Annotated in this window: 49 protein-coding genes (2 of these 49 cut by a window edge); 22 read left to right on the top strand and 27 right to left on the bottom strand. The window is 73.8% G+C overall.

The annotated features are described in order from the left end of the window. A protein-coding gene (locus tag J3A75_RS12860) for a DJ-1/PfpI family protein (protein WP_012318636.1) crosses the window boundary here: on the bottom strand, positions 1-526 show its 5' portion. Its footprint begins 197 nt before the window's first position; only the first 526 of its 723 coding nucleotides appear in the window; it begins with the start codon at positions 524-526; the stop codon falls past the left edge of the window. 54 nt (positions 527-580) lie between these two features. On the opposite strand from J3A75_RS12860, the gene J3A75_RS12855 reads away from it, so the two are divergent. Then, positions 581-1,564: a GlxA family transcriptional regulator gene (locus J3A75_RS12855; protein ID WP_209650272.1), complete on the top strand. Its 984-nt coding sequence runs from the start codon at positions 581-583 to the stop codon at positions 1,562-1,564. 191 nt (positions 1,565-1,755) lie between these two features. Here the strand turns inward: J3A75_RS12855 and J3A75_RS12850 are convergent, their stop codons facing one another. The 7 genes from J3A75_RS12850 to J3A75_RS12820 form a co-directional block, all read right to left on the bottom strand. After that, positions 1,756-2,199: an endonuclease domain-containing protein gene (locus J3A75_RS12850; RefSeq protein WP_083374336.1), complete on the bottom strand. Its 444-nt coding sequence runs from the start codon at positions 2,197-2,199 to the stop codon at positions 1,756-1,758. Between the two features lie 321 nt (positions 2,200-2,520). Further along, positions 2,521-3,570: an HpcH/HpaI aldolase/citrate lyase family protein gene (locus J3A75_RS12845; RefSeq protein WP_029361710.1), complete on the bottom strand. Its 1,050-nt coding sequence runs from the start codon at positions 3,568-3,570 to the stop codon at positions 2,521-2,523. A gap of 138 nt (positions 3,571-3,708) precedes the next feature. Then, positions 3,709-5,052: a tlde1 domain-containing protein gene (locus J3A75_RS12840; protein WP_012318632.1), complete on the bottom strand. Its 1,344-nt coding sequence runs from the start codon at positions 5,050-5,052 to the stop codon at positions 3,709-3,711. A 187-nt stretch (positions 5,053-5,239) separates the two neighbouring features. Continuing rightward, the gene (locus J3A75_RS12835) at positions 5,240-6,592 is read right to left on the bottom strand and encodes an AmpG family muropeptide MFS transporter (RefSeq protein ID WP_209650271.1); all 1,353 of its coding nucleotides are present in this window, start codon (positions 6,590-6,592) and stop codon (positions 5,240-5,242) included. Positions 6,593-6,669: 77 nt separating this feature from the next. Further along, positions 6,670-10,266: a transcription-repair coupling factor gene (gene mfd, locus J3A75_RS12830; protein WP_024830430.1), complete on the bottom strand. Its 3,597-nt coding sequence runs from the start codon at positions 10,264-10,266 to the stop codon at positions 6,670-6,672. 306 nt (positions 10,267-10,572) lie between these two features. Then, positions 10,573-10,803 carry a hypothetical protein gene (locus tag J3A75_RS12825; RefSeq protein ID WP_012318629.1) on the bottom strand — a complete coding sequence of 77 codons (231 nt, stop codon included), beginning with the start codon at positions 10,801-10,803 and terminating at the stop codon, positions 10,573-10,575. A gap of 23 nt (positions 10,804-10,826) precedes the next feature. Continuing rightward, complete coding sequence (locus tag J3A75_RS12820; RefSeq protein ID WP_012318628.1) at positions 10,827-11,123, bottom strand: succinate dehydrogenase assembly factor 2; 297 nt, start codon at positions 11,121-11,123, stop codon at positions 10,827-10,829. A gap of 192 nt (positions 11,124-11,315) precedes the next feature. Between J3A75_RS12820 and J3A75_RS12815 the strand changes: the two genes are divergently transcribed. The 3 genes from J3A75_RS12815 to J3A75_RS12805 all read left to right on the top strand — a co-directional run bounded on the left by J3A75_RS12815 (position 11,316) and on the right by J3A75_RS12805 (position 13,251). Beyond that, on the top strand, positions 11,316-12,293 hold the full coding sequence (locus J3A75_RS12815) for a quinone oxidoreductase family protein (protein WP_012318627.1): 978 nt from the start codon (positions 11,316-11,318) through the stop codon (positions 12,291-12,293). An 11-nt stretch (positions 12,294-12,304) separates the two neighbouring features. Next, entirely contained in the window at positions 12,305-12,931 is a 627-nt protein-coding gene (gene pncA, locus J3A75_RS12810; RefSeq protein ID WP_024830431.1) for a bifunctional nicotinamidase/pyrazinamidase, read from the top strand. Positions 12,932-13,050: 119 nt separating this feature from the next. Next, a complete protein-coding gene (locus J3A75_RS12805) occupies positions 13,051-13,251 on the top strand; it encodes a hypothetical protein (RefSeq protein ID WP_012318625.1) in 201 nt (66 codons plus the stop codon). A 52-nt stretch (positions 13,252-13,303) separates the two neighbouring features. Here J3A75_RS12805 and J3A75_RS12800 read toward each other — a convergent pair whose 3' ends face one another. The 3 genes from J3A75_RS12800 to rimO all read right to left on the bottom strand — a co-directional run bounded on the left by J3A75_RS12800 (position 13,304) and on the right by rimO (position 16,391). After that, on the bottom strand, positions 13,304-13,549 hold the full coding sequence (locus J3A75_RS12800) for a hypothetical protein (RefSeq protein ID WP_024830432.1): 246 nt from the start codon (positions 13,547-13,549) through the stop codon (positions 13,304-13,306). Between the two features lie 157 nt (positions 13,550-13,706). Next, positions 13,707-14,789, bottom strand: coding sequence for a DNA polymerase IV (gene dinB, locus J3A75_RS12795; protein WP_053622479.1), 1,083 nt, complete (start codon positions 14,787-14,789; stop codon positions 13,707-13,709). Positions 14,790-15,044: 255 nt separating this feature from the next. Beyond that, positions 15,045-16,391, bottom strand: a complete 1,347-nt coding sequence (gene rimO / locus J3A75_RS12790) for a 30S ribosomal protein S12 methylthiotransferase RimO (protein WP_012318622.1) — start codon at positions 16,389-16,391, stop codon at positions 15,045-15,047. Positions 16,392-16,748: 357 nt separating this feature from the next. On the opposite strand from rimO, the gene pabB reads away from it, so the two are divergent. The 6 genes from pabB to J3A75_RS12760 all read left to right on the top strand — a co-directional run bounded on the left by pabB (position 16,749) and on the right by J3A75_RS12760 (position 21,025). Next, positions 16,749-18,122, top strand: a complete 1,374-nt coding sequence (gene pabB / locus J3A75_RS12785; protein WP_012318621.1) for an aminodeoxychorismate synthase component I — start codon at positions 16,749-16,751, stop codon at positions 18,120-18,122. Then, complete coding sequence (locus tag J3A75_RS12780; protein WP_209650270.1) at positions 18,119-18,733, top strand: anthranilate synthase component II; 615 nt, start codon at positions 18,119-18,121, stop codon at positions 18,731-18,733. Before pabB ends, J3A75_RS12780 begins: the two co-directional genes overlap by 4 nt. Continuing rightward, complete coding sequence (locus J3A75_RS12775) at positions 18,720-19,571, top strand: aminotransferase class IV (protein ID WP_024830434.1); 852 nt, start codon at positions 18,720-18,722, stop codon at positions 19,569-19,571. Before J3A75_RS12780 ends, J3A75_RS12775 begins: the two co-directional genes overlap by 14 nt. Positions 19,572-19,603: 32 nt before the next feature. Beyond that, positions 19,604-20,074 carry a DoxX family protein gene (locus J3A75_RS12770; RefSeq protein WP_245372168.1) on the top strand — a complete coding sequence of 157 codons (471 nt, stop codon included), beginning with the start codon at positions 19,604-19,606 and terminating at the stop codon, positions 20,072-20,074. A gap of 118 nt (positions 20,075-20,192) precedes the next feature. Further along, complete coding sequence (locus J3A75_RS12765) at positions 20,193-20,363, top strand: hypothetical protein (RefSeq protein WP_012318617.1); 171 nt, start codon at positions 20,193-20,195, stop codon at positions 20,361-20,363. 116 nt (positions 20,364-20,479) lie between these two features. Further along, complete coding sequence (locus J3A75_RS12760) at positions 20,480-21,025, top strand: ferritin-like domain-containing protein (protein WP_024830436.1); 546 nt, start codon at positions 20,480-20,482, stop codon at positions 21,023-21,025. A gap of 66 nt (positions 21,026-21,091) precedes the next feature. Here the strand turns inward: J3A75_RS12760 and J3A75_RS12755 are convergent, their stop codons facing one another. The 6 genes from J3A75_RS12755 to J3A75_RS12730 form a co-directional block, all read right to left on the bottom strand. After that, positions 21,092-21,421: a hypothetical protein gene (locus J3A75_RS12755; protein ID WP_012318615.1), complete on the bottom strand. Its 330-nt coding sequence runs from the start codon at positions 21,419-21,421 to the stop codon at positions 21,092-21,094. A 101-nt stretch (positions 21,422-21,522) separates the two neighbouring features. Continuing rightward, positions 21,523-23,025 (bottom strand): sensor domain-containing diguanylate cyclase, encoded by a 1,503-nt coding sequence (locus J3A75_RS12750; RefSeq protein ID WP_165850959.1) that lies wholly within the window; start codon positions 23,023-23,025, stop codon positions 21,523-21,525. 236 nt (positions 23,026-23,261) lie between these two features. Continuing rightward, entirely contained in the window at positions 23,262-24,173 is a 912-nt protein-coding gene (mazG, locus tag J3A75_RS12745) for a nucleoside triphosphate pyrophosphohydrolase (RefSeq protein ID WP_012318613.1), read from the bottom strand. Between the two features lie 59 nt (positions 24,174-24,232). Beyond that, positions 24,233-24,469, bottom strand: a complete 237-nt coding sequence (locus tag J3A75_RS12740) for a hypothetical protein (protein WP_012318612.1) — start codon at positions 24,467-24,469, stop codon at positions 24,233-24,235. Positions 24,470-24,598: 129 nt separating this feature from the next. Then, complete coding sequence (locus tag J3A75_RS12735; RefSeq protein WP_012318611.1) at positions 24,599-24,844, bottom strand: hypothetical protein; 246 nt, start codon at positions 24,842-24,844, stop codon at positions 24,599-24,601. A 65-nt stretch (positions 24,845-24,909) separates the two neighbouring features. Continuing rightward, entirely contained in the window at positions 24,910-26,880 is a 1,971-nt protein-coding gene (locus J3A75_RS12730) for a glycosyltransferase family 2 protein (RefSeq protein WP_209650268.1), read from the bottom strand. Positions 26,881-26,925: 45 nt separating this feature from the next. Between J3A75_RS12730 and J3A75_RS12725 the strand changes: the two genes are divergently transcribed. The 3 genes from J3A75_RS12725 to J3A75_RS12715 all read left to right on the top strand — a co-directional run bounded on the left by J3A75_RS12725 (position 26,926) and on the right by J3A75_RS12715 (position 30,852). Continuing rightward, positions 26,926-27,909, top strand: coding sequence for a transporter substrate-binding domain-containing protein (locus J3A75_RS12725; protein WP_209650267.1), 984 nt, complete (start codon positions 26,926-26,928; stop codon positions 27,907-27,909). Between the two features lie 617 nt (positions 27,910-28,526). Further along, positions 28,527-30,233, top strand: coding sequence for a lysine--tRNA ligase (locus J3A75_RS12720; RefSeq protein WP_209650266.1), 1,707 nt, complete (start codon positions 28,527-28,529; stop codon positions 30,231-30,233). A gap of 7 nt (positions 30,234-30,240) precedes the next feature. Next, complete coding sequence (locus tag J3A75_RS12715) at positions 30,241-30,852, top strand: pyridoxamine 5'-phosphate oxidase family protein (RefSeq protein ID WP_209650265.1); 612 nt, start codon at positions 30,241-30,243, stop codon at positions 30,850-30,852. A gap of 129 nt (positions 30,853-30,981) precedes the next feature. On the opposite strand, the gene J3A75_RS12710 is transcribed toward J3A75_RS12715, so the two are convergent. From J3A75_RS12710 to J3A75_RS12700, 3 genes are read right to left on the bottom strand one after another with little or no spacing between them, the layout of a single operon-like run. Next, positions 30,982-31,881 (bottom strand): transglutaminase N-terminal domain-containing protein, encoded by a 900-nt coding sequence (locus tag J3A75_RS12710; RefSeq protein ID WP_012318606.1) that lies wholly within the window; start codon positions 31,879-31,881, stop codon positions 30,982-30,984. Beyond that, a complete protein-coding gene (locus J3A75_RS12705; RefSeq protein WP_029359667.1) occupies positions 31,878-34,415 on the bottom strand; it encodes a circularly permuted type 2 ATP-grasp protein in 2,538 nt (845 codons plus the stop codon). Before J3A75_RS12705 ends, J3A75_RS12710 begins: the two co-directional genes overlap by 4 nt. A gap of 13 nt (positions 34,416-34,428) precedes the next feature. Continuing rightward, on the bottom strand, positions 34,429-37,704 hold the full coding sequence (locus J3A75_RS12700) for a DUF2126 domain-containing protein (protein ID WP_071000666.1): 3,276 nt from the start codon (positions 37,702-37,704) through the stop codon (positions 34,429-34,431). A 197-nt stretch (positions 37,705-37,901) separates the two neighbouring features. Here J3A75_RS12700 and J3A75_RS12695 point away from each other — a divergent pair, with 197 nt between their 5' ends. After that, positions 37,902-39,098 (top strand): putative zinc-binding metallopeptidase, encoded by a 1,197-nt coding sequence (locus tag J3A75_RS12695; RefSeq protein ID WP_012318603.1) that lies wholly within the window; start codon positions 37,902-37,904, stop codon positions 39,096-39,098. 18 nt (positions 39,099-39,116) lie between these two features. Here J3A75_RS12695 and mntR read toward each other — a convergent pair whose 3' ends face one another. Further along, complete coding sequence (gene mntR / locus J3A75_RS12690) at positions 39,117-39,578, bottom strand: manganese-binding transcriptional regulator MntR (protein ID WP_012318602.1); 462 nt, start codon at positions 39,576-39,578, stop codon at positions 39,117-39,119. Between the two features lie 227 nt (positions 39,579-39,805). Here mntR and J3A75_RS12685 point away from each other — a divergent pair, with 227 nt between their 5' ends. After that, the gene (locus J3A75_RS12685) at positions 39,806-41,134 is read left to right on the top strand and encodes an Nramp family divalent metal transporter (RefSeq protein WP_012318601.1); all 1,329 of its coding nucleotides are present in this window, start codon (positions 39,806-39,808) and stop codon (positions 41,132-41,134) included. Between the two features lie 20 nt (positions 41,135-41,154). On the opposite strand, the gene J3A75_RS12680 is transcribed toward J3A75_RS12685, so the two are convergent. Then, complete coding sequence (locus tag J3A75_RS12680) at positions 41,155-42,843, bottom strand: thiamine pyrophosphate-binding protein (RefSeq protein WP_012318600.1); 1,689 nt, start codon at positions 42,841-42,843, stop codon at positions 41,155-41,157. Positions 42,844-43,027: 184 nt separating this feature from the next. On the opposite strand from J3A75_RS12680, the gene J3A75_RS12675 reads away from it, so the two are divergent. Both J3A75_RS12675 and J3A75_RS12670 read left to right on the top strand, forming a co-directional pair. After that, entirely contained in the window at positions 43,028-43,474 is a 447-nt protein-coding gene (locus J3A75_RS12675; RefSeq protein ID WP_024830443.1) for a DUF1236 domain-containing protein, read from the top strand. A gap of 113 nt (positions 43,475-43,587) precedes the next feature. Next, positions 43,588-43,884, top strand: a complete 297-nt coding sequence (locus J3A75_RS12670; protein ID WP_012318598.1) for a hypothetical protein — start codon at positions 43,588-43,590, stop codon at positions 43,882-43,884. A 142-nt stretch (positions 43,885-44,026) separates the two neighbouring features. Here the strand turns inward: J3A75_RS12670 and J3A75_RS12665 are convergent, their stop codons facing one another. Beyond that, on the bottom strand, positions 44,027-44,911 hold the full coding sequence (locus J3A75_RS12665) for a LysR substrate-binding domain-containing protein (protein WP_012318597.1): 885 nt from the start codon (positions 44,909-44,911) through the stop codon (positions 44,027-44,029). 486 nt (positions 44,912-45,397) lie between these two features. Here J3A75_RS12665 and J3A75_RS12660 point away from each other — a divergent pair, with 486 nt between their 5' ends. From J3A75_RS12660 to J3A75_RS12650, 3 genes are all read left to right on the top strand, one after another. Further along, entirely contained in the window at positions 45,398-46,861 is a 1,464-nt protein-coding gene (locus J3A75_RS12660) for an HD domain-containing phosphohydrolase (RefSeq protein WP_012318596.1), read from the top strand. A gap of 31 nt (positions 46,862-46,892) precedes the next feature. Then, positions 46,893-47,918, top strand: a complete 1,026-nt coding sequence (locus J3A75_RS12655) for a histone deacetylase family protein (protein ID WP_012318595.1) — start codon at positions 46,893-46,895, stop codon at positions 47,916-47,918. A gap of 192 nt (positions 47,919-48,110) precedes the next feature. Further along, the gene (locus J3A75_RS12650; protein WP_012318594.1) at positions 48,111-49,460 is read left to right on the top strand and encodes an MFS transporter; all 1,350 of its coding nucleotides are present in this window, start codon (positions 48,111-48,113) and stop codon (positions 49,458-49,460) included. Between the two features lie 149 nt (positions 49,461-49,609). Here J3A75_RS12650 and J3A75_RS12645 read toward each other — a convergent pair whose 3' ends face one another. Continuing rightward, complete coding sequence (locus J3A75_RS12645) at positions 49,610-50,320, bottom strand: DUF1013 domain-containing protein (protein WP_012318593.1); 711 nt, start codon at positions 50,318-50,320, stop codon at positions 49,610-49,612. Between the two features lie 209 nt (positions 50,321-50,529). Further along, positions 50,530-51,204 carry a TetR/AcrR family transcriptional regulator gene (locus tag J3A75_RS12640; RefSeq protein WP_012318592.1) on the bottom strand — a complete coding sequence of 225 codons (675 nt, stop codon included), beginning with the start codon at positions 51,202-51,204 and terminating at the stop codon, positions 50,530-50,532. Between the two features lie 90 nt (positions 51,205-51,294). Here J3A75_RS12640 and J3A75_RS12635 point away from each other — a divergent pair, with 90 nt between their 5' ends. Together J3A75_RS12635 and J3A75_RS12630 are read left to right on the top strand one after the other, a co-directional pair. After that, the gene (locus J3A75_RS12635) at positions 51,295-52,539 is read left to right on the top strand and encodes an HlyD family secretion protein (protein ID WP_012318591.1); all 1,245 of its coding nucleotides are present in this window, start codon (positions 51,295-51,297) and stop codon (positions 52,537-52,539) included. A gap of 11 nt (positions 52,540-52,550) precedes the next feature. Continuing rightward, positions 52,551-54,143: a DHA2 family efflux MFS transporter permease subunit gene (locus tag J3A75_RS12630; RefSeq protein WP_245364326.1), complete on the top strand. Its 1,593-nt coding sequence runs from the start codon at positions 52,551-52,553 to the stop codon at positions 54,141-54,143. 12 nt (positions 54,144-54,155) lie between these two features. On the opposite strand, the gene J3A75_RS12625 is transcribed toward J3A75_RS12630, so the two are convergent. Together J3A75_RS12625 and J3A75_RS12620 are read right to left on the bottom strand one after the other, a co-directional pair. Beyond that, positions 54,156-55,196, bottom strand: a complete 1,041-nt coding sequence (locus J3A75_RS12625) for an ABC transporter substrate-binding protein (protein WP_024830447.1) — start codon at positions 55,194-55,196, stop codon at positions 54,156-54,158. 409 nt (positions 55,197-55,605) lie between these two features. Beyond that, on the bottom strand, positions 55,606-55,928 hold the 3' portion of the coding sequence (locus tag J3A75_RS12620) for a TetR/AcrR family transcriptional regulator (RefSeq protein ID WP_209650264.1). It continues 304 nt past the right edge of the window; the window shows 323 of its 627 coding nt (coding positions 305-627); its start codon lies off the right edge, out of view — the gene reads right to left on this strand; it ends in the stop codon at positions 55,606-55,608.

Here is a 55,928-nt window from a genome sequence, read left to right as displayed (position 1 = left end):
GTTCGGCGGCGAGCCGGAGCGCCCCGTCGATCCCCGCGGTGACGCCGGCCGCGAACACCCAGCGGCGGCCATCCGCGTCGCGGTCGAGCACCACCCGCTCGTCCACCGGCTCGGCCCCGAAGAGGGGCAGCAGGTGGACCGCGTTCCAGTAGGTCGTGGCCCTGCGCCCGACCAGGAGGCCGGCCGCGCCGAGGAGCAGGGCACCGGTGCAGACCGAGAGGACGTGGCTCGCGCCCGCCGCCTGGTCGCGGATCCAGCCGAGCACGGCGGCGTCGCGCATCAGCGCCTCCTGGCCCTGGCCGCCCGGCACGTGCAGCACGTCGAGCCGCGGCGCCTCCGCCAGGGTCGCATCCGGCAGCATCCGGAGGCCGCGGACGTCGCGGACGGGCTCGAGGCGCGGCGCGTAGACCCGGTAGGTGCTGTTGGGCACCCGGGACAGAACCTCGAACGGGCCGGTGAGGTCGATCTGGTCGAGCCCCTCGAACAGGAGCGAGCCGATCTGCAGGTGGGTGTCGGGCGGGATCATGCCGGAGCCTCCGTGGTGGACAGGACGACCCTACCGCGTCAGGATCTGGCCGAAATGCCAAAGAGCCCTCGTTTCTCGCCAGACGCGCCGCGCCCCGTCGAGGTGCTGGCCTTCCCGTCGGTGCAGCTCCTCGACGTGGCCGGGCCGCTCCAGGTCTTCGCCACCGCCAACGAGCACGGCGGCGCCGGGATGCCCTACGCGCCGCGGGTGATCGCGGCCGGCGACCCGGGGCTCACCGCCTCGGCGGGGCTGCGGCTGGTGGCCGACCCGCTGCCGGATCCCCACGCGCCGGTGGACACGCTGGTGATCGCGGGCGGCCCCGGCGTCGTCGCGGCCTGCGACGACGCCGCCCTGGTGGCCTGGGTGCGGACCCGGGCGGGTCGGGCCCGCCGGGTCGCCTCGGTCTGCACCGGCGCGTTCCTGCTCGGGGCGGCGGGGCTCCTCGACGGGCGGCGGGCCGTGACCCACTGGAAGCATTGCGGCGCGCTCGCCGCGCGCTACCGGCGCGCCCGGATCGAGCACGACCCGATCTTCGTGCGCGACGGCCCGGTCTGGTCCTCGGCGGGGGTCACGGCCGGTATCGACCTGGCCCTGGCGCTGGTCGAGGAGGATCTCGGCCGCGCGACCGCCCTGGCGGTGGCGCGCCACCTCGTGATGTTCCTCAAGCGCCCCGGCGGGCAGGCGCAGTTCAGCGCGGCGCTGGCGCTGCAGGCGGGCGAGGAGCGGTTCGGGCGGCTCCACGCCTACATCGCCGACAACCTGTCCGGCGACCTGTCGCTGCCGGCGCTCGCCGCGGCGGCCGGGATGAGTGCGCGCAGCCTCAGCCGGCACTATCGCGAGGCGACCGGCCTGACCCCGGCCAGGGCCGTGGAGCGCCTGCGGGTGGAGGCGGCCCGGCGCGCGCTCGCCGAGACGGCGCAGCCGATCAAGCGCGTCGCCCGGACCTGCGGCTTCGGCTCCGAGGAGACGATGCGGCGCAGCTTCCTGCGGCACGTCGCGGCGACGCCGCAGGAGTACCGGGCGCGGTTCGGCGGGTGAGGGTGGACTAGAGCCGTATCCGACCATGTTGCAACGGTCGGGAAGGAGGGCGAGCCCGGTCTCGCCAACCGCGCCAGGCCCCCTCTCCCGTGCGGGAGAGGGTTGGGGTGAGGGACGAGAAGGATCAGGACTGAACAGGCCGCCGATGCGCGTACAGGCGCGACTCTTCCGGACTGTTCTCATCCCTCACCCTATCCCTCTCCCGCACGGGAGAGGGGACCCGCGCCTCGTTCGGCACGGGCTCGCCGATCGCCTGCGTCCCAACCCGATCGGGAACGGCTCTCGACCGTGTCGCGGCGTTCGAGGGCCGCCAGGATCGTCTCGCGCACGCCGTCGCGATGCTCGTGGATGTCGGCGTTCGGGATACGGAGCAGGGCGAAGCCGAGCGATTCGAGGATCGCGGTGCGCGCGGCATCCCGGGCGACCTCGCTGGCGGTCGAGTGCGTTGCCCCGTCGACCTCGACGATCAGCCTCGCCTTGAGGCAGGCGAAGTCGACGACGAACCGGTCGATCGGGTGCTGGCGGCGGAACTTCCAGCCGTTGAGCGCGCGATTGCGCAACACGCGCCAGAGCTCGGCCTCGGCGCTTGTTTGCGCGCGCCGCAGGCTGCGCGCGCGCGGGATCGATCTGCTCACCGCACGGTTCCGGCAACGCAGTTGCGGACCCGGTGGATGATACGGTGCTGCGGCTTGCGCGGGCCTAGCCCCAGCGAATTGTCCGGCTCCGCGGCGTCATCGCTTCAGAAAGGCCGCGGGTCCCCTCTCCCGTGGGGGAGAGGGACAGGGTGAGGGATCAGGTCTGCCCGAGCGAGGCGTGCCCTGTTGGCAACCTGAGGCCGCGTCTTATCCTGAACCTCCGCGTCCCTCACCCCAACCCTCTCCCCCACGGGAGAGGGGGGCGCGTCGCGACTCGCGGACGCCGAATCGGGACCGCCACACGCGGCCCCGGCAGCCCGCTCACCCCAGCTTGTAGACCGCCGCCAGATCCGGATCCTTCGCGGCGACCAGCTTGGCGAGGTCCACGATGACCTTGGCCTGCTTCCAGGTGGCGTCGTCCTGCATCTTGCCGTCGAGCATCACGGCGCCGGTACCGTCCGGCATGGCCTCGACGATCCGGGCCGCGAAGGCCACCTCGGCCGGGTCCGGCGCGAAGACCCGCTTGGCGATCGCCACCTGGCTCGGGTGCAGCGTCCAGGCGCCGGCGCACCCCATCAGGAAGGCGTTGCGGAACTGCGCCTCGCAGGCCGCGCCGTCGGAGAAGTCGCCGAACGGGCCGTAGAAGGCCTTGATGCCGTTGGCCATGCAGGCGTCGACCATCCGGGCGATGGTGTAGTGCCAGAGGTCCTGCTGGGCGCTCGCCCGGGGCGCGTCGCCGGCCGGGTCGGCGATCACCCGGTAATCGGGGTGGCCGCCGCCGACCCGGGTGGTCTTCATGCCGCGGGACGCCGCGAGGTCCGCCGGCCCGAGGCTCATGCCGTGCATGCGCGGCGAGGCCGACGCGATGGCGTCGACGTTGGCGACGCCCTCGGCCGTCTCCAGGATCGCGTGGACTAGGATCGGCTTCGTCACCCCGTGGCGCGCCTCGAGCTGGGCGAGCAGCTGGTCGATGTAGTGGATGTCCCACGGCCCCTCGACCTTGGGCACCATCACGACGTCGAGCTTGTCCCCGACCTCGGCCACGATCGTGAACAGGTCGTCCAAGATCCAGGGCGAGTTGAGGGCGTTGATCCGGGTCCAGAGTCCGGTGCCGGTGGCGGCGAAGTCGGTGGCCTGGGCCATGGCGACGAAGCCCTTGCGGGCCGCCTCCTTCTGGTCGGCCGGGACCGCGTCCTCCAGGTTGCCCAGCACCACGTCGACGGTCCCGGCGAGCTCCGGCACGCGGGCCCGGACCTTGTCGTTGTGGGGCGGCACGAAGTGGATCATCCGCTCCAGCCGCACCGGCAGCTCGCGGAACGGGGCCGGCGCGCCGGTGGCGAGGGGCTGGAAGAAGCGGCGGGGCAGTTTCATCGGGTGCCTCTTGTCAGGGCTGGCGTCTGAGCCCCGTTAAGGCAGCTTGGGCGGGCGCGTAAAGCCGCGCCGCGCCGAAGTGATCTCGGACTTTAGTGATCTCGGACGCTCGGCCCAGCGCCGCCGAGCCGCCGATCCTCAGCCCCGGCCGCCCCGGCGGCCGGCGAGGCCGATCCGGTTGAGGATGCCGCCGTCGCCGCTGCCGGCCACCACCACGAGGCGCCGGACCTCGCCCCGCAGGAAGGCCTGCAGGAAGCGGTTGTAGTCGCGGAACGAGACGCAGCCGTTCGAGGCGCCGGGCTGCCGCAGCATGTAGGTGTGGGCCAGCAGGCCGTCGCGGCCGTGGATCGCGGCGCTGCCGCCCACCGGGTTGAGCCGGATCGCCCGGACCCCGTGGAACAGGCGCTCGCGCTCGGTCAGCGTGTAGGTGCCGGGCGGGGTCGAGCCGCGCATGCGCAGGTGGACGTAGCGCGGGTTGTCCATGTGCTCGCCGAGGCCGGAATGGGCCTCCAGCACCTCGCCGGAGGGCAGCGTCACCGTGCGGGCGGTGATGTCGTAGACGGCCGTGCCGGCCACCGAATCGGGCTCCGGGCTGATCCGGGTGCGCGGCGCCTCCTGCGGCAGGGCGTCCGGGCTGGCATAGGCCAGCGCCTGACGGGGCTCCTGACGATTCTCCTGAGACGGCGCGGCCGCGCCGACCCCGAACAGCTTCTCGAAGAAGGACGGCTCCTCGGCCATCGCGGCGCGGAACACGTCGCGGGTCCGGGGCAGGGCGCGGCTCGCCACCCGCGCGGGCGGCGGCGCCGGCGCGCGCCGCAGCTCGGGCGGGCGCGCCACCGGCAGCGGCACCAGGGCGGGCGCGAGGGCGGCGGGGGTAGGCTCGGCCGCGGCCATCCGGACCGGCGCCCCCGCGCCCTTCTCGGCGATCTTGTCGCCGGCCTTCTCGGTCGCCCTCTCCGCGGGCCCGGCCTGGGCCAGCCGGACCTGGGCGGTCCGCGCCCGCTCCGCCTGGGCCACCTGCCGGGCGATCTCCCGGACCGCCGGGGACGGCGCGGCGGCGGCGATCTGGAAGCCGGCGGCCGGCGGGGCCGCGCCTCCGAAGGCCGTGGCGGTGTCGGAGCCCAGCGCCGGGCTCCGGTCGAGCATCCAGGCGAGGCTCGGCCGCGGCGCCGCCACGGCCTGCGGGACCGGGGCGGCGGTCGGCCCGGCCGCCGCGACGGTCTGCGCGTCGGGGCGGGCCGGCCCCTGCGGGTGGCTGAACACGGCCCAGCCGGCCAGGGTCGCGCCGGTGAGGGCGATGAGCGCCGTCAGCCGGGCGCGGCGGCGGGCGCGCCGCATGGCGCTCGGGTAGGGCGCCCGGGTGCGGACGACCGGATCGTAGACGGTCTCGACGTAGGTGAGGCGCGGGGGCGCCGGTCGCCGGGGTTCCGCGCTCGGATACGCGGTCTGGAACGCGGCGAGGGACAACGCAGCCTGGGCCATTCGGGAACTCGCGTACGCGCTTCCCCTGGGCAGCCGTCGCCGTTCGCCCGCGAGAGCCGTTCTCGCGCACGTGGTCCGGGTCGCCCGTCTGGGGAGGACATCAACCGTCCACCCCATTAAGCCGCGGTGTGGTTAATCCCCGCTAAAGGGACAGTTTGCGCGCGCGTTCCCGTGTTGGGACACAGCCTCAGGTGGCCCGATTCGGCGCGTCCCCGGGCGCCTCCGCCGAGACCTCCATCGGCCCGTGCCGGCGCGCGACCAGCAGGCAGAGCAGGGCCACCGGCACGCCGATGAGCGACGTGCCGACGAAGAACCATGGGAACCCGGTCCACTCGATCACGAAGCCCGAGAACCCGGCGAGCAGGCTGCCGGGCAGGGCGCAGAGCGAGGTCAGCAGGGCGTACTGGCTCGCCGCGTGGGCGGTGGCCGAGAGCCGCGACATGTAGGTGATCAGCACGATCGACGCGAAGGCGTAGGCGAAGCCGTCGATCCCGACGGTGAGCGCGAAGGTCCAGAACGCCGCCCCGCCGTGGCCGCCGTGCCACGCGAGGTAGGCCAGCGCGAGGTGCGAGGCGGAGGCCGTCACGGTGCCGATCAGCAGGCTCGCCATCATGCCGATCCGCGGGATGATGGCGCTGGCGAGGAACGTCCCGCCGAGCGCGATCCAGAAGCCGAACAGCTTCGTCACCGTGGCGATGTCGGTGTTGGAGTAGCCGAGCGTCTTGAACAGCGGGATCGCCATGGCGTTCGAGACGTAGCCGGGCATCCGGAAGCCCGCGACCAGCGCCAGCACCGGCACGGCGAGCGGCCCGAGCCGGGCGAGGAGGTCGCGGATCGGCGCCCAGACGGTCTCGACGAATCCGCCGGTCGGTGGCGCCTCGGGGGCGGGGGGCTCGGGGGCCAGCAGCGCCGCGACCGTGCCGGGGGCCATGAGCGCGGCCATGCACAGGTAGGCGGCGCGCCAGCCGTACGCGTCGGACAGGTAGAGGGCGCCCGCCCCCGCCGCGAGATTGCCGATCCGGTAGCCGATCTCCGACCAGGACGACATCAGCGCCTGCTGCTCGGGCGGCGCGGCGGTGATGCGCCAGCCGTCGATCACCACGTCCTGGGTGGCGCCCGCGACGCCGAGCGCCAGGGAGAACGCCACCGTCCAGGCGAGCCAGTGCGCCGGGTCGCCGAAGGCGACGCCCGCGAGCGCCAGGGCGACGAGGATCTGCGTGGCGACGATCCAGCCGCGGCGCCGCCCGAGCCAGCGGCCGATGAGCGGGGCGTCGTGGCGGTCGAGGAAGGGGGCCCAGAGGAACTTGAGCTTGTAGGCGATGGTGAGCTCGCTCATCAGCCCGATCGTGGCGAGCGGCACCTTCGCCTGGACGAGCCAGGCCGACTGGGTCGCGTAGACGAGCAGGAACGGGATGCCCTGCGCGAAGCCGAGGCCGAGCACCGCGGCGACGCGCCGGTCGGTGAACAGGGGCGTGAGGAAGGCGCCCGGCGCGGCCTTCACCGGCTCGGGCGCGCCGGTGACCTGCGCCGGGTTTGCCATCCACGCGTCTCCTGACCGTCGTCACGAGAGAGCAGAGATGGGCCGGACGCGCAACGATCGCGCGACCGTGCCCACCGTCACGCCGCCTTCTTGCCCCGCTCGGCGATCTTCACGAGGCTGCGCAGCACCTCGGTGGCGGTCTTGAGCCGCGCCGGGACGGTATTCAGCTCGCGCACGAACACGACGCTCATGTCGGGCCGCACCTTCGCGAACGAGGCCTGCTCGGCCACGTAGGCCACCAGCCCCTGCGGGTTGGCGTAGGAGCGGTCGCGGAAATGGACCACCACGCCCTTCGGCCCCGCCTCGACCTTCTCGACGTTCGCCTTGAGGCAGAGGATCTTGATCGTGCCGATCTTGAGGAGCTGCTCCACCTCCGGCGGCAGCGGCCCGAACCGGTCGATCAGCTCGGCGCCGAAGCTCTCCATCTCGGCGTCGTCCTGGATGGTGGCGAGCCGCCGGTAGAGGGCGAGCCGCACCCCGAGATCCTCGACGTAATCCTCCGGGATCGTGACCGGTGCGCCGAGCGCGATGGTCGGCGACCACGCCTCCTCGGGCACGTCCTCGATGCCGGCCTTGAGCGCGGTGACCGCGTCCTCCAGCATCTGCTGGTAGAGCTCGTAGCCGACCTCCTTGATGTGGCCCGACTGGGCGTCGCCCAGAAGGTTGCCGGCGCCGCGGATGTCGAGGTCGTGGGAGGCGAGCTGGAAGCCCGCGCCCAGCGTGTCGAGGCTCTGGAGCACCTTGAGGCGCTGCTCGGCCTGGGCGGTGAGCTGGCGGTTCGCCGGCGTCGTGAACAGCGCGTAGGCGCGCGCCTTCGAGCGCCCGACGCGGCCGCGCAGCTGGTAGAGCTGGGCCAGCCCGAACATGTCGGCCCGGTGGACGATCAGCGTGTTGGCGGTGGGGATGTCGAGGCCCGATTCTACGATCGTGGTCGAGAGCAGCACGTCGAACTTGCCCTCGTAGAAGGCCGTCATCACGTCCTCGAGCTGGCCCGCCGCCATCTGGCCGTGGGCGACCGCGACCTTGATCTCGGGCATCTCGGCGTCGAGGAACTTCTTGACTTCCGCCAGATCCTCGATCCTGGGCACGACGTAGAAGGACTGGCCGCCGCGGTAGCGCTCGCGCAGCAGCGCCTCCCGGATGGTCAGGGGGTCGAACGGCGTCACGAAGGTGCGCACCACCAGCCGGTCGACCGGGGGTGTCGCGATGATCGACAGTTCCCGCACCCCCGTCATGGCGAGCTGGAGCGTGCGCGGGATCGGCGTCGCCGACAGCGTCAGCACGTGGACGTCGGCCTGGAGCGCCTTCAGCCGCTCCTTGTGGGCGACGCCGAAATGCTGCTCCTCGTCCACGATGATCAGGCCGAGATCCTTGAAGGCGATGTTCTTCGCCAAGAGCGCGTGCGTGCCGACCACGATGTCGACCGTGCCGGCGGCGAGCCCCGCCCGGGTCTGCTTCATCTCCGCCGCGGAGGCGAAGCGCGAGAGCTGCGCCACCTGGACCGGCAGGCCCTTGAAGCGCTCGGCGAAGGTCCGGAAGTGCTGGCGGGCGAGCAGGGTGGTCGGGACGATCACCGCCACCTGCTTGCCGGAGATCGCCGCCGCGAAGGCGGCGCGCAGCGCCACCTCGGTCTTGCCGAAGCCGACATCGCCGCAGACCAGCCGGTCCATCGGGCGGCCGGCATTGAGGTCGTCCAGCACCGCGTCGATGGCGTTGGCCTGATCCTCGGTCTCCTCGAACGGGAAGCGGGCGGCGAACTCCCCGTAGAGCCCCTCGGGCGCCTGCAGCGCGGGGGCCTTGCGGACGAAGCGCTGGGCCGCGACCTTGATCAGCTCGCCCGCCATCTCGAGGATGCGGCGCTTCATCTTGGCCTTGCGGGCCTGCCACGCGCCGCCGCCGAGGCGGTCGAGGGCGACCTCGGAATCCTCCGAGCCGTAGCGGGTCAGGAGCTCGATGTTCTCCACCGGCAGGAGCAGCAGGCCGCCGGTATACTGCAGTTCCAGGCAGTCGTGCGGGGCGCCCGCGGCGTGGATCGTCTTGAGGCCGACGAAGCGGCCGATGCCGTGGTCGGCGTGGACCACGAGGTCGCCCGGCTGGAGCGCCTGCACCTCCAGGATCACGTCCTGGGGCCGCTTGGCCTTGCGCTTCTGGCGGACCAGCCGGTCGCCCAGGATGTCGCCCTCGGAGACGACGGCCAGCTCGCCCGCGGTGAAGCCCGCCTCCAGGCCCCAGACCGCCACCGCCGCGTCGGTGCCGCGCTTCAGCGCGTAGACGTCGGTGAGCCGGGTGATCGCCACGGGCTTCCTGAGGCCGTGGTCGGTGAGCACGCCGCAGAGCCGGTCGCGGGAGCCGTCGGACCAGGCTCCCAGGATCACGTGATGACCGGATCCCTGGAGATCGCGGATATGCGCCACCGCGGCGTCGAACACGCTGGCAGTCTCGTCGGCCCGCTCGGGGGCGAAGCTTCGTCCGGCCTTGGCGCCGCAATCGATCACGGCGCGCTCGGGCGATTCGGGCTGCGCGAAGGGCGTCAGCCGCGCCACGGTGGCGGTGGCGATCCGCTCCTTCAGCTCGTTCGGCGTCAGGTAGAGGGCGCGGGGCGGCAGGGGCTTGTAGGGGGCGACGCCGGGCTGCGGCGTCTTCATCGCGCCCTCGCGGGCCTGGTAATAGTCCTGGACGAGGCTGATCCGCTCGGCGGCGGCGTCCTCCACCTGCGGATCGAAGACCAGCGGCACGCCGCCGAGATAGTCGAACAGCGTGTCGAGGTGGTCGTAGAACAGCGGCATCCAGTGCTCGAGGCCGGCGTAGCGCCGCCCCTCGCTCACGGTCTCGTAGAGCCGGTCGTCCCGGGTCGCCGCGCCGAAGCTCTGGATGTAGTTCTGGCGGAAGCGCCGGATCGTCTCGGTGGTGAGCTGGACCTCGCTCATCGGCATCAGGTCGAGGGAGCGGAGCTGACCGGTGGTGCGCTGCGTCTCCGGGTCGAAGGCGCGGATCGATTCCAGCGTGTCGCCGAAGAAGTCGAGGCGGATCGGGGCCGGCAGGCCCGGGGGCGACAGGTCGAGGATGCCGCCGCGGACCGCGTACTCGCCGGTGTCGCGCACCGTCCCGGTGCGCAGGAAGCCGTTGGCCTCGACCCAGGCCACCACGTCGTCCATTGCCACGACGTTGCCGATCGCCGCCGAGAACGCCTCCTTGGCGATGTGGGCGCGGGGCGGGACCCGCTGCACCAGGGCGTTGACGGTGGTGCAGAGGATGCGCGGCCTGTCCTCGGCCGAGCGGGTGCGGGCGAGGCGGGCGAGCGCCGTCATCCGGGCGGCGGCGACGGCGGTGGTCGGCGAGACCCGGTCGTAGGGCTGGCAGTCCCAGGCCGGCAGGCTCATCACGTCCATCTCGGGCGCGACGAAGCCCAAAGCCGCCTGGAACGCGGCCGAGCGCCCAGAATCGCGCGCCACGTGCACCAGCACGGCCGGTGCGTCGACGGTGGGCGCCAGGGCACGGGCGAGGTCGGCGAGCGCCAGCGCGTCGAAGCCCTCCGGGGCGTTCGCCAGGACCGGGCTGTCGCCGCGCTTGAGGGCGTCGATCGCCCGGGCGAGCGCGGAGGATTTCGGCAGCGCGAAGCGCGCGACCGGCGGCTTGGCGGCGGGGGCGGGGGGCTTCGGCTGAGGCTTGGCCATCGGGTCTTTCGCGGGGAGGCCCGCCGGGCGCGTCAGGGGAGGAGGTCGGGTGGCGTTAGCCGATCGGGCCGCCGCGATAAAGCGTCCCGACGGAAGCGTCTGGGCGGCTGAGCCCACCCTATATGGTGGTTCTGGTACGGCGTGGAACGGCTGCCGTCTTCGCGAGCGTCGCGGAGCGATCCAGGGCAGCGCCACGGTTCCGAAGTCGCGCCACCCTGGGTCACCTCGCTCCGCTCGTGATGACGGAGCGGTCTGCAAGAGCCGACAGCTTCGATGGGATGCGATCGAGGCCTCCGGCCGGACCCGTCACGCGTCCGGCCCGACGATCTCCGCCAGCGCCGCCTCGACCCGGCCGCGGAAGAAATCCGCGTTGGGCATGTGCTCGGTCATCGCGGCGGCCCGGACCGTCGCCTGCCGCAGGATCTCGCCGCGCAGCGCCGGGTCGGAGCGCTCCATCATCTCCAGCATGATGCGCACCACGAGTTCGGTGGCGATCGACCGGGCCGGGTGGTCGTAATTGGGCTTCGGTTCGTCCATCTGGGTCTCTCAGGCGGTCCCTGTCACGAGTGGATCGGCGCGTCGTGCCGGTGGAACGCCCGCACGCGCTGCCAGACCGACGTGTCGTAGTTCGAGGGCGTCTCGACCTCGCCGGTCAGCCACTTGAACAGGTCCCGGTCCGGAACCTCGATCAGCGCCTCGAACTGGTCGAGCTCCGCCTCCGACAGGTCGCCGATCTCGGCATCGGCGAAGCGGCCCATGATCAGGTCCATCTCGCGGATGCCCCGGTGCCAGGCGCGGTAGAGGAGGCGGCGGCGGCGCGGATCGAGGTCGGCGCTCGTGCGGGTGGTGCCGGACATGGATCTCGGACCTCGGCTCGAACATAGGGCAGTCGCTAGATAGGCCGCCCGCGGCGACGGATCCAGAACGGGGTCGCGACCGGGCGAGTTACAACCGGAGCGCGAGACGGCAAAAACAAATTGCCTCCGCCGGGCGGTCCGTTATCTCGGGCTGCAACGCCCCCGCGTGGGGCGGCGAGCGGGAGTCCAACGATGCCGAAGGCGATCCGGGTCTACGAATATGGCGGCCCCGAGGTGATGCGCTTCGAGGACGTGCCCCTGGCCGAGCCGGGCCCCGGGCAGATCCGGGTCAAGCAGGCCGCCATCGGCGTCAACTTCATCGACATCTACTTCCGCACCGGCGCCTACAAGTCCCCGCACATGCCCTACACCCCCGGCAAGGAGGGCGCCGGCACCGTCACGGCGGTGGGCGAGGGCGTCAGCCAGTTCAAGCCCGGCGACCGGGTCGCCTACGGTTCGGTGGCGGACGGCTGCTACGCCGAGGAGCCGGTGATCCCGGCCTCCGCGGCCGTGCCGATCCCGGACGGCGTCGACGAGAAGACCGCCGCCGCCATGATGCTCAAGGGCCTGACCGTCGAGTACCTGCTGCACCGGACCTACGCGGTGAAGCCCGGCGACACGATCCTGTGGCAGGCGGCCGCCGGCGGCGTCGGCCTGATCGCCTGCCAGTGGGCCAAGCACCTCGGCGCCACCGTGATCGGCACCGCCGGCAGCCCCGAGAAGGCGGAGCTCGCCAAGCGGAACGGCTGCGACCACGTCATCCTCTACCGCGAGGAGGACGTGGCCAAGCGCGTGCGCGAGATCACCGGCGGCAAGGGCGTGCCGGTGGTCTACGACGGCGTCGGCCAGGCGACCCTGATGGGCTCGCTGGACAGCCTCGCGCCGCTCGGCCTGCTGGCGAGCTTCGGCTCGGCCTCCGGGGCGATCACCGGGCTCGACCTCGGCCTGCTCGCCCCGCGCGGCTCGCTCTACGTGACGCGCCCGACACTCGCGACCTTCTCGTCGAACCGCGCCACCCTGGAGGAGGCGGCCGGCCGCCTGTTCAAGGTGGTCGGCGACGGCGCGGTGAAGATCGCCGTCAACGCCACCTACCCGCTGGCCGAGGCGCAGCAGGTCCACCGCGACCTCGCGGGCCGGGAGACCACCGGCTCGATCGTGATGCTGCCCTGAGGCAGGCGACCATGACGCCCGGCAGCGCCGACCTGCTCCTCGTCGTCGACGTGCAGGTCGATTTCCTGCCGGGCGGGGCGCTCCCGGTCCCGGAAGGCGACGCGGTGGTCGGCCCGATCAACGACCTCCAGCACCGCTTCCGGCACGTGGTGCTGATGCAGGACTGGCATCCGGCCGATCACGTCTCCTTCGCCGAGACCCATCCGGGGCGGGCCCCGTTCGAGACCGTGGCGCTGCCCTACGGGCCGCAGGTGCTGTGGCCGCGCCACTGCGTCCAGGGCAGCCCGGGCGCCGCCTTCGCGCCGGGTCTCGCCACCGACCGGGCGAGCCTCGTGGTGCGCAAGGGGCTCGATCCCCGGGTCGACAGCTACTCGGCCTTCCTGGAGGCCGACCGGTCGACCCGCACCGGGCTCGCCGGGGCGCTCAGGGAGCGCGGCATCACCCGCGTCGCCGTGTGCGGCCTCGCCACCGATTTCTGCGTCGCCTGGAGCGCGCTCGACGCCAGCGACGCGGGTTTCGAGGTCCTCGTGGTGGAGGATGCGGTGCGCGGGATCGACGTGGACGGGTCGCTCGCGCAGGCCTGGGCGCGCATGGAGGCGGCGGGGGTGCGCCGGATCCGGTCGGCGCAGATCGGCTGAGCGGGCTGACCGGCCCCGGGGGCGGGAGGCGAACCGCCGCACGCCGCGCGGGAGACCGGCCCCGCGCCGATGCGTTGGCCCGGCATCGGCGTCCGTCGGGATGCCAGTCAGGAGCCAGCATGTCAGGCAAGCACCCGAAGACCGACACGCCCACGGACGCCGACCTCAAGGGCAATCCCGGGATCGGCACCTCGAAGGGGATGAGCGGCGCCGACCCGGCGGATCTGCAGGCGGATTCGACCTTCGAGGGCGACGTCGACAACGAGACGAAGCTCGACGGCGGCGTCGACCCCGACCACCGGCCGCGCAAGAACGCGTGACAGCCTGAACGCGTGACGGATGCCCGGGCCGGCGCGGCCCGGGCGCTCCCCGTCAGCGGGCGCGGGCCGGCGGCTTCGGCCGCCGGGGTGCGGGGGCCGGGCCGGTCGCGAGCCCGGCGGACGGGCCGCCCGCCGGGACGTAGAGCTGGGCGGGGCTCGCGGAGTAGCCCCGGAGCTGCGCCGCGCTGGCGGCCCCGAAGGCGGCGGTGCCGTCGGCGCGGGCAGCGCCCGCCGGGACGGTCAGCAGGAGCGCGGCGGACAAAACCAGAGACGGGGCCGGGGAGGCGGGCTTCGACATGGGGCGGACCCTTCGGTTCGTGCGGGCCCCGGGCAATCCCGGTCCGCGCCGGACGGATCCCATGTGGGGCGGCCGCGCGGGCCCGGCGTGCGGGACCGCACCGCGATCCCGCGTCGCATCATCGCGGGATCGGCGCGGGCCCCGCGGCGGGAGCCCGTCACAGGGCCAGCCCGAGCTGGAGCGGCGCCTCGGGCGCGTCCTGCGCGAAGCCCGACAGCGACACCCCGATCAGCCGCGCGCTGCGCCGCAGGGGGAACAGGCCGGCCAGCAGGTCGAGGCCGATCCGCTCCAGCCCTGCCCGGTCGGCGACGGGGACGGGCAGCGACCGGGCCCGGGTGACCTGGGCGAAATCCGAGAACTTGAGCTTCAGGGTCACGGTCCGGGCGCGCATGCCCTTGGCGTCGGCCGCGGCCCAGACCTTGTCGAACAGCGGCGCCAGCCGGGCGGCCAGGACCTCGAAGGCGGCGGTGTCGTCCGAGAAGGTGGTCTCCGCGCCGATCGACTTGCGCACCCGGTGGGCGCGGACCGGCCGCTCGTCGATCCCGCGGGCGACCGCGTGGTAGTAGGCGCCCGCGGAGCCGAAGGTCTCGCGCAGGCGCTCCGGCGTCCAGGCGCGCAGGTCCGCCCCGGTCTCGATCCCGAGCCGCTTCATCTTCGCCTCGGTGACCGGGCCGACGCCGTGGAACCGGCCGATCGGCAGCGCGGCCACGAAGTCCGGCCCCATGGCGGGGGTGATGACGAACAGGGCGTTCGGCTTCCTGTGGTCGGACGCCACCTTGGCGAGGAACTTGTTGTACGAGACCCCGGCCGAGGCCACGAGCCCGGTGCGCTCCAGGATCTCGGCCCGGATCGCCTTCGCCACGGCCGTCGCGGTCGGGAGGCCCAGGAGATTCTCGGTGACGTCGAGATAGGCCTCGTCGAGGGCCACCGGCTCGATGACGGCCGTGTGCCGGGCGAAGACCGCGCGGATCTCCTCCGAGACCGCCCGGTAGACCTCGAAGCGCGGCTTCACGAACAGCAGGTCCGGGCACAGCCGCCGCGCGGTGGCCGACGGCATGGCCGAGCGGACGCCGAACCGGCGCGCCTCGTAGCTCGCCGCCGCCACCACGCCGCGCTCCCGCGAGCCGCCCACCGCCAGGGGTTTGCCGCGCAGGGACGGGTCGTCGCGCTGCTCCACGGAGGCGTAGAACGCGTCCATGTCGATGTGGATGATTTTTCGGAGCGCGACCTCCGGATCCATCGCCGCCTCGGAGATCCGCCGCTGGTTCCCGCTCTGTTCTAAAGATCGCGGCGGCCCTGCGGGGTCAAGCTGCGCCGGGCGGGGCGTCAACAGGGATATCCCACCCACGCCCCCATCCCGAGGTGCGAGCGGAGCGAGCCTCGAAGGAGGGCTCCGGGGATCGCGCGGTCGGCTGGAGCCCTCCTCCGAGGCCTCCGCGGCGCTCGGCGCCTCAGGATGAGGGCACGGTTCGGATCGTCGCCACGGCGCGCCGCCTCAGGCGACGCTGCCGTAGAGGTCGTAGGCCTCGGCCCGGTCGATCTTCACGGTGACGATGTCGCCGACCCGCACCGGGCGCCGGAAGGCGGCGTGGACGGTGCCGTCGATCTCCGGCGCGTCGGCCTTGGACCGGCCCCGCGCGACCCCGCCCTCGACGGAATCGACGATGACCGGCAGCCGCTTGCCGACCTTGGCCCGCTGCAGCCGCAGCGCGATCCCGTTCTGCGTCTCCATGAACCGGCGCTTGCGCTCGGCCTTCACCGCCGGCGGCACGGGGTCGCCCAGCGCGTTGGCGGTGGCGCCCGCCACCGGCTCGTACTCGAAGCAGCCGACCCGATCGAGCTTGGCCTCCTGCAGCCAGGCCAGCAGTTCCTCGAACTCGGCCTCGGTCTCGCCGGGGAAGCCGACGATGAAGGTCGAGCGGATCGCGAGATCCGGGCAGGTCTGCCGCCAGCTGCGGATCCGGTCGAGCTGGCGCTCCTGATTGCCGGGGCGGCGCATGCGCTTGAGCACCGACGGGCTCGCGTGCTGGAGCGGCATGTCGAGGTAGGGGAGCACCTTGCCCTCGGCCATCAGGGGGATGACCTCGTCCACGTGCGGGTAGGGGTAGACGTAGTGCAGCCGCACCCAGGCCCCGAGCTCGCCGAGCTCCCGGGTCAGGTCGTAGAACTTCGCGCGGACCTGCCGGTCGCGCCACGGGCTCTCACTGTAGCGGATATCGACGCCGTAGGCGCTGGTGTCCTGGCTGACGACCAGCAGCTCCTTCACGCCGGCCTTCACCAGTTTCTCCGCTTCCCGCAGCACGTCGGCGGCCGGGCGGCTGACGAGGTTCCCGCGCAGGGACGGGATGATGCAGAAGCTGCAGCGATTGCTGCACCCCTCCGAGATCTTCAGGTAGGCGTAGTGGCGCGGGGTGAGCTTGATCCCCTGCGGCGGCACGAGGTCGAGGAACGGGTCGTGGGCCGGCGGCACCGCCTCGTGGACGGCCGCCACCACCGACTCGTAGGCCTGGGGCCCGGTCACCGCCAGGAGGTCGGGGTACTTCTCGCGGATCTCCTCCGGCTGCGCGCCCATGCAGCCGGTGACGATCACCCGGCCGTTCTCCGCCATGGCCTCGCCGATCGCCGAGAGCGACTCCGCCTTGGCCGAGTCGAGGAAGCCGCAGGTGTTGACGATCACCACGTCGGCGCCGTCGTGCCGGCGGGCCAGCTCGTAGCCCTCGGCGCGAAGATGGGTGAGGATCCGCTCGGAATCGACCAGCGCCTTGGGGCAGCCCAGCGAGACGAACGAGATTTTCGGGGCGGCGCCGGGAGCGGGGCCGCGGGGGGCGGGCGTGGCGGTCATGGCATTCGGGTCGGACAGTCCGGCGGGGCGATCGGCCGCCCGGCGCGCGGGACCAGGAATTCGGGGTCGCGCTCCTATACAGGCTCCGGCGCCTCCGCGCGAGGCCGGCCGCCGCAGGGGTGACCAGCCCCGCGCGCGAGCCTGGGCCCGGACGCGGATCCTGTCATGACAGCAAAGCTTTGCGGCGGGCTTCTCAGACCCCACATCAGGACGGGACAGCGCGGCCCTGCGCCCCGGACACGGCCCGCCCGCGCGAGGCGGCGGGGCCTGCGTGGAACTGCCGCTTCCCCCGCGGCATCGCCTGTGCGACGGCAGCGGACGACGCACAGCCCGAGGATAACGGCCCCGAACCCGGTCATGTGGACCCGAGAGATCCCCTTCATCGATCCCGTCGCGGCGGCGGCCCGGCTGCGCGCCCTGCCCGGGCTCGCCTTCCTCGACAGCGCCATGCGGCACGACCCGCTGGGGCGGCACTCGATCGTGGCCGCCGACCCGTTCGCGCGGTTCCGCTACCGCGACGGGCGCGCGACCCTCGACGGGCGACCGGTGGCGGGCGGCCCGATGGCGGCGCTCCGGGCCTGCCTCGAACCCTACCGGCTCGAGCCCGGGCCGGAACCGTTCCCCGGCGGGGCGATCGGGTACCTGGCCTACGACCTCGGCGCGGCGCTGGAGCGGGTGGCGGCGCCGGCCCGGCGGGCGGGGCTCACCGACGACATCGCGCTGAACCTCTACGACACGGCCCTGGTCGTCGACCACGCCGCCGGCACGGCCCGGCTGGTCGCCACGGGTTTCCCGGAGACCGCGCCGGACGCGCGGCGGGCCCGCGCGGAGGCGCGGCTCGCCGGCTTCGCCGACCTGCTCGGCGGCGCGGAGCCGCCGGTCCCGGCCGCAGCCCGGCCGGCCCAACCGCTCGCGTGGCGCTCGAACTTCGACCGCCAAAGCTATGAAGAGGCTGTCGAAAAAGTCCGCGCATACATCCGCGCCGGCGACATCTACCAGGCCAATATCGCCCAGCGCTTCGTCGCCGACCTGCCGGCCGGCTTCGACCCGTTCGCCCTCTACCGGCGGCTGCGCGAGACCAATCCGGCGACCTTCGGGGCCTACCTGGAACAGGAGGGCCTGACCGTGGCCTCGTCATCGCCGGAGCGGTTCATCCGCCTCGACGGCCGGCACGTGGAGACGCGCCCGATCAAGGGCACCGCCCGCCGCCTCGACGACCCGGTGGCCGACCGGGCGGCGGCCGAGGCGCTGCAGGCCAGCGTCAAGGAGCGGGCCGAGAACGTCATGATCGTCGACCTGCTGCGCAACGACCTGTCGCGGGTCTGCGCGCCGGGCAGCGTCGCCGTGCCGACCCTGTGCGGGCTGGAGACCTACGCCAACGTCCACCATCTGGTGTCGGTGGTGACCGGAGACCTCCGCGACGGGCTCGACGCCCTCGACCTCCTGGAAGGGACCTTCCCGGGCGGCTCGATCACGGGCGCCCCGAAGATCCGCGCCATGGACATCATCACCGAGATCGAGGGCGACGCGCGGGAACTCTACTGCGGCGCCATCGGCCGGATCGGCTTCGACGGGGCGCTCGACACGTCGATCGCGATCCGCACCGTGTTCATGGACGCGCACCAGGCGGTCCTGCAGGCCGGGGGCGGGGTGACCCTGCTGTCGGAGCCGGGCCCGGAATACGACGAGACCCTGGCCAAGGCCGCCCGCGTCTTCGAGGCCTTCGCATGATCCTCGTCCTCGACAATTACGACTCGTTCGTCTTCAACGTCGTCCGCTACCTGGAGGAGCTCGGCGAGACGGTCCGGGTCGTGCGCAACGACGCGCTGGACGTCCCCGGCATCCGGGCGCTCGAACCGGAGGCCCTGGTGGTCTCGCCCGGGCCCTGCACCCCCGCGGAGGCCGGGATCTCCCTGCCGGCGATCCGGGAGCTGTCGGGCGCGGTGCCGATCCTCGGCGTCTGCCTCGGCCACCAGGCGATCGGCGCGGCCTTCGGCGGCACGGTCGCGCGGGCGCAGCGGCCCCTGCACGGGCAGATGACGCCGATCGACCACGCGGGCCAGCGCCTGTTCGCCGGGCTGCCGGCGCCGATGCCGGTGGGACGCTACCACTCGCTGGTGGTCACCCCCGGCCCCGACATGGCGCGGCACCTCTCGGTCGACGCCGTCTCGCAGGAGGGGGAGGTGATGGCGCTGTCGCACCGGACCCACCCGACCTACGGCATCCAGTTCCACCCGGAATCGGTCCTGACCGAGGGTGGCCACGCCCTGTTCGCCAATTTCCTGGGACTGGCCCGCGCGTGGCGGCAGAAACCGGAGGGGCGCCGCGATGCTGTGGCGTGACGGGGCGCTTCTCCCCGGGACGACCGCGCCGCTGGACCACACCGACCGCGGCCTGACGCTCGGCGACGGCCTGTTCGACACCGCGCTGGCGCTCGGCGGCCGCGTGGCCTTCGAGGACGCCCACATCGCCCGGCTCGTGGCCTCCGCCGACACGCTCGGGATCCCGGCCGACGCCGAGCGCATCCGTGGGGCCATGCGGGCGCTGGCCGGGCAGGGGGAGCGGCTCGCGATCCGCACCACCCTCACCCGCGGCTCCGGCCCGCGGGGACTGAAGCCGCCGGACGCCCCGAACCCGACGCTCTTCGCCACCGCGGCCGTGAGCACCAGGGCCGCGTCCTTCGCGCCCCTGCGCCTCTGGCCGACCGCCATCGCCCGCAACGACACCTCCCCCGCCAGCCGCCTGAAGACGCTGGGCTATGGCGACGCGGTGCTGGCCGCCCGGGAGGCCGCCGCCGCGGGCTGCGACGAGGCGCTGTTCCGCAACACGCGGGGGCGCGTCGCCTGCGCGGGCACCGGCAACCTGTTCGCCCTGCTCGGCACCACCCTGGTCACGCCGCCGCTCGGAGACGGCGTGCTCGCCGGCATCGTGCGGGCGGAGGTGCTGGGCCTCGCCGCCGGATGCGGGCTGCGGGCCGAGGAACGGTCGCTCGGCCTGCCCGATCTCCTCGGCGCAGAGGCCGTGTTCCTGACCAATTCCCTGCGGCTCCTGGCCCCCGTGACGGCCATCGGCGACACCGCCCTGGCCAGTGACGGCCACCCGGCGGTGGGCCGCCTCAAGGCGGCCTTGCGCGCCCGCGTCGCCCAATCCTGCGGCGTCACGGAGGACGCTGTCGCGTGACCGAGCAGGCGATCGAGACCGGGCGGCGCCGGCTGCGCTACGGGCTCGCGGCGATCTACCTGTTCATCGGCGCGGTCCACCTCGTGGCGGCCGACGCGATGCTGCCGCTGATGCCCGGCTGGGTGCCGCAGCCGCGACTCGTCATCCTGGCGACCGGCCTGTGCGAGATCGCCGGGGCGATCGGCCTCCTGACGGGCCGGTTCCGCCGGGCGGCCGCGATCGGCCTCGCCCTCTACGCGGTCTGCGTCTACCCGGCGAACCTCAAGCACGCCTTCGACCACGTCCACGTCGACGGCATCCCGGATTCCTGGTGGTATCACGGGCCGCGCCTCGCCTTTCAGCCGGTCTTCGTCTGGGCGGCGCTCTGGGCCGGCGGCCTGATCGACTGGCCGTTCGGCGGGGGCCGCGGATCCGGACAGGGCGCGGCCGGGACCTCCCGCGATCCGGCGCGGCCGCTGGCGGCTCCGGGACCGGACGCGCCGGCAACCATCCGGGAACCTTGATCACAGGATCCCGGGATCATGGGAGGCTTTGATCTCAGGATCCTGGCCGCTCGACCGGCCGGCAGCCGTCGCGCGGGCCGGAAGACCGGTCCGCCCGGCACCGACACGGGCGGACGACATGCCGAAGCGCCGCGACCCGGGCCGATCGACCCCGCCCCCGCCGGAGACCGTTCCGGACCGCGACGCCGTAGAGCGCGCCCTGGAAACGGTCCTCGACCGCCTGCGCCCGAAGCCGGGGGGCGCGCCGCGGGCCGGGCGGAAGCCGCGCCCGGACGGGGCGGGCCGCTGAGCCCCGAAAGGTTCCTCCACAGGGCGAAGATATCGTCCGGATACGGCCGGCCGGACCGGCGTTGCCCGGAGGACGCCGCCGAACACGGCGCGCGGCCCCCAGCGGAGACAGACCGAATGGCCAAGCAGAAGACGCTGCAGGACGCTTTCTACGAGACCCTGAAGGACGTCTACTACGCCGAGAAGCAGTCGGTGAAGGCGCTCAAGAAATCCGCCAAGGCGGCGGAGCACGACGAGCTGCGCCAGGCCTTCGAGACCCACGCCGAGGAGAGCGCCCAGCAGGTGGAGCGCCTGACGCAGGTCTTCGAGATCATCGGCAAGCCGGCCCGGGCCAAGACCTGCGAGGCGATGCAGGGCATCGTCTCGGAGATGGAGGAGGATCTCGACGATTTCGCCGACAGCCCGGCCGCCGACGCGGTGCTGGCCGCCTGCGCCCAGGCGGTGGAGCACTACGAGATCGCCCGCTACGGCACCCTGAAGACCTGGGCGGCCCAGCTCGGCTACGCGGACGCCGCCGAGCTCCTGGACGAGACCCTGCAGGAGGAGAAGCGGACCGACGCGCTGCTCTCGAAGATCGCCGCGTCGATCAACGCCGCGGGCGAGCCCGGCGGGGCGGAGCCGGATGCCGAGCCGTCGAAGGGCAGGGGGAAGAAGGCCGCCTGACCGCGCCCCGGCCGCGCGGGCGGGCCGGCGCCCCCGGGCGCCGGTTCGCCGCTGCCCGGGCCGGCGTCAGTTCGCCTTCTCGATGGCGCTCAGCGGCGTCCAGTAGCAGCGATCCTGCGTGTCCTTCAGGGCGAGGCAGCCGTAGCTCATCGTCCGGGACTCGAGCCGGACCTCCTCGCCGGGCTTGAACGAGCGGCACTCGCCGCTGGCGAGGCTGCCCTGCAGCAGCTGGCCGAATCCGGACTCGTCGCCCGCCATGACCAGCTTGAACAGGCGGTCCGTGACCTCCTGGCTGTGGCAGCCGAACCGCTCTTGGAGGACCGTCTCGGCCGCGGCGGGCCGGGGCAGGGCGGCGGTGACGGCGAGGGCGGCGAGGACGGGCAGGGCGAAGCGCATGCGCGGAACATATCCGCGCGCCGCGACGTGTCGAGCCCTCGGCGCGCGGGGGAAGCGCGGAGGATCGCCGCGGCGATGTCCGGCCCCGGCCTCCGCCACCGTCAGCACGGCGGCGCCTGGCTGAAGACGGACGTGCCCGGCACGGGCGGCCGCCCGGCCCACGCGCCGTCGCGATAGCGCCGCTTCGCCGCGTACATCTGGGAATCCGCGCGGGACACGGCGGCCTTCAGGCCCCCGTCGCCGCGCCAGGTGGCCGAGCCGAGGGCGGCGCTGATGACGGCCGCGCCGGGCCGGTTCTCGCCGTCGATCCCGTCGAGGATCCGCCGGGCCAGCGCGGCGGCGTCCGCGGCGTCGAGGCCCGGCAGCAGGATCACGAACTCGTCGCCGCCGATCCGGGCCGGGCGGGCCGCGACGGGGCTGTGGCGCTCCAGGATGGCCCCGAACCGGCGGATCACGTCGTCGCCGGCATCGTGGCCCCGGTCGTCGTTGGTCGCCTTGAGGTCGTTCAGGTCCGCGACGATCACGGAGGTCGGCACGGTCCGGCCCGCCTCCAGCCGGTCGAGCGCGGCCGCGTAGCCCAGGCGGTTGAGCAGGCCGGTCAGCGGATCGGTCAGGCTCAGGACCGCGAGGCGCGCCTCGGAGCGCTTGTTGTCGCCGATATCCGTGAGGGCGATCTGGACGAGGCGCCGCCCGCCGCCGGCCTCCGGGACCGGCGAGCGCTGCATCTTGAGGTGCAGGTCGCGCCCGTCGCGGCTGCGCGCCGCGATGTCCCGGCTGCGCGGCGCCGCGCCGTCCCAGAGCTCGGCCAGCTCCTCCCGGAAGAGCTGCAGCGGCGCCTCGCCGAGGCCGCTGCCGAGACCGCTGCCGAGACCGCCGCCGAGACCGCCATCCAGGTGACGCGCGAGGGCGTCGCAGGTGTCGACGCCGAACAGCGCCAGGGCGGGGCGGTTCGCGTCGACGATCCGGCGGGAGGCCTCGGCCTCGGCGAGCCAGCCCGGATGGGCCGCCAGGTGGCCGGCGAGATCCGTGATCCCGTCGGCCCGCAGCGCCGCCAGCCGGGCGGCGACCCCCGTCTCGTCGCGGATCAGGGTCGGGACCGGCGCGTGCTGGAACAGGGTTCCGGTGCGCCGGTCCGCGTCGCGCTCCCGCCGCAGCGCCTCGCGCCGCGTGATGTCCTCGACCGAGATCAGGTAGCGGGTCCAGCCGGCCTCGTGCCCCGGCAGCATCTGCCCCGCGTAGCTGACGTCGATGACGCGCCCCGAGACGGTGCGGTTCCGCGTGACGAGGCGGACCTGGGTCGCCCCGGCCCAGAGCTGGCACAGCACCTCGATCAGCGCCTCCGCGCGCGGATCGTCGAAGATCGCCGGGATGTGGGCGAACAGCTCGGCCTCGTCCCGCGCGTCGTAGGTCGCGAGCGTGCTGCGGTTGACCCGCACGATCCGGATCAGGCTCTGGCAGGTCCGCAGGTGCCCGGGATCGCGCAGCCAGGCGCGGAGGTCGACCATGCCGGCCTCCCGCCACGCGTCGAGACGGGCCTTCAGCGCGCCGAGGTCCTGCAACCAGAGGGAAACGGGCGCGAGCTCGAACAGCTGCGCCTCGAGCATCTCGGTCTGTCCCGGGGTCTGCGGCATGGAACGGCGAAGCTTGGGCGGTCGTCTCGACGGATAGGGTCGCGGCGTCCTAGCCCCTTTACCTTGACGAATGGTGCTCGTCCCGACGCTCGACCGGACGCGTGCGGCGGCCGGCCTGCCGGCCTCGAGCCCTCGCCACGGCGCGCGATCCCGACCCGCGGGCCTCCGGAGCGCCCGCGCGCGGTCGGGACGGGGCGGGCCTCGATCCGCTACGGCCCGCCCGCCGCCTCGTCGCGCTTGGCGGCCTGCCACGCCGCCTCCATGGCGGCGAGGTCGGAGCGGCCGAGGGCGCCTCCGGCGGCCGCGAGATGCCGCGCCATGGCGGCGAAGCGGCGCTCGAACTTGGCGGTGCCGTCGCGCAGGGCGGTCTCCGGGTCGATCCCGGCGTGCCGCGCGAGGTTCGCCACCGAGAACAGCAGGTCGCCGATCTCCTCCGACACGGCCTCCGGGTCGCCCGCCGCCAGGGCCTCGGCGACCTCGTCGGTCTCCTCGCGGACCTTGGCGACGACCTGGGCGGCGTCGTCCCAGTCGAAGCCGTGGGCGGCCGCCCGCCGGGAGATCTTCTCCGCCCGGGCGAGGGCCGGCAGCGCCCGCGCGACGCCGCCGAGCGGGTCCGGCACCGGATCCGGGCTATCGGCCCCCCGCTCCGCCTGCCGGGCCGCCCGTTCCTGCGCCTTGATCGCCGCCCACTGCGCCTCGACCGCCGCGGGGTCGCGCCGGGGCGAGCCGGCGGGCAGGGGCGCGCCGTCCGGGGTGAAGACGTGGGGGTGGCGCCGGACCAGCTTGTCGCCGATGGCGCGGGCCACGTCGTCGAACGCGAAGGCGCCCTGCTCCTCGGCCATGCGGGCGTGGAACACCACTTGGAGGAGCAGGTCGCCGAGCTCGTCGCGCAGGTCGCGGAGATCGCCCCGCGCCACCGCGTCGGCGACCTCGTAGGCCTCCTCGATCGTGTAGGGCACGATGGTGGCGAAGCTCTGCGCCACGTCCCAGGGGCAGCCGGCGACGGGATCGCGCAGGCTCGCCATCAGCCGCAGGAGCCGGCCCAGGGGCGCCTCCGCGGCGGGATCGTCGTCCCGCACCCCGTTCGCCCCGGACCGGCCCGCGTCGCGTGTCTCGCTCATGGCGACGGCGTTAGAGCATGGCGCGGCGCAGGGAAATCCGTCCCGGGGGCCGCCGGGGCTCAGACCCGGCGGGGATCGCGCTCCCGTACCTGCTCGGCCTGCAGACCGTTCAGGTAGCCGGTCAGGCGGCCGCTGACCGCCGGATCGGCGCACTGCACCCAGAGGGGCGCCGGGAGGGCGCGGACGGGCAGGCGCAGCAGGAAGGCCTCGGCCGAGAGGGCCGCCTCCCGCTCGGAGGCGGCCGCCAGCAGGCGCGCGCCCGCCCGCGTGCCGATCAGGATCGCGATCGTGCTCATGGCAGCTCTCCCGGCAGCTCTCTCGGCACCTCTCCGGGCCGCGCCCGTGCGGGACAACGGCGCGCGGGTCGCGGGCGTTGCACGGCGCGCCAATCTGCGCGGCCGCCGGCATGGCCGCCAGCGCGGCCCTCAGCTCGTCGGCCGGACGCAGAGCGGCTCCCGGGCCAGCGCCAGGGTGAACGACCACAGGATCCGGCCGACGGAATCCGTCAGCACCGCCCCGGTCAGGAGCATGTTGGCGGCGGTGCGGCACAGGTCGCGGGCGTTGCGGATCGCCGTCTCCGCGTCGTCCGCCTCCAGGCAGTCGCTGGCGAAGGCGAGGCCGCAGCGGCCGTCCGCGTGCTCGAGGGTGCGTCGGAGGTGATAGGCCGGCATCGCTTGGACCACCGCGAGGCGAATCACCGGCCGCCCGCGGCGCGGGCGGGAGCCGGCGCGCGAGGCTAGCGGCGCCGCGCGCCGGCGCGACTGATCCAGATCAAGCCGACGCGCATTCGCCGCCGCCCCGCCCCGGCCCGGTGTCGCAGGCTGTCGCAGGGTGTCGCAGGATGCGCCCGGCGCCGCCGGCCGCTGCGGGAGGTCCGCGCGAGGCCGTGCCGGGTCTTGTTCCAGCGCAGCGGAGCGCGGACCAGCTCGATCAGCGCCAGCCACGCGGCCAGGCTGACCAGCAGGAAGTAGACCGGCATCCACGGGACCGACCGGGCGAGATCCCCCCAGCCGCGGCGGGCGCAGCCGACGAGGGCGGGCAGGACCAGGGCGGCGAGCCCCGTCCCGAACAGCGTGATGGCGAGCCCCGTGGAGAGGTTGTCCAGGAAGACGGGGGCGGCCGGGATCTCCAGGACCAGGAAGGACCACGCCGCCGCGGCGAGGCAGACCGGGTAGGCGAGCGCCGAGACCACCGTCCCGGGAACCAGGGCGGCGGCGCAGAGCGTCTCCAGGCCGCCGAGCCTGCAGGCGTTGGCGAGGGGGCGCCGCCCGTGGGTGAGGCTCGTCTGGACCAGGCCCTTCAGCCAGCGGGTGCGCTGGCCGAGCCAGGGCCCGAGGCGGGCCGGCGCCTCCTCGAAGGTGGGGCTGGGCAGGTCGCCGACCGTGTAGCCCGCCAGCGCGAGGCGCAGGCCGAGATCCGCGTCCTCGGTGACGTTGTGGGCGTCCCAGCCGTGCAGCGCCCGCACCACGTGGGTGCGCAGGTGCATCGAGGTGCCGCCCAGCGGGACCGGCAGGCCGCAGCGGGCGAAGGCCGGGTTCAGCACGTCGAACAGCCCGGCATATTCCAGGGCGAAGGCGCGGGCGAGGCGCGAATCGCCGGCATTGTCGATCACGAGCCGCCCCTGGAGGCAGGCGGTGCGCGCGGGCAGGCGCGCGAACAGGGCGGCCGCCAGCCGCAGCTGCCCGGGATCGGGCACGTCCTCGGCGTCGTAGACCGTGAGCAGGGCGCCGCGGGCCAGCGGCAGGGCGGCGTTGAGCGCCCGCGGCTTGGTGCGCGGGCCGCCCGGCGGCACCGTGATCACCTCGAACCGGGCCGGGAGGGTGTCGCGGGGGAGGGCCGCGGCGGTCTCCGCGTCGTCCGCCTCGAGCAGCAGCTTGATGTCGAGCTTGGCGGCCGGATAGTCGAGGGCGGAGAGCGCCCTGAGCAGGTCCGGCACCACCGCCGCCTCGCGGTGGAGGGGGACGAGGACCGTGTAGACCGGCAGGTCGGCCTCGGCGAGGGGCGCGACCGCCTCCGCGGCCACCGGGGCCGCGATGGCGAGGGCCGCGATCCGCAGGGTCGCCATGGCCAGGAACAGGACCTGCCCGGCCGTCATCGCCGCGCGCGCCAGCGGGGCCGGCAGCGCCGCGCACAGGCAGAGCGCGGCGGCGGCGGCGAGGGCGAGGACCAGCAGCCAGCGGAGGGCCGGCTCGGGGGCGGCCGCCCGCTCGGGGCTGTGCCGCCGCAGATCGTGCGCCGCGTGATCGGCCACCTGCCCGGGCACGGACGCGAACACGGCCTCGCGCAGGCGGGTGGGGCTGGTGATCGCCGGGACGGCGGCGCGGCCGGGTACGCGGCCGGGTACGCGGCCGGCCGCGTCGAGGAGGTCCGCGATCGCCCGCCCGCGGGGCGCCAGCACCCAGGGCGCCACCGCGCCCGGCGCCAGCGGCGCGAGGCCGGCCACGAGGCTGTCGGGGAAGCGCAGGCCCAGGCCGAACGGGATCGAGCCGTCGAGGAAGGGGGCGCCGAGCGCCCGGGCCAGGGCCGCGTAGTAGGCCGATTCGGTGATCAGGCCGGCATTCATCAGCGCGGTCGCCGCGTCGGTCCCGGCCGCGGCCGCCGCGGCGGCCGCCCGGACCAGCAGCCGCCCGTCGACGCCCTCGGCCAGCAGGAAGGCGATCTCCGGCGGCAGGGCCTCCGGCCCCGCGGGCGGGCGCTGGAAGGACACGCCGCGCGCTCCCCCGGTGGCCCCAGGACGTGGTAGAGGAGGGGGGTGAGCCAGTCCCCGCCCCCGCGCTCCGAGAGGAGCACCACCCCGTCCCAGTCGTCAAGAGACGATAGGACAGTCATCCCATTCCGGATCGCGGCGGCCGCGGTCGCGGCACTCCTCGCGGGGCCGGCCGGCGCCGCGGCGCCCCCGGCCGCGCCCGCCCCTGCAGCTGCCCCTGCCGCCGCCACCGCCGGGGCCGCGGGCGGGACCGCGACCCCCGCCGTCGCGGTCCCGGATTTCTGGAACCCGCGCAGCCGGGGCGAGCGGATCGAGGCGCCGCAGACCGGGCGGGCGGTCCGCTTCCTCACGGACGACGAGTTCCCGCCGCTGCACTTCGCCGGCCCCGACGGCAACCCGACGGGCTTCGTGGTCGAGCTCGCCCGGGCCGTCTGCGAGAAGCTGACGATCACCTGCACGGTGCAGGCGCGCCGCTTCGACACCCTGCTCGACGCCCTCGACGGCAAGCAGGGCGACGTGGTCGCGGCCGCCATCCCGCTGACCGCGCCCCTGCGGTCGAAATTCCTGGCGACGCGGCCGTATTTCCGCTGGCCGGCGCGCTTCGCGGCCCGGACCGACAAGGGCCTGCCGGTCCCCTCGGCGGCGGCGCTCGCCGGCCGCAGCGTCGGGGTCATCGCCGGCAGCGCCCACGCGGCCTACCTGAAGGCGTTCTTCCCGAAGGCCGTGCCCAAGGACTTCACAGACCTCACGGCGGCCGAGAGCGCGCTCAAGCGCGGCGAGATCGACTACCTGTTCGCCGACGGCCTGAACCTCGCCCTCTATGTCGGCGGCCAGGACGCGGAGAATTGCTGCGCGCTGACCGGCGGCGACTACCTGGAGAACCGCTATTTCGGGGAGGGGATCGGCCTGATCACCCGCCAGGAGGACGCGGCCCTGTCCCGGGCGCTGGACGACGCGCTCCAGCGGGTCTGGGACGACGGCAAGTACACCGAGCTGTATCTGCGGTTCTTCCCGGTGAGCCCCTTCTGAGGGCTTTTATCGCGCGCGGGGATCCTGCCCGCCGGGCTTCGGCTGCCGGACGGCACCATGACGGACCTGCTCGGGAAGGCCGCGGGCGGCGCGCGGCCTGTCCCCGGACCTTCAGGAGAGATCGCCCGCCTCATGCTGGCCTCGGTGGGCGATGAGGGCTCGATTTACCGTTCCCCCCCGGAGGCGGCGGCGGATCAGGACGAAGCCGACGCCGAGGGGGCTCGCGGCGAGTCTGCACCGATGCGGCGGTGGATGCCGTCCGGGCGCGGTATGGGCTCCGAGAGCCTGTCTGACTCACGACCTCCCATCCTCGCCCTCATCCCGAGGCGCCGCGCGGCGGCCTCGGAGGAGAGCTCCGGCCAGCGCAGCGGAGGGCTCCTCGGGATGAGGGCGAGGATGGGCGATCCGGAATTCGGGCCTCGGCCCGGCCCGATCAGGAAGCCGAGCGGATTAGGCGTGCGCCTGCCGAGCCGGGACCAGGTGCGCGGTCACAGGCCTCACGCGCGGGCCGGCGATGGAACCCCGCAATGCACCGCCGGGCGTTCCGCTCCGCTGCGAACCGCTCTAGGGTGCGCGCGCCCTACCCGCGTTCAGCCCCGAAGATCACCCCCGACGACATGCCCGCCGCTCCGCCTGCCCTGACCCTCGACGCCGACATCATCGAGGCCGCCGCCAACGCCGCCGCCTGGCCCTTCGAGGAGGCGCGCAAGCTCGTGGCGCGGCTGGAGAAATCCGGCAAGGCCGAGATCCTGTTCGAGACCGGCTACGGCCCCTCGGGCCTGCCGCATATCGGCACGTTCGGCGAGGTTGCCCGCACCTCCATGGTGCGCCACGCCTTCCGGGTGCTCACCCGCGACGCGGTGCCGACCCGGCTGATCGCCTTCTCGGACGACATGGACGGGCTGCGCAAGGTTCCCGACAACGTGCCGAACCGCGCGATGCTGGCCGACCATCTCAACCAGCCGCTGACCCGCGTGCCCGACCCGTTCGGCACCCATGACAGCTTCGGGGCGCACAACAACGCCGAGCTGCGCCGCTTCCTCGACGCGTTCGGATTCGCCTACGAGTTCCGCTCGGCGACCGAGTGCTACCGCTCGGGCGTGTTCGACGCGACGCTGTTGCGCGTGCTGGAGCGCTACGATGCCGTGATGGAGATCATGCTGCCGTCGCTGCGGGCCGAGCGCTCGGCGAGCTACTCGCCGTTCCTGCCGCTCCACCCGGTCACCGGCCACGTGATGCAGGTGCCGATCGACGAGGTGAAGGCGGAGAGCGGCACGATCGTGTGGCGCGATCCCGCCACGGGCGAGCGCTACGAGACCCCGGTGACCGGCGGCCACGCCAAGCTGCAGTGGAAGCCCGACTGGGCGATGCGCTGGGTGGCGCTCGGCGTCGATTACGAGATGGCCGGCAAGGACCTGATCGACTCGGTCAAGCTCTCCGCCAAGATCGCCCGGGCGCTCGGCGGCGAGCCGCCGGAGGGCTTCAATTACGAGCTGTTCCTGGACGAGAAGGGCCAGAAGATCTCGAAGTCGAAGGGCAACGGCCTGACGATCGACGCGTGGCTCACCTACGGCACGCCGGAATCGCTGGCCCTGTTCATGTACAACAAGCCGCGCGAGGCCAAGCGCCTGTTCTTCGACGTGATCCCCCGGCACGTCGACGAGTATATCGGCTTCCTCGACCGCTACGCCGGCCAGGACGCGAAGCTGCGCCTCGGCAACCCGGTCTGGCACCTCCACGCCGGCAACCCGCCGGAGCCCGAGCGGGTCGAGGGCGCGAGCCTGACCTTCGCGATGCTGCTCAACCTCGCGGCGGTCGCCAACACCGAGGATCCGGCGGTGCTGTGGGGCTTCATCCGCCGCTACGCGCCGCGGACCGGTCCGGAGACCCATCCGGGCCTCGACCGGCTGGTGAAGCACGCGCTGAAGTACTTCTCGGACTTCGTGCGGCCGGCCAAGACCTACCGGGCGCCGACGCCCGAGGAGCGGGCGGCCCTGGAGGACCTCGCGGAGACCCTCACGGAACATGCCGGCTCCACCGATCCGGAGGCGCTGCAGGCGGCGGTCTACGAGGTCGGCCGGCGCCACTTCCCCGACACGTCCGGCAAGGCCAAGAGCCCGGACGGGCGGCCCGGCGTGTCGCAGGCGTGGTTCACGAGCCTCTACAACGTGCTGTTCGGCGAGGCGCGCGGACCCCGGTTCGGCTCCTTCGTGGCCCTCTACGGCGTCGACGAGACCCGCGGCCTGATCGCCGCGGCCCTGTCGGGGGCGCTCGTGGCCGAGCACGCAGCCTTCGCGGCCGGCAAGGCGGCCCCGGTCGCGTGAGGGCGCGATGATCGTCGACGATCTCGCCGCCCTGGAGGCGATCTACAGCGCGCCCCTGGCGCCCGCCTCCACGGTGAAGGTGGCGGCCGCGATCACGCCGGACTACGCGGCGCTGATCGCGGCCTCGCCCTTCGCGGTGCTGGCGACCGCCGGCCCCGAGGGGCTCGATTGCAGCCCGCGCGGGGACCAGCCGGGCTTCGTGCGGGTCGCCGACCCGCGCACGCTGATCCTGCCGGACCGGCGCGGCAACAACCGGATCGACTCGCTGCGCAACATCGTGCGCGATCCCCGGGTCGCGCTGCTGTTCCTGATCCCCGGTTCGGGCACGACGCTGCGGGTGAACGGGCGGGCGGTGATCTCGGCCGACCCGGATCTCCTCGCGTCCTTCAGCGTGGACGGCCACGCGCCGCGCACCGCGATCGTGATCACTGTGGAGGAGATCTACTTCCAGTGCGCGCGGGCGATCATCCGGGCGAAGCTGTGGGATCCGGACACCCGCGTCGACCCGGAGAACCTGCCGACGCCGGGGGCGATCCTGGCGGCGCTCACCGCGGGCGCGGTCGGCGGTGCGCGCTACGACGCGGACTGGCCGGAGCGGGCGGCCAAGACGATGTGGTGAGGGCCGGCATCCGCGACACGCCGCGATCGTTGCCGGTGCTCCTCCGCGAAGCCATCCCGCAGCGCCACGTCCGCCGATGTCGCGCCGCGCCAAGTCGCCCCGCTCCGCTCGCGAGGACGGAGCGTCCCCTCACCCCACCAGCGCGAGATCCTGCGTCTCGGTGTCGGGGATGACGTCGACCTCGACCTTGAGGCGCTGCTTGCCCGAGCCGCTGACGATGCCGTCGACCGGCGCCACGTCGCCGTAGTCGCGGCCGCGGGCCACCACGATGTGGTCGTCCCGCACCGCGACGCCGTTGGTCGGGTCGAGGCCGAGCCAGCCCGCGCCGCACCAGACCGCCACCCAGGCGTGGCTCGCATCCGCCCCGCGCAGGCGCGGCCGGCCCGGCGGCGGCACGGTGCGCAGGTAGCCGCTGACGTAGGCCGCCGGCAGGCCCATCCCGCGCAGGGCGGCGATCATCACGTGGGCGAAGTCCTGGCAGACCCCGGCCCGGAGCGCGAAGGATTCGGCGAGCGGCGTGGAGACGGTGGTCGCCTTGGAATCGAAGCGGAAGTCCCGGCCGATCCGCAGCATCAGGTCGTGGGCCGCCCCGTAGGCGCTGCGCCCGGCGGCGAAGCTCGGCCGGGCGTAGTCGGTGATCGCGGGCAGCAGCGGCACCCGGGTGCTCGGGAACAGGAAGTGCACCGGCGCCCGGCCGCCGAGGTCGCGCCCGGCCAGAACGGCGTCGCGGACCCGCTCCCAGGGCATCCCGGATTCCGGCGGCGGCGGGGCCGGGCGCTCGACCCGCACGGTGGAGAGCGCCTCGACGCTGAAGGCGGTGTGCGGCGTCTCCAGGGTGATCGCCACCGCGTCGATCCCGAGATAGTCGCGCCGCATCACCGCGCGGGCGGGGCTCGGGTCGATCGTGACGGCGCTCGCCAGCACGCTCTGGCCCTCGCAATCCTGCGGCTTGAGCCGCAGGGTGCAGCGGGCGAAGTGCACCGGCCGGCCGTAGCGGTAGGCGGTGCGGTGGCGCAGCGTGTAGATCACGCGAGCCCCGTCAGCTTCTCGGGGCGCAGCGCGTTCGGCCCGGTGGGGAAGTAGCGGGCCGCGATGCCGTCGGCGAGGCGCTCCAGGTCGGTCGCGAGGGCGGTGAGGCGCACGGCGTCGAAATCCGCGGCCTCGCCGCTGCGCAGCTCCGCCAGGATCCGGGTGGCGAGCCGGCACTGCGGTTCGGGGATCCCGTCCGCGGCGAGCGCCGGCAGGTCGGCGAGGTGCCGGGTGATCGCCTCGGCCTGGAAGGCGATCGAGCGCGGGTTGTAGGGGTCGAGCAGCACCATGTCGCGGACCGGGTCGAGGGCCGCCCCCTGCAGGTAGCGCCGCCCGTAGCTGATCTGCGAGTCGCACAGGGACAGCATCACCCCGAGGCAGCCGGGAGTCGCCTCGTCGTTGGCGAAGGCCAGCGCGAAGGCGCCGGTGTTGATCGCCCGCTCGATCCGCCGGCCGAGCTCGATGAAGTGCCAGCCCTCGGCCCGGCTCATGTTCTCGTGGGTGAGGCCGGCGAGCGCCGCGAGCTGGCTCAGCGCCCGCTCGGCGCGGCCCGCGAGCTGCGACTCGGTGAAGGCCCGCTCGGGGTCGAGGGACAGGAACTCGTTCAGGTCGGCCAGGACCCGCCACGCCTCGCCGGAGAGGCGGGCGCGGAGCGCGGCGGCGTTGCGGCGGGCCGCGAGGATGTGGGACCGGGCCGAGCCCGACCGGTCGCGCCCGGAGAGCGCCTCCTGGGCGAGGCGGGCGGTGGGCAGGTCGGCGGCACTGACGGCGCCCCACTCGTGCAGCAGGGCCCGGAGCGCCAGGGCCGCCGGCGTGTCGAGGGCGCCCGAGATGTCGGTCCCGACCGCGTCGCCGACGCTGCGCAGGTGGGCGAGCACCAGCCGGATCACCGCCTCGCCGCGCTCCAGGTAGCGGCCGAGCCAGAACAGGCCGTCGGCGGCCCGGGCGGGGAGGTGGCCGCCGACCCGCCGCACCCGCGGGGCCGCCTGCGCGCCGATCAGGGGCGCGGCGACCGGCTCCTCGGACAGGACCCAGACGTCGGCGGAGCGGATGCCGAGCCGCAGCTCGATCGGGTCGACGTCCTCGCGCTCCGAGACCCGGCAGAAGCCGCCGGGCATGACCTGCCAGCCGAGCGGCGTGCGCGCGGCGAAGACGCGGACCACGAAGGGGCGGGGCGTCAGGAACAGGCCGTCCGGGCCGCGCTCCCAGCCCGGCATGGTCGAGAGCGGCGCCGCCTCCTGGGCGACGTAGTCGAAGGGCCGGTCGCGCAGGGCCGCCACGACCCGCTCCCGCTCCGCCGCCAGGACCGGGCCGGCCAGGATCGCGTCGCGCCCCGCCCCGCGCTGGGGCGTGGCGGCCGGGCGCAGGGTCAGGCTGTCGAGGTTGGCCCGCGCGTGCGCCAAGCCCTCGAGGTCGCCGCACCACCACGTGCGCGGGTGGCCGAGCCGCAGGGGCTCGCCCAGCACCCGGCGGGCGATGCCGTCGAGATAGGGCGCGAGCGCGGCCGACTCGACGAGCCCCGCGCCCGGCATGTTGGCCATCACCAGGGAGCCGTTGCGCAGGGCGTCCAGGATGCCGGGCACGCCGAGCCGCGAGGCCGGGTTCAGCTCCAGCGGGTCGAGGAAGTCGGCGTCGATCCGCCGCCACAGGGCGTCGGCGCGCTTCAGGCCCGAGACGGTGCGCACGTGCAGGCGCCCGTCCCGCATGACGAGGTCGTCGCCCTCCACCAGCATCAGGCCGAGATAGCGGGCCAGCGCCGCCTGCTCGACGTAGGTGCTGCTGTACGGGCCGGAGGTCAGCAGGCAGATCCGCGGGTCCGAGCGCTCGGCACCGAGCGCCAGGCCGTCGCGGAACGCCTGGAAGAAGGCCGGCAGGCGCTCGACGTGGAGGTCCTGGAAGAAGTCCGGGAAGGTCCGGGCGAGGACCATGCGGTTCTCCAGCGCCCAGCCGAGGCCCGAGGGCGCCTGCGTCCGGTCGGCGAGCACCTGCCAGCGCCCGTCCGGTCCCCGGCCGAGATCGGCGGCGTAGAGCTTGAGGTAGTGGCCGCCGGGGGGCGCGACCCCGTGGAGCGGGTGCAGGAACTCCGGCGTCCCGGCGACGATCGCGGCGGGCAGGAGCCCCTCGGCGACGAGCCGCCCCTCCCCGTAGGCGTCCGCGAGGATCGCCTCCATCAGCTCCGCGCGCTGGACGATCCCGGCGCTGAGCGCCGCCCATTCCGGTCCCTCGATCACGAGGGGCAGGCAGCCCAGCGGCCAGGGGTGCTCGCGCTGGTCGCCGGCGATGCGGAACGAGATGCCCGCGTCCCGGATGTGCCGCTCCGCCGCGACGAAGCGGGCCATGATCTCCGGCTCGGTGAGCCCGCCGAGGCGGTCGAGCAGGCGCGGCCACGCCCCGCGGGGCGAACCGTCGGGGCCCAGGAACTCGTCCGGCCGGCCGGGGGCGGGGCGGTAGCCCGCGCACCAGCGGGCGACGCGCTCCCGCGCGCCCTCCGGCCGCTCGGCCCGGCCGCGGCTGCCCGCGAGCGCCGCCTCCATCACGGATCCCCGGTCATTGCGGGGCCGGCGTCCGCAGGTCGAGGGTCAGCGGGAACTCGGCGCTCGATTCCGGGCGGGGCATCTCCACCCGGCCCGGCGTGTGGCCGTTCGGCTGGAACCGGGCGAGGCGCCGGCCCTCCGCCTCGTAGGCGTTGACCGGATGGGTCTCGTAGTTGCGCCCGCCCGGATGGGCGACGTGGTAGCGGCAGCCGCCGAGGGAGCGCCCGCTCCAGGCGTCGAGGATGTCGAAGGTCAGCGGCGAGTGGGCCGGGATGGTCGGGTGCAGGGAGGAGGCCGGCTGCCACGCCTTGAAGCGCAGCCCCGCCACGGCCTCGCCGCCGCGGCCGGTGCCGGTCATGGGCAGGCGGCGGCCGTTGCAGGCGATGACGTGCCGCTCGGGCACGAAGCCCTCGACCCTGACCTGCAGCCGCTCGACCGAACTGTCGACGAAGCGCACGGTGCCCCCGCTGGTCCCTTCCTCGCCCATCACGTGCCAGGGCTCGAGCGCCTGGCGCAATTCCATCCGGACCCCGCCCTGCTCGATCGTGCCGAAGACCGGGAACCGGAACAGGGCCTGCGCCTCGAAGGCGACCGGATCGAAATCGTACCCCGCCGCCCGGAGATCCTCCAGCACCGAGAGGAAGTCGGACCAGAGGAAATGCGGCAGCATGAACCGATCGTGGAGGTTCGTGCCCCAGCGGACACAGCCGCCGGTCTGCGGCTCGCGCCACAGCCAGGCCACGAGGGCGCGGAGCAGGAGCTGCTGCGCGAGGCTCATCCGCGCGTCCGGCGGCATCTCGAAGGCGCGGAACTCCAGCAGGCCGAGGCGCCCGGTCGGGCCGTCCGGCGAGTAGAGCTTGTCGATGCAGATCTCGGCCCGGTGGGTGTTGCCGGTGACGTCGACGAGGATGTTGCGGAAGATCCGGTCGACCAGCCAGCGCGGGATGTTGGGCGCGTCCGGGGCCGGCACCTGGGCCAGCGCGATCTCCAGCTCGTAGAGCCCGTCGTGGCGAGCCTCGTCCATGCGCGGCGCCTGGCTCGTGGGCCCGATATAGAGGCCCGAGAACAGGTACGAGAGCGCAGGGTGGCGCTGCCAGTAGAGCACGAGGCTCTTGAGCAGGTCGGGCCGGCGCAGGAACGGGGAATCGTCCGGCGTGACGCCGCCCATGACCACGTGGTTGCCGCCGCCGGTGCCGGTGTGGCGCCCGTCGGTCATGAACTTCTCCGCGCCGAGCCGGGTCTGCCTCGCCTCAGCGTACAAGTCGGTGGTGATGGCGACCGCCTCCCGCCACGAGGCGGCCGGGTGGACGTTCACCTCGATCACGCCCGGATCGGGCGTCACCTTGATCACGCCGATCCGCGGGTCGTAGGGCGGCTCGTAGCCCTCGAGGTGGATCGGCAGGTTCAGCTCGGCGGCGGCCGCCTCGAGGTGGCCGGCGAGTTCGAGATACTCGTCGGCGCGCTGCACCGGCGGCATGAACACCCGCACCACCCCGTCGCGGGGCTCGATCGACAGGGCCGTGCGCACCGCCACGCCGGTGACGCCGGCACCGTTGGCGACCGCGCCGGGATGCCCGTCGGGGAGGGCGGTGCGGGGCTCCAGCGGGTCCTGCGGCTGATAGTAGGGATAGTGCTCCGGCGGCACGTAGGGCAGGGACGACAGCGGCAGGCGGAAGCCCACCGGGGAATCGCCCGGCACCAGGAAGGCGGCCCCGCGGCGGAACTCCCACTTCTCGGAGATCCAGACCCTGTCGGCGTCGCCGTCACGGCCGGTCGGCAGGCTGGCGAGCGGCAGGACGTAGCCCGCGGCCTCCCCGAGGCCGCGGGCGTAGACCCGCCTGATCCGGGCGTCGAACTCCGCCGAGCCGGACCGGGCCGCCCCGGGCGTGACGTTGACCGGCAGCGCCGCGGTCTTCTTCTCCCAGAGCTCCCCGTCCTCGAAGGCCGGGAAGACGTAGTCGGCGAGGCCGAGGCGGCGGGCCAGCGCGCCGGCGAGCGCCTCGGCCTGCGCGATGGTGGCTTGTCCCGCCTCCCCGGCGACCACCTCCGGCGCGATCAGGTCCGGGTCGCGCCAGATCGGCTTGCCGTCCTTGCGCCAGTAGAGCGCGAAGGCCCAGCGGGGCAGGCTCTCGCCGGGATACCACTTCCCCTGGCCGTAATGGAGCAGCCCCCCCGGGCCGAACCGGTCGCGCAGGCGCCGGATCAGCCGGTCGGCGAGCCCCCGCTTGGTCGGGCCGACGGCCGCGATGTTCCACTCGGGCGACTCGAAATCGTCCACCGACACGAAGGTCGGCTCGCCGCCCATGGTCAGCCGCACGTCCTGCGCGACGAGGTCGGCGTCGACCCGCTCGCCCAGCGCGTCCATGGCGGCCCAGACGGCTTCCGGGAACGGCTTGGTGATCCGCGGCGTCTCGGCGACGCGGGTGATGGTCATCTTGAAGTCGAACGTGGTCTCGGCCGGCTCGACGGCGCCGGAGATCGGCGCGGCCGCGTGGTAGTGCGGCGTCGCGGCGAGCGGGATGTGGCCCTCGCCGGTGAGCAGACCCGATGTGGCGTCCATCCCGACCCAGCCGGCGCCCGGCAGGTAGACTTCGGCCCAGGCGTGCAGGTCGGTGAAATCCGCCGCGGCGCCGGTCGGCCCGTCGACCGCGGTCGTGTCGGGCACGAGCTGGATCAGGTAGCCGGAGACGAACCGGGCGGCGAGCCCGATCCGGCGCAGCACCTGCACGAGCAGCCACGCCGAGTCGCGGCAGGAGCCGCTCTTCAGCCGCAGGGTCTCGGCCGGGGTCTGGACGCCCGGCTCCATCCGGACGCCGTAGGCGGTCTCCCGGGCGATCAGGCCGTTCAGCGCCACCAGGAACTGGACGGTGCTGGGCTCCTCCGGGAGACGGGCGAGCAGCGCCTCCATCTCCGGACCCTCCGCGTCGACGGGGGTGAGGTAGGGGGCCAGCTCCTCGGCGAGACCGCGATCGTACGCGAACGGCCGGACCTGCGCGTAATCCTCCACGAAGAAGTCGAACGGGTTGATCACCGCCATGTCGGCGGTGAGGTCGACCTCGATCTTCAGTTCGTCGGTCTTCTCCGGGAAGACGAGGCGGGCGAGCCAGTTGCCGCTGGGATCCTGCTGCCAGTTCAGGAAGTGGTTGGCCGGCGTCACCGTGAGCGCGTAGGCCGGGACCTTGGTGCGGGCGTGCGGGGCCGGACGCAGGCGGATCACCTGGGGGCCCAGGCTGATCGGCCGGTCGTAGCGGTAATGCGTGACGTGGTGCAGGGCGGCTTTGATCGACACGATGGCTCCGTCGAAAGGATCGAACGCGGTCGCGCCGCCGGTCCCTGGCGCCGGCGCCCGCCGCACGGTTACGCGATACGGCCCCGCCGACAAGCAATTTCCGTGCGGCGGGCGGGCACCGCGGCGCCTGGCAGGAACTTTGCCGCCCGGCCCCGCTTGACCGGAAGGTGGGTCGGCCGCCGGCCCGGGACCGCGCGATGAAGATCTTCCAGTGCCAGGCCTGCGACCAGCCGGTCACCTTCGAGGCGACCGCCTGCGAGAGCTGCGCGCGGCCGCTGGGCTACGCCTGCGCGGTCCACGAGGTCTCGGCGCTGGAGCCGCAGGGCCTCTCGGCCCACCCGCTGATGGGCGGGGCGCAGGTCTTCCACGCCTACGCGGATCCCGGCCGGCGCTACCGGCTGTGCAACAACGCCCTCGCGCAGGCCTGCAACTGGCTGGTGCCGGAGGACAGCCCCGACATCTACTGCACCGCCTGCCGCCACAACCGCGTGGTCCCGGACCTGTCGCAGCCCTGGAACCTCGCCCGCTGGCGCCCGATCGAGGCGGCCAAGCACCGGCTGTTCTACTCGCTGCTGCGCCTGGAACTGCCGCTCGCCACCCGCGCCCAGTACACGGACGGGCTGGCCTTCGACTTCCTGGTCGACCCCTCCGAGAGCGTCTCCGGCGGGCCGCCGGTGCTGACGGGCCACATCAACGGCCTGATCACCATGAACATCGCCGAGGCCGACGACGTCGAGCGGGAGCGTCGCCGGATCCTCTTCGGCGAGCATTACCGCACCCTGCTCGGCCATTTCCGGCACGAGATCGGGCATTACTTCTGGTACCTGCTGGTGCTGAACAGCCCCTCCTGGGAACCGTTCCGGGCCCTGTTCGGCGACGAGCGGCTGAACTACGTCCAGGCCCTGCAGGACCACTACGCCAGGGGCGCGCCGGCCGATTGGGACGAGGCCTACGTCTCGGCCTACGCCACCGCGCATCCGTGGGAGGATTTCGCCGAGACCTTCGCGCATTACCTGCACATCGTCGACACGGTGGAGACCGCCTCGACCTTCGAGCTGCACGTGCGCCCGCGCCTGCGCCAGCGGGGGCAGTCCGGGCCGCCGGCGCCGACCGTGATCGATTTCGATCCCTACAACACCCTGGATCTCGACCGGCTGATCGCCGCGTGGCTGCCGCTCACCTACGCGATCAACTCGCTGTCCCACAGCATGGGCCAGCCGGCGCTCTACCCGTTCAAGCTGACGCCCGCGGTGATCGCCAAGCTCGCCTTCGTGCACGAGCGGATCTACGCCTCCCGCACCGGCACCCTGCCGGATGCCGGCGAGGCCGGGGCCGAGATGCTCCGGGCGGTGATCCTGGGCCTGCGCCAGAAGGTGGCGGCGCCGACGGTGTGAGGGCCGGAGAGGGGGGCCTCACGCCCCCCCGTGCCGCTCCGCGAAGGCGCGGAACGCCGCGAGCGTCTCGGCGCTGACGTGGTGCTCGATCCCCTCCGCGTCCCGCCGGGCGGTCTCGGGGCTCACCCCCAGCGCGCACAGGAAGCGCTCGACGATGCGGTGGCGCTCCCGGGCCTGCGCGGCGAGCCGGCGGCCGGCCTCGGTCAGGAACACGCCGCGATAGGGCCGCTGCTGCACGAAGCCGTCCTCGCACAGGCGCTTCAGCATCTTGGCGACGGTCGGCTGCGCCACGCCGAGCCGGGCCGCGATGTCCACCTGCCGCGCCTCGCCGCCGTCGCCGATCAGGTCGTCGATCAACTCGACGTAATCCTCCACGAGCTCCGAGCGCCGCGCCTCGCGGGCCTGGCGGAAGCTCTCCACGTGGCGCTCGGGATCGACCAGCACGGTCTCGGGCGAGCCCGGCTCGGACGGTTCCTGCATCGGCTCTCCCCCACCACGGCCCGCGCGGGCCGCCCCGGCCCCTGTCTAGCAAACACCGCCCCCGGGAGGGGAGTCCCGCGGAGGCGGTGCAGGCCCCCGGAATTCCGGCCCTGACTCCTGACCCTGGAATCCCGATCCTGGAATCCCGATCCTGGGATCCGGGCCCTTGAATCCCGGCGCCGAACCCTGAATATAGCCTCCGCTATATCTTTGAGGAGAGGGTGAGCATGGTGGCGCCGAACGCCGCGACGGCCCCCGGGCGCGCCGCGCCCGGGGCGATGAGCCGGCGGACCGAGGGCGCGATCCGCGACGTCCTCGACGGCCGTCCCGGCGGCCGGGCCCGGTTCCTGCTGTTCGCCGGCCCCGCCGTGACGGCGTCGATCGCCTACATGGACCCCGGGAATTTCGCGACCAACATCCAGGCCGGCGCCCGCTACGGCTACGGCCTGCTCTGGGTGGTGCTGCTCGCCAACCTGACGGCGATGCTGTTCCAGGCCCTGTCGGCCAAGCTCGGCATCGTCACGGGCAAGAACCTCGCCGAGCATTGCCGGGACGCGACGACGCGCCCGGTGCGCCTCGCCCTGTGGGGCATCAGCGAGGTCGCCGCCATGGCGACCGACCTCGCGGAGTTCCTCGGCGGCGCCATCGGCCTGTCGCTGCTCACCGGCATGCCGCTCATGGCTGGCATGGGCATCACCGCGGTGGTCACCTACGCGATCCTGCTCCTGGAGAACGAGGGCTTCCGGCCGCTGGAGATCGCCATCGGCGCGATGGTCGGCACGATCGGCCTCTGCTACGCGGTCGAGCTCCTGGTCGCGCCCGTGGCCTGGGGCGAGGCGGCCAAGGGTCTCGTCACCCCGCGGATCCCGGACGCGCAGGCGCTCACCATCGCGGTCGGGATCATCGGCGCCACCGTGATGCCGCACGCGCTGTTCCTGCATTCGGGCCTGACCCAGGGACGGGGCAATCCCCGCACCGAGGCCGACCGGCGCCTGCTGGTGCGCTACTCGAACCGCGAGGTGGTGGTGGCGCTGCTGCTGGCGGGCCTCGTCAACATGGCGATGGTGATCATGGCGGCGGCGGCCTTCCACGTCGGCCACAGCGAGGTGGCGGAGATCGGCGAGGCCTACCGCACCCTGACGCCGCTCCTCGGGCCCGCCGCGGGGGCGGCCTTCCTGGTGTCGCTGCTCGCCTCCGGGATCTCCTCCTCGGTGGTGGGCACGCTCGCCGGGCAATTGGTGATGCAGGGCTTCACCGGCTGGCGCATCCCGCTCCTCGCCCGCCGGCTCGTGACCATGCTGCCGGCCTTCGCGGTGGTGGCGATCGGGGTCGACCCGACCCAGGCGCTGGTCCTGTCGCAGGTGGTGCTGTCGCTCGCCCTGCCGGTCCCGATGGTGGCGCTGGTGGTGTTCACCCGCCGCCGCAGCGTGATGGGGCCCTTCGCCAACGGCCCGCTCACCCAGGCCGCCGCCGTGGCGGGGGCGGCTCTGGTGCTCGCCCTCAACATGGTGCTGCTGGCGGCGGCCTTCGGGCTGCCGGTGCCGGGGCTGGAGTGAGCGCCCCCTGACGGCCCCGCTCAGGTCGCCCGCACCACCACCTCCACGAGGTTGGCGCCGCCGGACCGGATCCCGGCCTCGATCGCCGGGGCGATGTCGGCGGCCCGGGTCACCCGCCGGGCCGGCACGCCCATGGAGGCGGCCAGCGCCGGGAAGTCGACGCGCGGGTCGGTGAGGTCCATGGCGATGAAGCGGTTGGCGCGCACCGAGGCGTAGTGCGCCTGGCCCTTCATGAAGGTCTTGAGGATGTTGTACTCGGCGTTGTTGATCACCACGAAGGTGACCGGCAGCTTCTCGTGCGCCGCCGTCCACAGCGCCTGGGGCGAGTACATCGCGGCCCCGTCGCCCACGACGCAGACCACGGGCGCGCGGTCGAGGCCCAGGGAGAAGCCCACCGCGGCCGGCATGCCCCAGCCGAGCACGCCGCCGCGCATCGCCGCGTACTGGTGCGCCGAGGGGCTGTCGAGGAAGGTGCGCAGGTGGGTCAGCGTCGCGGGCGCCTCGTCCACGATAGTGGTCTCGGCCCCGACCGCGCGGGCCACCTCCCGGGCGGCGACCAGCGGCGCGATCACCGGATCCTCGAAGGCCGCGTCGGCGGCGGCGGCGAGCCGCGCCCGCCGCTCGGCCCGGGCAGTCACGGCCTGACCGCGCAGCTGCTCGAAGGCGTCGGCCCGGTCGGCGAGGCGCGGGGCCAGCAGCGGCAGCAGGGCGTCGAGCGAGGCGCGGATGTCGCCCACCGTCGACAGGCAGGTGGCGTAGGTGCGCCCGAGGTCGCGCACGTCGGCCGAGAGCTGGAACACCTGCACCCCCGGCGGCACCGCCGAGACCTCCGAGTAGAGCACGGTGATCAGCGACTTGCCGCCCAGCGCGAACACCGCGTCGTAGCGCCCGAGGATGTCGGCGATGGCGTCGGCACGGGTCGGCAGGTTCCCGGCCCAGAGCGGGTGCGCGGTGGGGAACGGGATGTGGGCCGGCCAGGACGAGCCGTAGACCGGCGCCGCCAGCAGGTCGGCGAGCGCGACCATCTGCGCCGAGGCGTCCGAGGCGTCGATCTCGTCGCCCGCGATCAGGGCGAGGCGGCCCGGCGCGATCGCGGCGAGTCTCTCCGCCAGCCGGTCGAGGGAGCCCGCCACCGCCCGCTGGTCGATGGTCGAGGTCTCGCCGGCCGGCACCGCCGACAGCGCCTCCATCACGTCCATGGGCAGGGACAGGAAGACCGGGCCGGAGGGGGCGGCCCCCGCGTCGTGGAAGGCCCGGCGCAGCAGGATCGGGATCTGGTCGGGGCTCGTCACCTCGCGGGCCCACTTCATCACCGGGTCGGCGATGGCGACGAGGTCGCCCATCAGCAGCGGGTCGGTCAGCGCGTGGCGGAGATCCTGCTGCCCGGCGGTGACCACCAGCGGCGTGCCGGAGACCTGGGAATTCACCAGCCCGCCCATGGCGTGGCCGAGGCCGCCCGCCGTGTGCAGGTTGAGGAAGGCGGGGCGCCGCGCGCCCTGCGCGTAGCCGTCCGCCATGGCGACCGCGGTCGCCTCCTGCAGGGCGAGGATGTAGGCGATGTCGGGCGCCTCGGTGAGCGCGTCGATGAGCGGCAGCTCGGTGGTGCCGGGATTGCCGAAGATGTAGCGCACGCCCTCCGAGCGCAGCACCTCCACCAGGAGGTCGGCGCCCCGGCGGCGGCCGGCGGTCTCCACGGTCTCGATCGGCATGCCCTGTCCTCTCCGGGGGAATCAGCCGGAGGCTACCCCATGGGCGGACCGGGGCAATGCCGGCGCCGCCCCGCGCCGGGCGGCAACCGATCGGCAGCCTTTTCGGCGTAACCTCCGGCCGGGACGCGCCCGCGCCCCCGGGCGCAGGCCCGACGATCCACGCCACCGACCGGGACGAGACATCATGCGGATCGCGGCGCCCCTCGCGCTCCTCGCCACCCTGGTGGCGCCCCTGACAGCCCCCATAACAGCCCCCCTGGGCCTCGCCGCGGACGCGCGGGCGCAGGGGCTCGAGCGCGGGGCCCGGGAGGGCGCCTCGCGCGGCGAGGAGATGGCGGGCCCCCTCGGGGCGATCGTCGGCGGCGCGATCGGCGCGGCCGTGGGCACGGCCAACGGCATCCTCGGCGTCGACCGGCGGGAACGGTTCCGCATCTACGCCCTCGGCGAGCGCCGCCCCTCCGTCGCGCTCGCGGGACCCGTGCGGGTCGGGACGGTGCTCCCGGAGGACGGCATCGTGTACTACGATGTCCCGCGGGAGTTCGCCTTGCCGGATTACAGCTACACGATCGTCAACGACCACCCGGTTCTCGTCGATCCGCGGACGCGCCGGATCGTGGAGGTGATCGACTGACGGCCCCGGCGGGCGGCGCGCGGCCCGGGGATCCGGCGCGACGGAGAGGACGATCCGATGCCGAGAAGGAGGGGGGGCCGGGCCGCGCCCCCGGCGACCGGCCCGGTGACGCGGTGAGCGCGCGCGGCGCCGCGGGCGCCGGCGATGCCGGGCGGCGGCACTGGTTCTACGACAGCCGGATCCTGGTCTGCACGTTCTGCCTGCTCGCGGTCATGGTCATCTTCTGGCAGGTGAGCCGGTTCGAGGGCTTCCAGCCGATCTTCACCTGCGCGCGGGATCAGGACGTCGACCGCGACCTGCTCTCCGTCGGGATGCGCGCCTGCATGGGCGACGCGCCCTCGCAGGCCGCCCAGGCGCGCTGCATGCACGTGGTCTACCTGCTGGCCTGCACGGACGAGCGGTGGCGCTGACGCCGCCGTGCACCACCGCGCGCGGGCGCGGCGGGCGGCCCTGCAGCCCCGGCGCGAGGCTGCGCGCGGGGGACGCCGCGGCCCGTCCGCGGCGGGGCGGGTCGTGTCCGCGCGGATCGCGCGGTTCCGGGGCGGGCTCCGCTCAGGCGCGCAGTTCCGCCACGAAGGCCCGGATGAACGGCGGCAATCCGTCGAGGTCGCGCAGGCACAGGGTCAGGTCGCGCCGCGCCCAGGCATCGGCGAGGGGCACCACCGCGAGGGCGAGGCCCTGCGCGGCGCGGGCGGCGGCGCTCTCGGGCAGCACCGCCAGCCCGACCCGCGCCTCGACGAGCCGGCAGACGGCGTCGAAGCCCCGGAGCTGGACCCGCAGGCGCATCGGCCGCCCCTCGCGCACCGCCTGGGCCACGAGGAAGCGGCTGATGGCGCTGCGCCGGTCGAGGCCGACGAGGTCGTGGCCGAGCACCTCGGCGAACGGGATCGTCCCGCGCGCCGCCAGGGGATGGTCCCGGGCCGCCACCAGCACGAACCGGTCCTCCCGGAACGGGAAGGTCTGCAGCGAGCCGGTATCCACCGTGCCGGACAGGATCCCGAGGTCGGCCGCCCCCTCGGCCACCAGCCCGACGATCTCCTCGGAGGTGCGCTCGTCGATCTCGACGCCGATCCCGGGGTGATCGGCCAGGAAGGCCGAGAGCGCCTCCGGCAGGAACTCGGTCAGCGCGTTGGTGTTGGCCAGCACCCGGATCTGGCCGAAGGCGCTCCCCGAGAAGGCCGCCATCTCCTCGCGCAGGCGCTCCACCCCGGCCAGGACCTCCCGGGCATGGACGAGGAGCGCGCGCCCGGCCGGGGTCGGGCTGACGCCCTGCCGGCCCCGGGTCAGCAGGGCGGCCCCGAGGGATTCCTCCATCAGCCGGATCCGCGTCGAGGCAGCCGCCAGGGCGAGGTTCGCCCGCGCGGCCCCGTGGGTGATGGAGCCGGCCTCGACCACGTGCCGGAACAGGCCGAGATCGACGAGATCGAACCGCATCATCGCGAAGGCGCCTCCCGCCGCGCCGTCCGGCCGGCGCGCTCCGGGCCGATCCGGGCCGCCCGGGACCCGTCCGGATCCGCGTCTCCGTCGGGGGGCTGCGCGGCCGCGTCAACCCCGTCGCCCCGGGGCCGCGCCGCGGCCGCCGCGGCGATCCCGGTTACAGACGCGCCGATCCTTCAGGTGCCCCGGACCGGACGAAGACGGCGCTCCGCGTGTCGATCGCCGCGGCCTCACCCGTGTCCGACAAACGAAGACCGGAATTCATGACCACAACGACCGTGAGTAAAATAAATCTTGTCAGTATAGCCGAGAGCGACGATTTACCGCCCGTTAATACCGCATACTTCAATGCTGCTCGACAGTCTTGCGAGGCGTCGCGGCGATGGTCCCTGTGTCGACATACTTGGCCCGGCAGCCGCCCCGGGACGGCCTGCGGCGTCCCGGCTCCGGGCCGTCCGGGCGGGCGCGCCGGCCCGGGAGCCGCTGATGGACGCGCTCCTCGTCGACGACAGCGCCACCATGCGGATGCGGCTGCGCCTCCTCCTGGAGGCCAAGCCCGACGTGTCCGTCACCGATCACGGCGACCCGGTCGCCGCCATGGTCGAGGCGCGGACGCGGGCCTTCGACCTCGTCCTGGTCGACTGCCACATGCCCGGCATCGACGGGATCGCCTTCATCCGGCAGATGCGGACCATCCCGCACTACGCGCAGGTGCCCATCGTGATGGTCACCAGCGACATCTCGGACGCGGTGCGGCTCGCCGCCCTGGAGGCCGGGGCGACCGATTTCCTCGACAAGTCCATGCAGGGCGTCGAGCTCACCGTCCGCCTGCGCAACCTGATCCGGCTCGCCCGGGCGGTGCGGCGGCTGGCCGAGCAGGCGGCCTGGCTCGACGGCGAGGTGGAGGCCGCCCTGCGCCACATGCGCGAGCGCGAGGAGGAGATCATCTTCCGCCTCGCGCTGGCGGTCGAGTACCGCGACAACGACACCGGCGATCACACGTGGCGGGTGGCCCGCTACAGCCAGATCGTGGCCGAGGGCCTCGGGCTGGCGCCGGAGATCTGCCGCAACCTCTACCTCGCGGCGCCGCTGCACGATGTCGGCAAGGTCGGCATTCCGGACGGCGTCCTGCTGAAGCCCGGCCGGCTCGACCGGGACGAGTTCGACCTCGTCAAGACGCATCCGGCGATCGGTCGGCGCATCCTGGGCGGAAGCGCCTCCGAGCTGATCCGGCTGGCCGCGGAGATCGCCGAGTTCCACCACGAGAAGTGGGACGGCGGCGGCTACCCGCACGGGCTCGCCGGCGCCGCCATCCCCCTGTCGGCCCGGATCGTCGCGGTGGCGGACGTGTTCGACGCCCTGACCACGGCGCGGCCCTACAAGGACGCGATGTCCTTCGACGCGGCCCTGGACTGCATCCGCGCCGAGAGCGGCCGCCATTTCGACCCGGACTGCGTGGCGGCGTTCTGCGCGCGCTTCCCGGACATCCGCGTCGCCGGCGGGCAGAACCGGGCGGCGGTGCGGCCGAGCGCCGGGCCGGTCACGGAACCCTGGGCCCGGGTCCCGACCCTGCTTCGCGAGGTCACCCCGGCCGCGCCCGTCCCGACGGGGTGGCGCGCCGACGCCCTCGACACGCTCCTGAGACCGTCCCCGGAATCGTCCCCGGCACCGTCGGCGAACCCGGACGCGTTTGCGCCGTTGATCCCCGACCCGCACGGATCGCGGACGGAGCCGGACCATGACCCCGACCTGGAAGACGCTGCCGGAGATCGCCCTGGCGCACGGGATCTCCCTGGAGGATGCCCAGCGCCTCGTGGACGGGGCGAACTGCCCGAAGGTGTTCCGCGCGGACGGCACCGTCTACCTCATCTGAGCCCGTCCCGTCCGGGTGCGCCCGTCGCGGGTGCGTCCCACGCGGGTGCGCCCCGCGAGTCCGTGCCGGGCGGATGACGCCGGTCCCGGCGGGCCCTAACCTGCCCGCATGCGCATCGTCCACACGCCCGATTCGAGCCGGCACGACCCCGAACGCTACATGCGGCGCGGCGCGGCGATCCCGCATCCCGAGCAGGCGGCCCGCTACGCGATCCTGCGGGACGCGGCCGCCCGGGGCGGCCACGCCCTCGCCGAGCCGGCCGATCACGGCCTCGAGCCGATCCGCGCGGTGCACGACCCGGACTACGTGGCGTTCCTGGCCGAGGCCTGGGCGCGCCGGGACGCGATCCCCGGCATCGGCGACGAGATCCTGACCGGGTCCTTCGCCCGGCCGCAGATGCACCGGAAGCCCCCCGGCCTCCTCGGGCGCCTCGGCCTCTACACCGCCGACACCTCGACGCCGATCCGCGCCGGCACCTGGGCGGCGGTCTACGGGTCGGCGCAGTGCGCGGTCGCGGCCGCCGACGCGGCGCTGGCGGCGGGGCACGCCTACGCCCTGTGCCGCCCGCCCGGCCACCACGCCTACGCGGACTCCGCGGGCGGCTTCTGCTTCCTCAACAACAGCGCCATCGCGGCCGAGCGGATGCGCGCCGCGACCGGCGGCCCGGTGGCGATCCTCGACATCGACGTCCATCACGGCAACGGCACGCAGGGGATCTTCTACGCCCGCGCCGACGTGCTGACCGTCTCGGTCCACGCCGACCCGTCCGACTACTTCCCGTTCTTCGCCGGCTACGCCGACGAGACCGGCGCCGGGGCGGGGGCGGGGTTCAACCGCAACCTGCCGCTGCCGCCGGGCTCGGGCGACGCGCCCTGGCTCGAGGCCGTGGCGGCGGGCCTCGCGGCCATCGCCGCATACCGGCCCCGGGCCCTCGTGGTGGCCCTGGGCCTCGACGCCGCCGCGGACGATCCGATCGGCGCCCTCGCGGTCTCTCGCGCGGGCTTCGTCGGGGCCGCGGAGCGGATCGCCCGGGCCGGGCTGCCCACGGCCCTGGTCCAGGAGGGCGGCTACCTCTGCGCGGCCCTGCCGGACAACCTCGCGGCCTTCCTCGCCGCCTTCGACGCCGCGCGCTGAGACGCGCACCGCGCGCCGGCCCCGCGCCGGCCTCGCGCCGGCGCGACGCGCGGACACGATCCGCCGGCGTGATGCGATCGTGATCGCCGGAATGCCGGGCCGGCCAGCCGGATATGGTCGACCCGATGCCACAACCGACCTATCAGGGCGGGGCGGGCGCCGCCGACGCGTCCCGGGCGGGAGGAACGGGCGATGGACGCGGGCGACGTGGGCTTGCGCGGGGCGGCCAGCGCCCCGTGGTACGCGGGTCTCACCCGGCGCCACTGGCGGATCCTGTGGGGCAGCTATCTCGGCTGGATCTTCGACGGCTACGAGGCGGTGGCCCTGGTCTACGCCCTGCGCCCGGCCCTGGCCTCGATCCTCACCCCCGAGCAGGCCCAGGCCCCGGCCTTCTACGTGGGTCTCGCCATCGGCATCACCCTGCTGGGCTGGGGGATCGGCGGCCTGATGGGTGGGATCGCGGCCGACTATATCGGCCGCAAGCGCATGATGATGGTGTCGATCCTGGGCTACGCGCTGTTCACGGGGCTCACCGCCTTCGCGGAGAGCTTCGCGCAGCTCGCCGTGCTGCGCTTCATCACCGGGCTCGCCATCGGCTCGGAATGGTCCACCGGCATCGCCCTCGTGGCCGAGACCTGGCCGAACCGGGCGCGCCCGAAGGGCTGCGGCTTCCTGCAATCGGGCTTCGGCGGCGGCGCCGTGCTGGCCGCCATCGTGTGGGCCGTGCTCGCCGCCACCGAGCCGCTGGGCCCGGAATCCTGGCGGATCCTGTTCGCGCTGGGCGCGCTCCCCGCCTTCGTGTGCCTGTACCTGCGGCGGGCGCTGGAGGAATCCGAGCAGTGGATGCGGGCGCTCAGGGCGCAGCGCTGGGCGGCCACCGCGGAGGACGCGAACCGCGCCCCGCGGAGCGCGCGGCGCCCGTTCTCCCTGACGGAGATCTTCCGCGAGCCCGAGAGCCGGCGGCGGGTCCTGCTCGCCACGCTGCTGTCCTTCGCCACCACGGTGGGCTGGTGGGCGGTCTCGTCCTGGCTGCCGGCCTACACGGAGGGGCTCGCCAAGGCCGCGGGCGCGCCGGCCAATCTCTGGGGCCCGCGCATGGGCATCGTCTACAATATCGGGGCGATCACCGCCTACGTGATCTCCGGCTTCGTGGCCGACGCGATCGGCCGCCGCGCCTTCCTGCTGGTCACCTATGTCGGCTGCATCGCCACGTCGCTCGCCTGCTACCTCTGGACCGGCGGGCTGGTGCCGTTCATGGCGCTCGCTTTCCTGAACGGGTTCTTCACCCTGGGCTTCGCCTTCTCGTGGATGGCGATCTACCTCGCGGAGCTGTTCACCCCGGCGGTCCGGGCGACGGCGGCGAGCGTCGTGTTCAACGGCGCGCGGCTGATCGCCTGGATCTTCCCGATCATCGCCGGGCAGATCGTGACCGCCTTCGGGGGCGTCGCCGCGGCGGCGCTGACGCTCTCCAGCGTCTACGTGATCGGCCTCGTCGTGCCGTGGTTCATGCCGGAGACGCGGGGCCGGCCGCTGCCGGAATAGGGCGATCCCGTTTCCGCCCCGCCCTCTGGCGCGCCCGGGTCCGGCCGGACGCGGAGCGGCCCCCGACTCCGCGGGAGCCGGGGGCCGCGTCCTGCACGGGCCGTCCTGGCGCCCGCCCCGCCTTCGGCCGGGCGGGCGCCGGCCGGCTCCTAGTCCTCGTCGTCCTCGTCGTGGTGCCGGCCCTTGAGCTTGGCGAAGACCGAATCGGCGTCGAGCCGCTCCTCGCGGCCGCCGTGATCGTCCTCGTGCTCCCGCTCGTCGGCGTCGCGGGCCGTGGAGACCTCGGTCGGCAGCAGCGAGGCGCCGGACTCGGCCGCCACCGCGGCCGGGCGGTCGGCCGCCGCGCGCTGGACCTCGAAGTCGAGGTTGATCTGGGTGGTCAGCCCCAGGGTCACCGGGTCCATCGGCTGGAGCGAGCCCGAGTTCCAGTGGGTGCGCTCGCGGATCTGCTGGATCGTCGACTTGGTGGTGCCGACCAGCCGGATGATCTGCGAGTCCTTCAGCTCGGGGTGGTTGCGCAGCAGCCACAGGATGGCGTTCGGCCGGTCCTGGCGGCGGGAGAGGGGGGTGTAGCGCGGGCCCTTGGTGGTGCGCTTCACCTCCGGCAGCTTCACCTTCGAGACGGCGGGCTTCAGCTTGTAGTGCGGCGCCTTCTGGGCCTTCTCGATCTCGTCGCGGGTGAGCTGGCCGGTGGAGACCGGGTCGAGCCCCTTGATGCCGGCCGCGACCTCGCCGTCGGCGATGCCCTTCACCTCCAGCGGGTGCAGCTTGCAGAAATCGGCGATCTGCTCGAAGGCGAGCGAGGTGTTCTCGACCAGCCAGACGGCGGTCGCCTTGGGCATCAACGGACCCTGGGACATGCTTCTCGTGCTCCGGCCTGGCGGGACGGGGGCCGGGCATCGGGCCGCGGGCTCCGGATGACCGATCCGGATGTCCCGTCTCACGCTGTCGAATGGGGATGAGGCACTATAGGCCCGGGCGGGGAGGGGCGCAATCGCGGGTTGGGCCCGTTCGGAGCCCGGCGTGCCGATTCACCGGCGGCCGGATCACCGGCGCCGACTGGTCGCCCTCAGCGGGGGCGCACCCCGTCGAGGAACAGCCGCACCGCCGCCTGCCGCCGCCGCTCCTGCGCCTCCGGGTCGGTGGCGATGCCGTAGAGGGTCGCCTGGGACGACCGGCCGAGGACGAGGCTGAGGAACAGGTCGGCCGCGATCTCGGGATCCGCCACGGCGATCCGCCCGCGCCGGGCGAAGGCGTCGAGCAGCCGCGCCACGGCGCGCACGCCGCGCAGCCAGCCCTCCTCGTGGGCGAGGCGGGCGAGTTCGGGAAACTGCAGCGCCTGGGCCACGAGGTTGCGCTTGAGCATCGCCGCGCCCGGCGACTGGCCGTGGGCCAGCAGGGTGCGGCTGAGATCCTCCAGGGCGGTCTCGACGTCGTCGCTCCCGCCCTGCGCGGCCTGGGCCTCGGCCGCGGCGGAGAGCGGCGCCAGCCACGCGGCGATCCGCTCGCGCAGGACCGCCTCGAACAGGGCCCGCTTGTCGCGGTAGCGCGCGTAGACCGTCGGCTTGCTCATCCCGGCGGCCTCGGCCACCGCGTCGATGGAGGTGGCGTCGAAGCCGCGCTCGAGGAACAGGGTCGTCGCCACGGCGATCAGGTGCGCCTCGCGCCGGGCCGCCTCCGCGCGGGTCGGCCGGCCGCCGCGCCGCGGGCCCGCCTCCGCCCGCTCGATCTCCGTGACCGTCACCCCGCGATCCTCCCTGCTCACCGGCTTGCTCCCCGGCGCCGTTCGTCCTATCAAAACGATACCGTACCGTTTTGATTCTGGCCAGACCCGATGGACGCACGTCGCAGCGACAGCTTCAAGAGCGCCGACCCGGTCGCGGGCGCCCCGGTCTCCCCGCCGGCGACCGCGGCTGTCACGCCCCCGGTCTCCACGCCGGTCCCGGCCCCCGTCTCGCCCCCGGCGCCGCGCCGCCGCCGCGCGCGGACCGTGCTGCCCCTCCTCGGCCTGCTCGCGCTCGGCGGGGCCGGGACCTACGGCTGGCACTGGTGGACCGTGGGGCGCTTCCTCGAGGTGACCGACGACGCCTATCTCCAGTCCGACAAGGTCACGGTGGCGCCGCGCATCGCCGGCACCGTCGCGGCGGTGCTGGTCGGCGACAACCAGCCGGTGAAGGCCGGCGAGGTGATCGCGCGCCTCGACGACCGGTCCTACCGGGTCCAGCTCAAGCAGGCCGAGGCCGAGGTCGAGAAGGACCGGGCGCAGATCCTGGGCGTCGCCTCGGCGATCGTCCAGCAGCGGGCGCAGGTCGCCTCGTCGCGGGCCGACCTCGCCAACGCCGAGGCCGCCCTGACCTTCGCGCAGCAGGAATACACCCGCTACCAGAACCTGCTGCAGACCGGCTCGGGCACGGTGCAGCGCCAGCAGCAGGCGGATGCCGACCTCCGCCAGCGCCACGCCGCCCGCGACAAGGCCGCCGCCTCGCTCGACGCCGCGCAGAAGCAGATCGACAGCCTGAAGGCCCTCGAGGCGAGCACCCGGGCGAGCCTGGAGGGCGCGCAGGCGAAGGTCGAGGGCGTGAGGCTCGACCTCAGCTACACCACCATCGTGGCACCGATCGACGGCGTGGCCGGCGACCGGGCGCTGCGGATCGGGCAGGTCGTCTCGGCCGGCACCGGGCTCCTGACCCTCGTGCCGATGGGCCGCGACATCTACCTCGTGGCGAACTTCAAGGAGACCCAGACCGGCCGCATGGTCGAGGGGCAGCACGTGACCTTCACGGTCGACGCCTTCGGCGATCATGAATTCCAGGGCCGGGTCGAGAGCTTCTCCCCGGGCACCGGCTCGCAGTTCGCCCTGTTGCCGCCCGAGAACGCCACCGGCAACTTCACCAAGGTGGTGCAGCGCGTGCCCGTGCGCGTCGCCCTCGACCCGTCGGACCCGCTCATCGCCCGCCTGCGTCCGGGCCTGTCGGTGGAGGCCACGGTCCACACCGCCGACCCGGTGGAGCCGGTGGATCCCGCCCGCCGCCGGCCGAGGCCCGCCCCGGCGCTGGTCAGCGAGGCCCTGCCGCGATGAGCCCGGCCGCGATGAGCCCGGCCCCGATGAGCCCGGTCCCGGCCGTGGCGGTGGCCGAGGCGAAGGCGAGCGCCCGGGACTGGCTCGCCGTGTTCGGCGCGATCCTCGGCGCCTTCACGGCGATCCTCGACATCCAGATCACCAACGCCTCGCTCGCCGACATCCAGGGGGCGCTCGGCGCCTCCACCGAGGAGGGGAGCTGGATCTCGACCGCCTACCTGATGGCCGAGATCATCGTGATCCCGCTCACCGGCTGGCTGTCCTCGGTGATCGGCCTGCGCCGCTACCTCGCGGTGAACACCATCCTGTTCACCGCCTTCTCGCTGGCCTGCGCGCTCTCGACGTCCTTGAGCCAGATGATCCTGTTCCGCGCCGGGCAGGGCTTCACGGGCGGCGTGCTGATCCCCACCGCGATCGTGATCGTGCGCACGCGGCTGCCCAAGAGCCAGCAGGCGGTCGGCATCGCCATGTTCGGGCTGACCGCCACCTTCGCGCCGGCCATCGGCCCGACGGTCGGCGGCTGGCTCACCGACAACCTGTCCTGGCACTACATCTTCTACCTGAACCTGATCTTCGGTCCGATCGCGGCCGCGATCCAGCTCGGCGCCTTCGAGAAGGCGCCCGCCCGCTGGGGCGAGCTGCTCAAGGGCGACTGGATCGGCATCGGCCTGATGGCGACGGGCCTGCCGGCCCTGACCTTCGTGCTGGAGGAGGGCCAGCGCAAGGACTGGTTCGGCTCGCCCGTGATCATCGAGGCGAGCTGGATCGCGGCGGCCGGCATCGCCGGGTTCATCGTCCGCGAGCTGACGGCGGCGCGGCCGTTCATCAACCTGCGGGTGCTGGCCAACCGCTCGGTCGGCGGCGCCTGCGTGCTGATGACCGTGCTGGGCGCGGTCTCGTACGGGTCGATCTACATCATCCCGGTCTACTGCGCGCAGATCCAGGGCTACAACGCCCAGCAGATCGGCTACGTGGTGATGTGGTCGGGCCTGCCGCAGCTGCTGCTGTTCCCGATGATGCCGCTGATCATGCGCGCCGTAGACGCGCGGCTGCTCGTGGTCACCGGCACGCTGTTCTTCATCGCGAGCTGCTGGATCAATGTCGGCCTGACCCACGACGTCGGCGCCGACCAGCTGATCCTGCCGCAGATCATGCGCGCCATCGGCCAGCCGCTGTTCACGATCCCGCTCTCGCAGCTCTCGACGGCCGGCCTCGCGCCGCGCGACACCGCGGACGCCTCGGCGCTGTCGAACATGATGCGCAACCTCGGCGGCTCGATCGGCATCGCCATGCTGTCGACCATGATCGATCGGCGGGAGCACTTCCATTTCTCGATGCTGGCCGAGGCGATCACCGTCAACGCCACCCGCACCCAGGACCGGCTCGCGGCGCTCGCCGCCGGGATGCACGCCCGGATCGCTGACCCCCTCGCCGCCAAGGGCGTCGCGCTCGGCCAGCTCGCCGCGCAGGTCCGCCGCGAGGCCTACGTGATGGCCTACGCGGACGGGTTCTGGCTGGTGGGGGTGAGCCTCGTGGCGAGCCTCGCGGTGGTGGCGGTCCTCAAGAAGCCGCAGCGCGCCGCCGGACCCGTGGAGGCGCACTGACCGGCCCGGGGCCTACTTCCCCGGCAGGTTGTGGACGATCGGGAAGAACGTGTCCTTCCAGTCCTTGGGCTCGGCCTTGATGGTCTTCATCGCGTAGAAGTGCCGGGCCTGGAGCATGATGCCGTAGGGGGTGGTGGAGAAGTTCGTCCCCGGCTCCTTCATGATCTCGACCAGCGTCTCGGGCGGGGTCTTCTCGTTGGTCGCCGCCACGTAGTCCCTGGCGGCCTTCAGCGGGTCCCGGGCGATCTCGGCGTTGGCCTCGTCGATGGCGGCCACGATGGCGGCGGCGAGCTTGGGATTGCGGTTGTACCAGCCGGTCCGGGCGTAGAAGATCGCGTTGCTCACCGGCTCGCCGACCAGCTCGTAGGAGTTGAGCACCTTGTGGATCGCCGGGTCCTGCAGCTCGCGCTGCTGGAACGGCGGCAGCGAGAAGTGGCTGTTGACCTCGTTGTGCGGGCTCGCCAGGGCCGCCACCGCGTCCGGGTGGCCGAGCTGGACGGTGAGCGGGTCGAGCTTGGTGGCGTTCTCGGGCCCGAACGCTTTCTTGGCGGCGATCTGGAGGAGCACCGCCTGGGACGAGACCTTCACGGAGGGCAGGGCGATCTTGTCCTTGGTGGAGAAGTCCTTGAGTTCCTTCACGTCCGGGTTGCGGGTGAGCAGCATCATCGGCGTGGTGCCGACCCCGCACAGGCCCTTCACGTCGCCCTTGGTGCGGTCGTTGAGCAGCAGCATGTTGGTCGAGCCGCTGTCGACGATGTCGATGTTGCCCGAGAGCAGCGCGTCGTTGCCGGCGGCGCCGCTCGTCAGGTTGACCCACTCCACGGTGACGTCCCCGAGGCCCGCGGCCTTGGCGTGCTTCTCGATCAGCTTGTGCTGCTCGGCCAACACGGCGGGCAGGTAGACGAAACCCGGCTGCCGGCTGATCCGGACCTTGGCATCGTCGGCCCGGGCGGGGGCGGCCAGCGCCAGCCCGGCCAGCAGGAGGGCCGATCCCGTCCGCAGGAGCCGGCGGCGGCCCGGCAGAAACGAGCTCGTCCGCGACGTACGCACCATGACGCTTCTCCCTGTGGCCCGGCATCATCCTGAGCGGAGCCGGGCTTTCGTTGGACGGGGAGTGGACAGGCTCGGGCCGGTGCGCGCAAGGCCGTCCTCACGGTCCGCGAACGCAGAAGCTGCAAAATCCTGCCTGTTGAAATCATCTGCGCGGGGGCGCGGGCGAAGATCGGGCGCGCGGTGGCGAGCGCCGCCACGGGGCGCAGGGCGTGTCCAGGGCGTGTCCAGGGCGTGTCCAGGGCGTGTCGGAGAACGCCGTCGGCCTGCGCCGGGGCGCCGCCCAGACCGGGACCGCCTCCGCGCAGGTGCTGGCGGCCGCCCGCGGCCTCGCCCGGGGTTCGGACGAGCTCGACCAAGGGGTGAAAGCGTCCTGGCGGAGGTCCCGGCGGCCTGGGCGGGGGCCGGGCGCTCAGCCCGCCGAAAAACCCCGCACGGCCGCCCGCACCAGCGCGTCGATCATCGGCCGCACGTCGTCCACGCCGAGGGGCCCGAGGCCGCCGAGATCGGCGAGATAGGTCATGCCGTGGACGCTGGACCACAGCGCCCGCGCCATCACGGGGATCGCCGCCTCGGCGAGGCGGCCGCCGTCGCGCAGCACCCCCTCCAGGATCCCGAACAGGGCCGCGATGTCGGCCTGCACCGAGTCCGGCGCCGGCACCGTGCGGCGCTCGAAGATCGCCGCCCAGGCCGCGTGGTGCTCGCCCGCGAAGGCGAGGTACGCGTCGGCCAGGC

Origin of the sequence: Methylobacterium sp. PvP105, assembly GCF_017876975.1 — a bacterium.
Classification (GTDB): domain Bacteria; phylum Pseudomonadota; class Alphaproteobacteria; order Rhizobiales; family Beijerinckiaceae; genus Methylobacterium; species Methylobacterium radiotolerans.
Note: the sequence above shows the minus strand (reverse complement) of the source record. Positions and strands in the feature narration are given on the sequence as shown.

Excerpts from the sequence above, each read along its gene's own strand:
- J3A75_RS12855 (WP_209650272.1), top strand. The coding sequence starts at position 581 with ATGCCAAAGAGCCCTCGTTTCTCGCCAGACGCGCCGCGCCCCGTCGAG.
- J3A75_RS12845 (WP_029361710.1), bottom strand. The coding sequence starts at position 3,570 with ATGAAACTGCCCCGCCGCTTCTTCCAGCCCCTCGCCACCGGCGCGCCG.
- J3A75_RS12840 (WP_012318632.1), bottom strand. The coding sequence starts at position 5,052 with ATGGCCCAGGCTGCGTTGTCCCTCGCCGCGTTCCAGACCGCGTATCCG.
- J3A75_RS12835 (WP_209650271.1), bottom strand. The coding sequence starts at position 6,592 with ATGGCAAACCCGGCGCAGGTCACCGGCGCGCCCGAGCCGGTGAAGGCC.
- mfd (WP_024830430.1), bottom strand. The coding sequence starts at position 10,266 with ATGGCCAAGCCTCAGCCGAAGCCCCCCGCCCCCGCCGCCAAGCCGCCG.
- J3A75_RS12825 (WP_012318629.1), bottom strand. The coding sequence starts at position 10,803 with ATGGACGAACCGAAGCCCAATTACGACCACCCGGCCCGGTCGATCGCC.
- J3A75_RS12820 (WP_012318628.1), bottom strand. The coding sequence starts at position 11,123 with ATGTCCGGCACCACCCGCACGAGCGCCGACCTCGATCCGCGCCGCCGC.
- J3A75_RS12815 (WP_012318627.1), top strand. The coding sequence starts at position 11,316 with ATGCCGAAGGCGATCCGGGTCTACGAATATGGCGGCCCCGAGGTGATG.
- pncA (WP_024830431.1), top strand. The coding sequence starts at position 12,305 with ATGACGCCCGGCAGCGCCGACCTGCTCCTCGTCGTCGACGTGCAGGTC.
- J3A75_RS12805 (WP_012318625.1), top strand. The coding sequence starts at position 13,051 with ATGTCAGGCAAGCACCCGAAGACCGACACGCCCACGGACGCCGACCTC.
- J3A75_RS12800 (WP_024830432.1), bottom strand. The coding sequence starts at position 13,549 with ATGTCGAAGCCCGCCTCCCCGGCCCCGTCTCTGGTTTTGTCCGCCGCG.
- dinB (WP_053622479.1), bottom strand. The coding sequence starts at position 14,789 with ATGGATCCGGAGGTCGCGCTCCGAAAAATCATCCACATCGACATGGAC.
- rimO (WP_012318622.1), bottom strand. The coding sequence starts at position 16,391 with ATGACCGCCACGCCCGCCCCCCGCGGCCCCGCTCCCGGCGCCGCCCCG.
- pabB (WP_012318621.1), top strand. The coding sequence starts at position 16,749 with ATGTGGACCCGAGAGATCCCCTTCATCGATCCCGTCGCGGCGGCGGCC.
- J3A75_RS12780 (WP_209650270.1), top strand. The coding sequence starts at position 18,119 with ATGATCCTCGTCCTCGACAATTACGACTCGTTCGTCTTCAACGTCGTC.
- J3A75_RS12775 (WP_024830434.1), top strand. The coding sequence starts at position 18,720 with ATGCTGTGGCGTGACGGGGCGCTTCTCCCCGGGACGACCGCGCCGCTG.
- J3A75_RS12765 (WP_012318617.1), top strand. The coding sequence starts at position 20,193 with ATGCCGAAGCGCCGCGACCCGGGCCGATCGACCCCGCCCCCGCCGGAG.
- J3A75_RS12760 (WP_024830436.1), top strand. The coding sequence starts at position 20,480 with ATGGCCAAGCAGAAGACGCTGCAGGACGCTTTCTACGAGACCCTGAAG.
- J3A75_RS12755 (WP_012318615.1), bottom strand. The coding sequence starts at position 21,421 with ATGCGCTTCGCCCTGCCCGTCCTCGCCGCCCTCGCCGTCACCGCCGCC.
- J3A75_RS12750 (WP_165850959.1), bottom strand. The coding sequence starts at position 23,025 with ATGCTCGAGGCGCAGCTGTTCGAGCTCGCGCCCGTTTCCCTCTGGTTG.
- mazG (WP_012318613.1), bottom strand. The coding sequence starts at position 24,173 with ATGAGCGAGACACGCGACGCGGGCCGGTCCGGGGCGAACGGGGTGCGG.
- J3A75_RS12740 (WP_012318612.1), bottom strand. The coding sequence starts at position 24,469 with ATGAGCACGATCGCGATCCTGATCGGCACGCGGGCGGGCGCGCGCCTG.
- J3A75_RS12735 (WP_012318611.1), bottom strand. The coding sequence starts at position 24,844 with ATGCCGGCCTATCACCTCCGACGCACCCTCGAGCACGCGGACGGCCGC.
- J3A75_RS12720 (WP_209650266.1), top strand. The coding sequence starts at position 28,527 with ATGCCCGCCGCTCCGCCTGCCCTGACCCTCGACGCCGACATCATCGAG.
- J3A75_RS12715 (WP_209650265.1), top strand. The coding sequence starts at position 30,241 with ATGATCGTCGACGATCTCGCCGCCCTGGAGGCGATCTACAGCGCGCCC.
- J3A75_RS12705 (WP_029359667.1), bottom strand. The coding sequence starts at position 34,415 with ATGGAGGCGGCGCTCGCGGGCAGCCGCGGCCGGGCCGAGCGGCCGGAG.
- J3A75_RS12695 (WP_012318603.1), top strand. The coding sequence starts at position 37,902 with ATGAAGATCTTCCAGTGCCAGGCCTGCGACCAGCCGGTCACCTTCGAG.
- mntR (WP_012318602.1), bottom strand. The coding sequence starts at position 39,578 with ATGCAGGAACCGTCCGAGCCGGGCTCGCCCGAGACCGTGCTGGTCGAT.
- J3A75_RS12685 (WP_012318601.1), top strand. The coding sequence starts at position 39,806 with ATGGTGGCGCCGAACGCCGCGACGGCCCCCGGGCGCGCCGCGCCCGGG.
- J3A75_RS12680 (WP_012318600.1), bottom strand. The coding sequence starts at position 42,843 with ATGCCGATCGAGACCGTGGAGACCGCCGGCCGCCGCCGGGGCGCCGAC.
- J3A75_RS12675 (WP_024830443.1), top strand. The coding sequence starts at position 43,028 with ATGCGGATCGCGGCGCCCCTCGCGCTCCTCGCCACCCTGGTGGCGCCC.
- J3A75_RS12665 (WP_012318597.1), bottom strand. The coding sequence starts at position 44,911 with ATGATGCGGTTCGATCTCGTCGATCTCGGCCTGTTCCGGCACGTGGTC.
- J3A75_RS12660 (WP_012318596.1), top strand. The coding sequence starts at position 45,398 with ATGGACGCGCTCCTCGTCGACGACAGCGCCACCATGCGGATGCGGCTG.
- J3A75_RS12655 (WP_012318595.1), top strand. The coding sequence starts at position 46,893 with ATGCGCATCGTCCACACGCCCGATTCGAGCCGGCACGACCCCGAACGC.
- J3A75_RS12650 (WP_012318594.1), top strand. The coding sequence starts at position 48,111 with ATGGACGCGGGCGACGTGGGCTTGCGCGGGGCGGCCAGCGCCCCGTGG.
- J3A75_RS12645 (WP_012318593.1), bottom strand. The coding sequence starts at position 50,320 with ATGTCCCAGGGTCCGTTGATGCCCAAGGCGACCGCCGTCTGGCTGGTC.
- J3A75_RS12635 (WP_012318591.1), top strand. The coding sequence starts at position 51,295 with ATGGACGCACGTCGCAGCGACAGCTTCAAGAGCGCCGACCCGGTCGCG.
- J3A75_RS12630 (WP_245364326.1), top strand. The coding sequence starts at position 52,551 with ATGAGCCCGGCCCCGATGAGCCCGGTCCCGGCCGTGGCGGTGGCCGAG.
- J3A75_RS12625 (WP_024830447.1), bottom strand. The coding sequence starts at position 55,196 with ATGGTGCGTACGTCGCGGACGAGCTCGTTTCTGCCGGGCCGCCGCCGG.